Genomic DNA, 57,422 nt, shown 5'->3' on the forward strand with positions numbered 1-57,422 from the left:
GCTGGAACAACTCCCACAACTCGTCCGGCACCAGCCGCTCAACGATTCCCACGCCAACAGGCTACCGAACACGCCAAATGAGATGACCTCTTAACGGTCAACTGCGTCCTGCTGCGAGACTGCTTTTCAGGCCGCCACCTCCACCTGCGGGGTCCCCGAAGGCGGTGCCGGGAGGCCATCGACGTGCCGGCGTGCTGAGGAGAACGGGCCCGCCTTGGCCGCCGTGTCAATCTGGCTGATCCTGGACTCTGCGCCGGCCTGGCTCAAACGGAGCCCTTCGATCTCGACCAGACGGCCGTAGAGGGGGGGAGCGGCGGACTCAGGCTTCTCTGAACTACGTCAGGCTTCAGGTTCTGGCCGTACGGCAGCGGCGAGGAAGACATCAGTTGGGGATTCTGTGAGGGTTCGGCCTACCGCCTGCCGGTGCGGCGGTGCAGCGCGCCGAGCAGTGTGCGTCCGGAGAGTTCGCGATCGGCGGCCAGCAGGTAGGACACGGGTGAATCCCCCACCTGTTGACGTCGAGCCTCAACCTTGCTGGCGATATATGGCACGAGTGTCACGGCAACTGCGGCGCTGGCCACCGCGAGTTGTCCGCCTGCCGCGGCGACGCTGCCCAGAAGGGTTCCGGCAGCGGCGTTGAGGTTTACCTTCTGGACCAATGTTCCCGCTGACGACTCGATGCCCTGTGCTCGCAACGCTCTGCGTAGTTCGTTGAGCTGCGGTCTTGTCTTGCTCTCGTACAACGACTTGAGGTGAGCCGACGCCACCTCCAAGTTCTCCACCTCGGCGATGGCCTGCAATTCAGTGGTCAGACTCGCGACGTGCTCGTGGAAGGCGGCCAGTTCGTCTCCGTGAGCTTCACGGAATCTGATGAGCTTGGCTACGGGCACCCCTGCCAGCTTGTCAGGCTCGATCACGGTCCGCAGCGCCACGTGCATGTACGCGTTCTCGGCGTGTTCGATCGCCGGGACGCGGGCCTGATCATCGAAGAGCAGGTTGGCGAGCTGATTGAGTGCGCCTACGGCTTTGTGCATGCGCAGGTCGTCGGTGGTCGGGGAGAGCATCTCGCTGCGGGCCATGACGTCGGTGAGCACGGCGAGGTAAATTGAGCCCAGTTTTGGGTGCATTCCCACCCACGGACCACTAGATGGTTTCGCAAGGCCCATATCGACGAGCTTTTCGCTCAAGCCGGTTCCCATTTTCGAGTCTTTGGCGCCGGTGTGCATCCGCAGCATGTAGGAGTTGCGTACCATGTCCCACGTTCCCTGCGGAACGGGAGGTTCGTAGCCGAGCCAATAGGCTGAGTACCGAAGGTCATGGGGACTCGGATCAATTTCTTCACGAAAAGAATCCATGAGTCCGTATCGCTCGACGATACGATGCGGGTCGGCGTCAATGATCTCGGTGAAGGTCTCCGCAACCGTCGCCAACACCGTCGGGCTTGGCGCCGCCTCCACAATGAAGTCAGTTTCGGCACGGAGTTGCCGGACGAGCTCTCGATCCAGATCTTCCACCATCCCAGGGCGCATCCGGACGATGCGGTCCCAGGTCAGTAGCGCGAGCTTCAACCAGTTGTCGTCCTGAAAGTGCATCCACGGGTAGTACAAGGCGATCGACGGCATCGTCACTCCCATCGAGGTGCGGCCAACAGTTTGTCAGGGGAAGGTACGAACTTCTACCGGTTCTGTGGTTGACGGCGGGTGACTGTAGGAATTCCGAGGTCGATGACTTCGCGGCTGGCGGGACGGCGGTCGAGTTGGGCGAGTTTCTCCTGGGCGCCGGCGAAGCTGACCTGGAGCTTTGGCAATCCGAGCGATGAGGTTGTCGCGGATGTCGACCAGCCGCGACCGCTGGACCGGATCCGGTCGGAGGAGTGAGCATCTGACGCGAGCGTGCTCATGGACGCAGGGCCTTCCGACGAGGACATGGATCTGCTGACCCGACTCGGCTTCACCGGCGACCGATTCAGCATTGAATGGGGCCCGTATCGAACCAGTACCAGGAGAAATCTCCCTCACCCATCGCCCACTACCAGCGCATGGTCACAGGCCGCCACCGGCCAACTGACCATGTAGGACCCGGTGTGAGAGATCACCTCGTAGGTGGACGCAGTCGGGAGGTGCACGGGTGGCCTGCGTGCGGGCGCACCGGAGCGGTGGCGGCCGGACGCAGGTGCAGTGTGCCGGCGAGGGGATGAGTGGTGGTGCGGTGCGAGCAGTCCGGCCGCCCGGGGTCGCACAGGGAGCGGTGAACAGCAACGTCGCGCCCGGAGCCGGTCGGCGCCCTCGGCTGGTGCCACTGCCCCTCCCAGCAAGGCCGCTACGGCAAGACCGACGACGCCCACGGCCCCAACTGCGTTGCGGAACAACGATTCCCCCTTGGTCGGAGATGGCTGGGCCGGTTCAACCGCCTCCATCAATCGAGCAGGCAGAGTGCATGAGCGGGCAGTTGGTTGCCACGCCTCGACGACCTGGCGGACGTAGGGGATGTCTCTTCGACGGGCCATTCTCCGGGTCCATTGCCTCGTAGTCCCTGGCCAGGGCTCACCTTGATGGGCCCAGATGAGGATGGCAGCAAGGTGGACTGCGGCCTGGTGGGCGATGGCGAGCTGTCTGTCCGTAGGGCCACGGGCCTGTCCGGCGGACCATGCCGGACAGGCCCGTGGCCCCGTGGAGGCTCAGTGCTTGAGCGTGAAGGTGAAGTCGCCGGAGAGCTTGCCGCTCAGCCGGACCGCCGAAACGACCTTCCCCTCCGTGATCAGTCGCTCGACCTCGGCCCGCGAAAGGCCGCAACCGTCAGCGATCAGTCGCACCGGCCGGACAGGGATCCGTGCCGCAAAGCGGACCGAGACGTCGATCACCTCGCGGTCCAGGTGGTCCGATCCGCCGGTGTCGAGGCGCCAGGCGTTGTCCCAGTCGAGGGCGATGCGATTTCGGCGGTGCACGACCGGATCCTGGAGCAGCTCAGCTGCCAGGCCCGGGTCGTTGTCATGCATCCGGTCCAGCAGTTCCGGTCGTACGGAGCGCACGTTCATCCGCTCCAGGACCGTGAGCTTTGCCGTGTCCCCGCAAGCGGTACAGAGCGCGAGGAGCCAGGCGTCGAGGAGCTTGTGGTTTGCGTTGACGCGAAATTTGCCGTCTGCCCGGAAGCGGTCGGACGCACACGCGGGGCAACGGCGGAGAACGGTGGGCAGGCAGGTGGGCATGACCACCCAGCTATTGAGCACAGAAGTACACCGGTTTCAGTGAGAAGTCCGCAGCAAGAAGCAGCGCGGCGCGCATGTGCGACGCGCGACAGATCAGCTCTCGGGAGGTCTCACAGGGTGTACAACGGCACGTCCTTGCCTAGACGACTTGGCTCGGCAGCACGGTAGGGCAGCACAGCGGCGCCGTTCCACTGGTTTTCGAGCGCCTCACAGCCAGGTTCCATCCGGCGGATCATGGACGGCGCCAGAGCCGGATCGTGGCGACGGTGACGGATCCCCACAAGTTTTCCCACGCCGCCGTCGAAGGCGCCCGCGGCCTGGGCCGCACGCTCGCCCAGCCTGGCCGCCGCGAGCGAGAACGCGGTCGATGTGCCCTCGACTCTGTCGGCCCGGGCCCGGGTGCCGGCTACGGGCGGAGACCGCATGACCGACACCGCGGACGACGCCTGGCATGTTGCCCAGGGCGCCCTGTTGCGCCACGACCTGCGGCCCGTGGTGCCGGAAGACCAGACCACCATCCTGCAGCTGCTGGCCGAACGGCACGATGACCTGGTCCATGAACGCACCCGTGTCCTCAATCGACTGCACGCCACACTGCGCGATCTCCTGCCCGGCAGTGTCCCCGCTGGGCTGTCGGCCGATAAGGCCGCCATCGCCATGAAGAACATCTGGCCCGCGACCTGCTGACCGACATGCGCCGCCTGGACCGGAAGGTCAAGGACAACGAAGCCGAGATGCGCGACGCCCTCGCCGCGACCACACCAAGCTCACCACCCTGCCGGGTCTGGGCACGGTCCTGGCCGCCAAAATCAGCCCCTTCCCCACCGAGCACCACTGCGCCGGCTACACCGGCAGCGCGCCGTTGGACGCATCCAGCGGCAACAACGTCCGCCACCGGCTCAACACCGGTGGCAACCGGACGCTGAACTCGGTGCTGCACGTCATCGCTGTCCGCCAGATCCGCGCCGGAGGCGACGCCCTGGACAACGCGCTCATGGAGTCCCAGATCGGCCTCTACAAACGGAGCTGATCCGGCCCGCAGTCCCTGGCACGGCCTGGCCCACGACCAGCTCCAACAGGTGGCTGGAGTCAACGTACAGAGCCCCCACCGATCGCGTCAGCCGCACCGAGTCGGTGGACATCTTCGCCTCGAAGGACTTGACGACCTCGCTGCCCTCGGTGAGGAGGCCGCCCCGCAGGTCGGCCGCCCACCGTGGCGGTCACCCGGCCGAAGCCGCCCACGACCTACTTCTTCCGCCGAAGACTGCTGCGGTTGAGTGACAAGGAGTACGGCTCCCCGAGGACGTTCACGATCTCACGAGTGGACTTCTCTTAACTTCTTCTGAGATTCGGATGTGTCGCCAGCAGGCGGTCGCCTGCGTCCGCCACCCGTGGAGGTCATCGGATGAATCTTCGTCCCTGGGTTGCAGCGCCGCTGGCGGGTGCGGCTCTCGCCCTCGTGTCTCCGTCAGCCGGCGTCGCTGTGCAGGCGCCTGCACGGCAGGCGTCCGGCTCCCTGTGGCTCCATGAAGGGGACGGGCACCACGGTCACCACAATCCCTGGCGTGACTGCCACAGTCACCGCCGTGTCGTGCTCATCGACAAGAGCCTGAGGGCGATTCTGACTAATGGCCGGCGTGGGCCGGAGGCTCTCGTCCTCCAAGGCACCCCGGGATCCTCGTCCTCGTCGCCGGCGGCACCGTGGACGAGCTTTAGTGTCGCGACGTATCTGGACGTGAAATACTTCGCCCAGACCTCCGGTCAGTATGAGTTTGAGATTCGTGACTTCTTCAGGGTGCACCCGCTCTTCGTGGTGAAGGCCTTCGGCCGCCACGAGCGGGTCTTCCCCTTCCCCGCCGCCCACTGCATCAATCACGAGGACGACGGTGACCGCGAGGACCGTGCTGATCCGCATGGTGGTACGACCGACGGGCATGGCTCGTCCGGCTCCCCGTTGCCCCAGAAAGGGAACCACCAGCAAAACGGCCAGGGTGAGCGGGAGACCCTCGCCCCCGGGGGCACCATTCCCTATGGTCCGCATGACAACACGGCTGCCGGCTGGAGCGCCGGCCTGCTGAGCGCGAAGCACATCGTGATCGCGGTCGGCGGTTTGCTGATGGTTCTGGGAACGCTGGCTACGGCCTGGCTCCGCCGACGTCGTTCTGCCCCGTGACACTCGGCCGGACGAGGAACCGGCAGCACCTTCGGTCCCTGACATCACGTCGCATCAGGAGCCGAACGTGCTGCCGCCCCAGTCGTACCAGTTGACGAACGGCCGACCTCCGGGCAGGCGGCCGGGCCGGCCACGCCAGGACGGCGCCGCATCCGTGCAACTCCGTCCAGCGGCCCACGCGGCCGTCGGGGAGGCGAAGACGTACTCCTCCGTAGCTGGATTTGCGGCTTGCAGAAGACTCGCTGTGCAGTCTGCCTGGCTGTCACGGTCCGGTACCGGCCGGCCGACCCCGGTGTGGAGATCGGGGCGAGAGCCGAGCAGATCTCCTTCCCTCGGCAGCACCTGCGGTTCGACCGCCGCCGGCGAGTGCGCACCGCCGCTGTCACTGGTCGCCGGAGGTCTCTCGGCGGGACTGGTCAGGAGGAACTGGTGCTTGCGGCGATGGTCGACGTGTCCGAGGGGGCTGGACGTGGCCGCGGGGCTGGGAGTAGCCGAGCGGCTGTGCCTGGCCAGGCGGTTGTGCCTGGCCAAGCGGTTGGGCCTGGCCAAGCGGTTGGGCCTCTCTAAGCGGCTGCGTGCGGCCGAGTTACCGCTGATTTGGCCGGAGGACGACGTGGCCGAGGGACTGGGTGTGCCCGAGGGGCTCGGGCGGGGGTCGTGGCGGCAGATCCATTCAGGGTTTTTGAATCCGAAGCTCAGGCCCCACTCTTCGTCGCAGCCGCCCCAGTATGTCCCCACCCAGCCACAGTAGGGACCGCCGTAGCTGTAACAGGGGGGCGCTGATTCCCACGGGCCCGGATTCATGAAGGGTGGATGGGGCGATTCGGCTTTGCTCCGCGAGATGCCGGGGGCGCTGACCATGCGGACCTGCGTGGAATCGGAACTCTGGGGCATCCAGTCCGTGAAGAAGAGGGGCAGGCCGATGGCTGAGGCGGAAGCCGCCACCGTTGCGGCAGCGAGAGCACAGCGGATCAGGCGCATGGCTGTTCCTCTCGGCTATGTGGTCTGTGACAGGTGTGAACGAACTCTGCGCACGGGCGCCGCCGCTGTGCGCGCTGGAGCTGAACGTATGGTTTCGAGACCCCCTCAACAACCAGCGAACCGCCAGTCAGGTGGCCTTGCTCCGGTTTTTTCACTCGAAGAGTCTCGCCTCGATCTCCTGTCATGTGACACCGACTGCATTCCTCGGTGAGAGAAGTGGTGTACGGGTTCCCGTCTGGTCCGGGCGTTTGTCCGCGTCGGAGTGAGTGCCCGGATACAGGAACGGCCACCGGCTGATCTTCGAGATGTCGAAGGCTCGAATGAGATCAGCACGATGACCGCGCCGGACAGTCTGCCCTTGCACGCCCTCGCGGCGGAGAGCCTCGCTGTGGCGAGTCCCGATCTGCTGCGAGCGGTGGTCGAGACGTTCGCCGACGCACTCATGTCCGCCGGGGCCGACGTCCTCCGCAACGCCGAATACGGCCTCGGTGTCTACGCCCGACGCATCGAGAAGCTCGCCGAGTCCCTCGGGCTGACCCAGCTGCCGAAGTCGCAGGTCTTGGCGATGGCCCGGCATCTGGACGAGCAGGCCGCCGCGTTCGCAACCGGATCCTGGACGCGGGTCCGTACGCGTTCGTCCGGGTGGCCGCGCTGACCCAGAAGGTCCGCGAGGGCGGCCGCATCATCAACGTCCACGCCCTGATCGCGGTCGGCGTCAACGCCGTCGGCCACCGCGAGATCCTCGGCTTGGACGGCGCCTCCAGTGAGGACGGCGCCGGCTGGCTCGCCTTCCTGCGCTCGCTGATCGCCCGCGGCCCGTCCGGCGTTCCAACCGACCGATCGCCAGTTCGAATCGCGCGCCCTTCATCGGCCCGGCAACCGTCGACCAGGACCACTCAAGGGTCCGGACCTTCGTCGTTTCGTGGTTTTGGGTCTCAGTCGACATGTTCGCCCTCATGGGCGAGCCTGAGCCGGCTTTCCAAGAGTGTGGACTCGCCGGTCAGGCTCCCACCAATGGTTCGAACACTAGGTCACAATCATCAATCAATCGGACATAGAGGTAGATATGCCCATGCTGCTCATCACGGGCTCGTACCGGATCCTCGGCGACCGGCCCGACGGTGACACGGTCCACTTCACCCCACGCGACCCGGGGTTCTGGTGCGAGGTGCCCGGTCAGCACCGCGTCAAGCGGGACGAGAACGGTGGCGCCTCGCTCCGGCTGGACGGGATCGACGCCACCGAGACCCACTACAAGGGCGTCGGACCCGATTTCGTCCACCAGCCGCTGGACCTGGGCGCACATGCCGCCCGGGATGAGCTGCTGAGCTGGCTGGGCTTCACCGACGTCGTGCAAGATCCCGAGGAGAAGGTCACGGCTTCGACCCCGGAGAGCGTGCCCGGCTACATCCTCACCTCGGGTGCCGACGTCTACGGCCGCTGCGTCGCGCTCCTCGGGCGCGGCGACCCGCCGGAGGTCGGCAATCCCCCGAAGCCCGCGAAGAGCGGCGCCCGGATCGACGTCACCGTCGACATGCTGCACCAGACCGCCAATCAGCACCTGCTGTACCTCGGCCTGGTCTATCCCACCTTCTACAGCAACCTCTTCAAGGAGCTGCGGGCGGACATGGCCGCCACCACCCAGCAGGCCAGGGCGGCCAAGGCCCCCAACAGCGTCTGGCTGCACGACGTGACGACCACCGGCGCGAAGATCGACAGCCTTGCCTCGCTCACCGACGAGCTGGTGCTCGTCCCCAAGCTGTTCCGCCGCCTCGCGGACTACGTCCGGCTCTTCGGCCCGTCTCTCGCCTGTCTCCCCGCCTATCTGGCCGGCTGCGCCGACGAGTTCTACGTCCCCGATCAGCACGACAGCATCGTCGGCCTGCAGCACGTGGTCGAGGTCACCAACAGCACGTTCCGCATGAACCGCCCGATCGAAGACCTCGTGTTCGTCGAGAAGTAGCCCGGAGAACGAGCCGCACCATGAGTGACGCCACCGACTTCCATGCGCTGTCCGAACTGCTCACCGGCGAGAACCGGTTGGACGCCCAGCGCGCATGGGGCTACCGCCTGCGCGTCACCAACGCCTACCGCGCCGCCGCGAGCCAGACCGACCCGAGTAAGGCCCTGGTCGACGCGGTCAACACGGCCCCCGCACCCGCACGGGTCAGGCCCGCACCGAGCCGCCCGCCGCCTCGCTCGACCACTTCATGTGGGACGCCGCCAACCAGCAGATCAAACTCACCGGCAAGCCGCTCCAGCAGGCCATCCAGCACCGCGTCACCCTGTCCGACGAGCGCGACGGCCTGGACATCCGCCGCCCGAAGATCGCCTACCGAATCGACGACTACTCCAAGCGGGCCCTCGCCTACGGCCACAGCGTCGCCCGCCATATGTGGCAGCACCTGGAGGACACCGCCGGAGCCACCGAAGTCAGCCCCTCGCAGCCGGACCTCCGCTTCCTCGGCGCCGGCCACCTCATGGGCACCATGCGCATGGGCACCGACCCGTCCGCCTCCGTGGTCGACCCCACCGGCCAGTCCCACGCCCACCGCGGTGTCTGGGGCGTCGGCTCCTCCGTGTTCCCCACCTGCGGAACCGCCAACCCCACCTCGCCCTCTCCGCCCTCGCCTCGCCGCGGAGCACCGCACCGGACCCGCCTTCGACGTCCTGTACGCCGGCCCCAGGACAAGGCTCCAGGAAAGCGGACGGATCCTTGCCACCGTCCTCGGCCTGCCGGCCGAGTTCCAGGGCTGTCCCGCCGCGGGCCCCGATCTGCCGTGAGCGCCGGCTCCGACACCTGGAACGGCACGCCGAGCAGCAACCGATCATCGACCGGGACAGTTGACGTGACGGTCAACTGCCGGCGGACTGTGCGGCAAGCGGGCGCAGGCGATGCGCGTCGTCGAACAGGGCCCGTTCGGCAAGCCGTACGGCGACGAGCGCGGCGAGCGCGGCGGCGGCGAGCAGCATGTACATCACGACGATCTGGTAGCGGATCGCGGTGAAGGGGTCGACTCCCGCGAGGATGAGGCCGGTCATGGCGCCGGGCAGGCTGATGATGCCGACGGTCTTGGTGGAGTCCAGGGCGGGGATGAGAGCCGTACGGACGATGGTGCGCTGGTGCGGGGCGAAGGCGTCGGTGGCGGAGAGGCCGAGGCTGAGGCGCGCCTCGATGGCGGGGCGGGCGGTGCGGACCTCGTCGTGGAGGCGGATGAGCGCGAGGGCGGTGGCTTGCATGGCGCCGGAGACGACCATGCCGCCTACCGGGATGACGACGCGTGCCTGGGTGGCGATCACGCCGAGGGCGAGCAGGGTACCCATGGTCGCCGCCGTGCCGATGGTGATCGCGGCGGTCGCGGTGGGGAGGGCTTTGGGCAGGTCCCGGGTGCGGCGGGCGGCGACCTGGCCGGCGATCACGACCATGATGCCGAGCCAGCCGATGGCGCCCGCCAGCCCGGTGTGACGGAAGACCAGCAGCAACAGGGCTCCGACCGCGGCGAGTTGAAGTGCGGCGCGAACAGCGGCGACGGCGACGTCGCGGGCCAGGTGGAGGCGTCCGTGCCAGGCCACGGCGATGGTGAGGGCGATGAGCGCGGCGGAGGCGGCGACGCCCGCCCAGGTGGGGACGGCGGGGTTCACGCGGGCTCCTTCAAGTAGGCGACGCGGTGGGCCTCGCCCTGGTCGACGAGGCGGCCCTCGTCAAGGACGAGCACGTGGTCGGAGACGCGGCGGGCCTGTGCGGTGTTGTGGCTGACCAGGACGACGGTCAGGCCGTCGGTGACCAGTTCGCGTACGACATCCTCGACGGCTGCGGTGCTGACGGCGTCGAGGGCGGAGGTGGGTTCGTCCAGGAGCAGTGCCCCAGGGGTGACGGCCAGAGCCCGGGCCAGGCAGACGCGTTGGGCTTCGCCACCCGAGAGGTTCGTGGTGGCGCGGTCGAGGTAGGCGGCGGGCAGGTGGGCGCGGTCGAGCAGGGTCGCCGCCTCGTGGCGGTCGAGGCCAGGGCGGCCGACGCGCAGGTCGTCCAGGACGGTGTCGGTGAGCAGGACGGGCTGCTGACCGACGAGGGTCACGTGGCGGCGCAAGGTGAGGACGTTCCAGGCAGCGAGGGGGCGGCCCTGGAAGGTGACGGTTCCGGTCGTGGGTTCTTCAAGACGGTTGAGGAGGCGAAGGAGGGTGGTCTTGCCGGCGCCGCTCGGTCCGACCAGGGCGGTGCAGGCCGAGGCGGGGACAGCGCAGGTAATCCCGTCCAGCAGGGTCGCGTCACCACGCCGGACCGTGACCTGGTCCAGGGCGAACGCGTTCGTCTCCGTGGGCCTTTCTCCGACTCTCACCATGCAACCATGGTTACACCAATCTCGCTGGTTCCGTCGGAAGGGTCATGTTCCCGGCCGGTACACGAGGAGAGCCGGGTGTCCGCCGGCGCCGTGCGGGACAGGGTAGTAGCTGAGGTGGGTGGTGGGGTCGACGGCGACGACATGGGCGCCGTCGGCGAGGTGGGCGCGGCCGGCGACGGTGAGGTGCCGGTCGTGGGTGTCGGCGGTGGTGACCCAGCCGGACTCCGCGGCGACGTAGAGGTGGTGGGCGGAGGCGTCGTGGCGAACGCGAGGCGGTCGGCGGGGTCGAGGGTGAGTCCGTGGTCATGGTCGCAGCCGGGCAGGGACAGGGTGCCGCGTGCGGCTCCCGTGGTGGCGTCGACGACGGTCTCCGAGCCGCCGGACTCGTTGGTGGTCCACACCGTGTGGTGCACGGGGTCGTAGGCCAGGCCGTCGGGGGTGTCGCCGGTGGGGCCGCGGTGCAGGACCTTGCCGGTGGTTTCGTCGATGGTGGCGACCTGGTTTGCGTCGCTGGCGGTGGCGTAGACACGGTGCAGGGCGGGGACGGCCAGGACGCCGGGCAGGCCGTAGATGGTCCGTACGACCTTGTCCGCGTGGGTGTCCACCTCGATGACCTGGCTCGTGCCGAGGTGGGCGATGAACAGCAGGCCGCGGCCGGGGTCGAGGCTCGCGTAGTCGAAGCGGGAGCTGTCGCCGGGCAGGGAGATCTCCTTGACCTGGCGGAGGGGCAGCGCCTGCTTGGGCGGCCCATCGCCCCCCGGGTGAGCAGTACGCCGGCCACGGCGGCGACGACCGCGAGGACCAGGCCGGCGGCCAGAGCCAGCAGGGTGCGGGGGCTGAGGCGACGGATCATATGTGGGCTTTGCGGGGTCGGTGGTGAAACGGTCCGGTCGTCCGGGGCGGTAGCAGTGGGACGACCGGCCGTTCAATACAAGTAGATGTCGACGACCATGGCCGCTCCAGCGGCCAGGAACGCGTGCCGGACGCTGGTGCGCGCGGGTTGCCCGGCCAGCGTGCCCAGCTCGTAGCCGAGGGACGCGGCGGCCACCGTGAAGACGCCGGAGCCGGTGTCCTGCCAGCTCACCGGGAAGACGGTCACGGGTACGTCGGTGAAGAACTGGTTCCCGTACGCGTTCGACGATGTCGATGTCGCCCTTGCGGAGCGCCTGGACAACCTTCTGCACCTCGGGTGCGGTCATGACGAAGTCGCCGTTGATGGCCGCCTTGTTGCCGCCGGGGGCTGGAAGTTGATGTCATGGGCGACCTGCGACCTGGTCGTCACCGAGGACGAACTGCCCAAGGTCACCGACGCCCTCCAGGCATCGAGCAGACCGCTCTGCACAAGCATCGAACTCGCCCTCCGGCACCCCCGCGACGCCACCGAACTGCCTGCCGCCCTGGTCTCCGCCCACGAGGAGACCGAACGGCTCGTCCAGCTCGGCGAAGACCTGCTGCTGCTCGCCCGCACCGACCGCCGCGACACCACCCCAGCCGGATCGGCGGTTTCCGACCTGGTACGGCTGCTGCATCGTGGCCGCCCGCCTGCGCAACGGCTCCCCCGACAAGGCCATCACCGTCGACTGCCCCGCTGGGCCGACCGCCGCCGTTCCGAGCGACCGACTCGACCGGGCGGTGACGAACCTGGTCCACAACGCCCAGCAGCACGGCCGCGACCCCGTCGAAGTGACCCCCGCCCTGATGGGGACCATGCCCGCATCGAAGTCCGCGACCACGGCACCGGCTTCCCGCCCGACTTCCTCCCGCACGCCTTCGACCGCTTCACCCAGGCCGACCGCTCCCGCAGTACCACCGGCACCGGCCTCGGACTGGCGATCACCGCCGCCGGCGGCGAGTACGGCGCCTTCAACCACCCCGACGGCGGAGCGGTCGCATGGATCTCCCTCCCGGCCCTGCCGCGGCCACCCGCGTCGGCTTGAGGAGCCCCGAGCGTCGTGCAACCATGGTTACGTCTCGTCAGGATCCAGCTATTGGGAGCATCTATGGACTGGCCAGAATCCACCGCACGGATCGGCACATCCCATGGTCACTGACCGGTCGATCCGCAACCCGGGCGAGTGGATCCTGCTCTCCTACCGGATGCCCCGCGAGCCCTCCACGCCCCGCATCGCCCTCTGGCGCAAGCTCAAGCGCCTGGGCGTCGCCCAGCTCTCCGACGGCCTGGTCGCCCTGCCCGCCGACGCCCGTACCCGCGAACAGCTGGAGTGGATCGCCGACGAGGCGATCGAAGCCGGCGGCACAGCCTCCATCTGGATCGCCCGGCCCGCCACCCACGCCCAGGAACGCGAACTGGCCACCGCCATGGCCACCGCCCGCGCCGCCGAGTACCAGGCCGTCATCGACCAGGCCACCGGCACGGCCAACACCGCGGCCGTCGTACGCAGACTCCGCGCCGAACTGCGCCGCATAAGCCGCCGCGACTTCTTCCCGCCCCTCGAACGCGACCTCGCACACGCCGCCGTACGCGCGCTCGCCGAGGAACCAGGCGGCAAAAACGCCCCAGCGCCGAAGACCGCAAGCCACCCGGAGAAGAACGCATGAAGTGGGCCACCCGCGCCGGCATCCACATCGACCGGGCCGCCTGCGCCTGGCTCATCCGCCACCACATCGACAACGACGCGGAGTTCGTCTTCGTCACCGACCCCGCCGAAGTCCCGGACGGGGCCACCCCGTTCGACATGCGCGGCGTCGAACTCGGCCACCACGGCGGCGACTGCTCCTTCGAGACGATCCTGCGCCACTACGACCTGACCGACCCCGTGCTGTGGAAACTCGCCGAGATCGTCCACGAGGCCGACCTCGACGACGAACGCTACGACGCCCCCGAAGCCCCCGGCGTGGACGTCGTCCTGCGCGGCCTGTCCATGATCTGCGACGACGAACGGATCCTGGAGCTGACTGGCCCGCTCTTCGACGGCCTGTACGAGTACCACCACCGGGGCATGCTGCTGGGGCGCGAGCCCTCCTGACCACGCCATCCCGGAGCACGCAATGCCGCTCGTCATCGCCTCGTGCCCCGAGATCCTCAGCACCGCCCACATCGGGCTGACAGCCGCCATCACCAGCGCCTTCGCACTCGCCGTGGCCGTCTGGCGGCTTCCGCGGGCCGCGTGGCCCGACATGGCCGCGGTCGCCGTACTGTCCGCGGCATCGGTGTACCTGTGGCGGACCTCCGCGAACATGACGCCGCTGAACAAGGACGGCCTGCCGGGATTCTCCGCCAACGACTGGGGAGCGCCGGTCCTCACGTACGTCTTCCTCAGCCTCTACACCGACGTCCGCCTTCCGGCAGATCCACGCCGCTACGCCCAGACCCGGGCACTCGCCACCCTTGCCTCACTGGCGGTCAACGTCATCACCATCTGACCGGCGACCGTTTGAGAGAAAATGCAACTGTGGTTACAGCGCCGCTATGGTTCCGACGACACGACCACGCCCACGATGCCGAGATACCCGAACGGGCCATGGCAACGGCGCCGATCGACCCTGGCTTCGCCGCCGCGCCTCCTGCCGACCGCAGTCGCCCTGGCCCCCCGGAGCTGCAGTCACCTGCACGGCCTGGTGACCGCGGAGATCCACGGACACCTGGGCGGCGGGACGAAGAGCATGGACAAGCCGCCCTATGCCCGCACCTTTACGGTCATCGCGCGCTCGTTCTCATCGGCACCCACTCTCCCGCCCGAGATCGTCCCGGGGGCAGCCAGGCGAACGTGACGATCACCGGAAGGCGCCGAGGAAACCCGGCGCGCGCCTCGGTGATCCACACCGGGCCGCCGAGCTGTGCTACGGTTTCGGTGTTGCAGTTGTGGTACCCATGAACCTATGTGCGCCTGACGGGAATGCTTCTCCTTCAGGCGCATTATTTGTTTTCCGGCATCTCCGGATGGGGCCTCTGCCTACAGAAGGAGAAGGTCATGGCACAGGGAACCGTGAAGTGGTTCAACGCCGAAAAGGGTTTCGGCTTCATCCAGCAGGACGGCGGCGGTCCCGACGTCTTCGCTCACTACTCGAACATCGCGACCCAGGGCTTCCGTGAGCTCCAGGAGGGCCAGCGGGTCTCCTTCGACGTCACGCAGGGCCAGAAGGGCCCGCAGGCGGAGAACATCGTCCCCGCCTGATAGCCGGACGCGTATCCACTCACCGGGGTCCGCACCGTCATGGTGCGGACCCCGGTTTGTGCTGTTTCCAGGAAGGCAGACAACTGCATGTCCCGCAGGCCCCACAAGCCGAACCGGCGCGCCTCGTCGCCCCGACCGTCCACTTCGTCACCGCAGGAATTCCGGCTGCCGGAGAGCACGACACCCGCACTTCCCGCCGTCGAGGACTTCGCCCGTCTGGACATGCCCGCGGGGCTGCTGAAGACCCTCACCGCGCAGGGCGTGACCGCCCCCTTCCCCATCCAGGCCGCCACGCTGCCCAACTCGCTGGCCGGCCGTGACCTGCTGGGACGGGGGCGCACCGGCTCCGGCAAGACCCTCGCGTTCGGGCTGGCGCTCCTGGCCCGCACGGCCGGACTGCGGGCGGAGCCCAGGGCACCCCTCGCCCTCGTGCTGGTGCCCACCCGTGAACTCGCCCAGCAGGTGACCGACGCGCTGACCCCCTACGCGACAGCGGTGAACCTGCGGCTGGCCACCGTGGTCGGCGGGCTGTCCATCACGAAGCAGGCCGGTGCGCTCCGGCGCGGTGCCGACGTCGTCGTGGCGACACCGGGCAGGCTCAACGACCTCGTGGAACGCGGGGACTGCGTACTCGACCAGGTACGCATCACCGTGCTGGACGAAGCCGACCAGATGACCGACATGGGCTTCCTGCCGCAGATCACCAAGCTGATCCAGCAGGTACGGCCCGACGGACAGCGCATGCTCTTCTCGGCCACCCTGGACCGCAACATCGACCGCCTGGTGCAGCGGTTTTTGACCGACCCTGTGGTGCACTCCGTGGACCCGGCCGCGGGAGCGGTGACCACCATGGAGCACCACGTGCTCCACGTCCAAGACGAGACCGACAAGAAGGCCGTCACCACGCGCATCGCGGCCCGTGACGGTCGGGTCATCCTCTTCCTCGACACCAAGAGATCCGCGGACCGGCTCGCCAAGCGGCTCCTGGCCGTCGGTGTCCGCGCGGCGGCACTGCACGGAGGCCGCTCCCAGCCGCAGCGCAACCGCACCCTGGAACAGTTCAAGAACGGCCAGGTCACCGCCCTGGTGGCGACGAACGTCGCGGCCCGGGGCATACACATCGACGACCTCGACCTCGTCGTGAACGTCGATCCCCCCACCGACCACAAGGACTACCTCCACCGGGGCGGCCGCACGGCCCGCGCCGGCGGCTCCGGCAGCGTGGTCACGCTGGTCCTGCCCGAGCAGAAGCGGGACGTCACACGGCTCATGTCGGACGCGGGCATCCGCCCCCGCACGGCCCGCATCGCCTCCAGCGACGCGGAACTGGCCACCATCACCGGCGCCCGCGAGCCCTCCGGCGTGGCCGTCACCATCGACGTCCCCCAGCCGACAGCGCCGACGCCTATCCGCCCGGACCGGAAAGCCGGCACCAAGCCGAGCAGGCGATCCGGCGGCCGACGCCGAAACGGCGGTGGGGCCGAAGCAACGACAGGTGCTGCCACCAGGACACAGGGCCGGGGCTCCGACCGCCGGACCACGGCCGAAACGACAGCATCTCGTGGTACCTCCGCAACCGGCGGGCGCGATTCTGCCCGCCGAACGGGATCCGGCGGTGCCACGGGCGGTACCGGTGGAGCGGTCGGCCGCGGCTCCGACCGCCAGTCCGCGACCGGCACTGCCTCGGGCAAAGCAGCCCGCGGATCCGGCCGGCGGACGGCGCCCGGCCCGGCCGCCGGTGGCGCTGCCGGGACCAGGGGCCGCAACTCCGACCGCCGAGGAGGCCGCCGCACCTCCGGCGCCTAAAGCCGCATCCGGCCAACGGAATGCCGAATGCGGCCATGGGTTCAGGCGCCAACCCTGATCGTCGGACGAGGCCGACCCGCCACCACCCATGGTGCCGACAACGGCCGACGTCCGCTCATCGGACCACACGTACGGCGTGCCCAGGGGGCCCGGGTGATCCGCTCCGCGGCCACAGCGGCGGAGGCCGGGCCGGGGAGAGAGGCAGCGCGGTCCGGATCACGGTCTGACCGGAGGCGTCGGGGGCCGGGACGAGGCCGACCTCGACGCTGCTGAGCCGCTGGGCGAGCCGGGCGGCCGGGACGGATGCCTCCGCGGTCCTGGCCCGTCGCGGTCCCGGCGGGGGTGTCGTGGCAGTGCGGCCCGGCCGCGGGCCGTCCGGCGGACCGCGACAGTAGGCCGTGGGCGCGGGCACCAGGGGACGACGACGATCCCGTCCGTGCCCGAGGACCCGGCCGCCGGATGGCTGTCAGTCCTGGGTTCGCACATAATCGTCCAGCGGGACCTGGCTGATCGCGTCCATGGTGAACGCGCCTAGGGCCACGGTGACCGCTCCGGCGATCGCGCCCAGGCAGGCGAGCGTCGGGCCGTCGTGGTTCGGGATGCCGCCTGTCGACAAGTAGGCTCCGGTCAGCGCGCCCATCAGGACCCTCTTGAGGTCCGGTGCGGGGGCCGAGGTCGCGTCCGGTGCCATGCGGTACACGATGCTGGCGAGCGTGACGGCCAGTCCGCTGGCGTCGGGCCGGTTCTTGATCTTGGCCGCCTGGTCCTCCGCCTGGCCGTTCTGGAACACCAGCCTGCCGAGCTCGCCGAGCTCCTCGACGTCCTGGTCGGTCAGGCCGGCCATCGACCTGAGCCGGAGGAGGTGGTAATGGAATCTGCGGGATTTCACGTCCTCGATGAAGAAGTGGGCCACCGAGTCGAAGGATTCGTCTGCCTGTGGGAAGTCAGACATGGTGCTGCCCCTCAGATGCCGCGGTTCGGGTTGGCGAGCAGGTCATGCATGCTCCAGGTGTGAGAACGGGCGAACCATCCGTCGAAGACGCTAGGGGCATCCGCCCGGCCCCGCCTGCGTACCTGGGCCGTCCGTGGACGCACCGCCCGGTCCCGAACCCCTCGGACACGCGACCCGACGCGGTCTATGCCCGTCGGCGCATGCTGTGTGCGTCCCCTGAGAGGGTGGTACGTGAGTTGATGTCCGCAGCGGGGCGCCGGCCGCGGCGAACACCGCCATGATCTGCTGGTAGGCCGGATGGTCCGGCAGCTTCGGGGCCGGCGGCATTGTCGTGCAACGACTCGGCGAGCACCACCACCGCGATCACCAGACCCAACACGTCAACGGCCAAGCCGCGCTTGCGGCCCGGTACTTTTGCCGCATCACGCCCGTCGAGTCGAGCATCACCAGGCTCGGGTCCGCCTTCCGCCGTGCCTTCTCCCGCACCTGCCAACGCAGCGGGTCTCGTCGGACAGTTCAGTCTTGTAGGGCTTGCGCTCGCGCACGGTGTTCAGCCCAGCAGCTTGACCTCCTGCCCGCCCGCAACGGGACACTGTGCCGCCCGTCCCCCGTCATGCACCGGATCCTGCTGCTCGGCGCCCGGACTTCCGGCACCACGGCATCCGGCTCCGGGGTGCGCAGCTCTCCACCGGGAGCAGCTCTGCGACCCGCTCGCCGATCCAGTGGCCGAGTGCTTGGTAGGCGTCGAAGCGCCTGCTGTCGAACCACTGGTCGCTGGTGCCGTCGTGGGGAAATTCCTGGTTGGCCTGGGCGTATGCGAGGAGTGCGTAGGGCATGTCGGCGGTCAGCGTGGCCCGGGCGACGATCAGCCGTCCCCGCGTCCCCAGCGTTCGGCCGCGTTCGTCCACCAGTGCGCGCGGGTACACGATCTCGCCCTCGACCACTGTGTCGGCCGAGAGCCGGAGGTCGAGGGCGGCCAGTGGGTTCGGCGGGGGCGGCTGGGCCTGCTGCGGTGTGAGGGGAGGCGCGCTGCCCGGAACGAGTTTCCGCCAGTCCTCGCGCGCGATCCTGATCTCGACGCCAAGCTCCTCCTGGGCCAGGGCGATGGCCTCGCCCAGAGCGGGGGCGAAGGCCCCGGAGCCCCCGCTGGCGTCCACGCACACGGCGGTGGTGACGCCGTGCCGGAGCAGTTCGACCAAGCCGAGGTTCTCGTAGTGCCCGCCGTCCGTGACCAGCAGCATCCGGTCGTCCATCGGGTAGCGGCCGGACAGTTCCCGCAGCAGGTACGGCAGGCGGCGGATGCCAGGCATCGGAGGCAGCCCCCAGTCGGCACGCTCGTCCCAAAGAGCTCCCAGCACACCGGGGTTGGGAAGCCAGGTGCCGAGCCGGGCGTTGGAGAGCGCGAACAGCGTCTGGAACGCACGCGCCTGGCGTCCCATGGCCGAGGCGAAGGCCGCACCGGAGACGGCAACGGCCGACTCGACGGTCAGGTCCTTGCGGATGACCGGCCTGGTGCGGTTCCACAGGACGCCCGTCCGGGCGTACCCGACGTCCGGACCGCCGACGTAGTCGTATGACAGGGTGAACGACACCGCATGCCGCCCCGGCGGTGTGCGGTCGTCGCCGGACAGGTTGGCCGCCGCGGCGAAGACGACCTGGGGGAAGCCGGGGTGCCGCCTACCGTAGCAGGCAAGCGGCGTCGGCTCGTCGAACTCGTAGGGGACCGCCAGCTGTTCGCCGTCCGGGTCGGTCCTGGGGCGGACGGCGAAAGCGGTGGCCAGCCGGGCGCGGTAGAAGGGGTGGAGACTCGTCCACGTCTGGTCGAGGCTCAGCGCGACCACCCCGAGGACGACGGGAAGGCCGATTTGGACCGCCCCCGGCCATGTCCGCCCGCCGTGGATCGCCCCGCCCAGAACAAGCAGGGAGGCCACTGCCACCACAATGAGAACCACCCATACCAGCAGATACTTGGCGACAACAGGTATGGCGCGCACCAGTTGCGAACGCCTGGCGGATTCGACGGCGTGCTCGGCGGTCTCGATGCGCCGCCATGTGGTACTGACCAGCACGGTCACATAGGTGAGCAGCCCCACGGCTCCGCCGCTCGCTGCGGTCGCCGGGGCATGAAGTGTCCATATACGTGCCGTCCCCCACTCCAGGGCGGGGAAGACAAGGACCACAACGGCCAGCAGCAGGCCCGCCACCACGAACGTGAGGAAGGCCTTCTTCAACGCGCCCGACAAGAACTGCCTGGCGAGGAACAAGGAAACCAGCCACAGGAACCAGAACACGGCAGCGCAGCAGAGCAGGGCCAGAACGGCCCACAGCGCGGGTCCCCGGAAGCCCGGGAGCCGGGTCGGGTCTGCCAGCGGAACGAGGTGGTAGCCCCAGCTCAGGGCGAGGCCCAGGACCAGCAGAGTGGCGGTGAGCAGCCCCAGGGAGGCGAGCAGGCCCCGCAGGACGGCCCCGATGGCGACCAGCCATTGGCCGGTGCCTTCCGCGACGTACTTCGAGTGCCGGCGGGTGTGGTCCTCTTCCGGCGTGCCGGGCATGAAGACGTCGTCGGTACCGGCTCTGTACCGGCCTTCCTCACACCACCGGCTCTTCCCGGCCAGCGCCAGTTGCAGGGCACCCGTGGTGTAGCCGCCTCCGGATACCGACACCAGGTAGCGCGCCCTGCACAGCTGGGGGCGGAGGGCCTGCAGTGCGCCCAGGGTGACGCAGGCCGAGCGGATGCCGCCGCCCGAGACGCAGAAGCCGAGCCCGCCCTGTTCCCGGCCGGGCGGCACCCGGCTGCCGTTTTCCCAGCGCGCTTCCCTGGAACGGGGAGGGTCACAGCGTGCCGTCCCCGGCCAGCGCCGCCGGCCCCACTCCATCACGGGCCAGGGCGCGACGACGTCGGGCCTCTCGGGGCCGGAGTCGGTCGTGTCGCCTCTGCGCCTGCTTTCGCATGCGCATGTCCTGTGGCATGCGCGCTCCCTGGCGTACCTGCGCTGGGCACAGCCGTAGAACACGGCCCGTTTGAGGACGATCGCGACCACGACCGCAGCGACCGGCACGGTGACGACGAGCAGCAGCCACTTGACCGTCGCGAAGCCCGCAGCCCACGCGAACGGCCAGTCCGCGCCGCTCAGCCCATGGAGCAGCAGCAGCTTCTCGGTCACGGCGCACACACACGCTGCGACGACTCCGCCGATCCCGTACACGACCAGGCAGCGGTGTCTCATGCGCACCGCTATGGTGCGGCCGCTCAGCCACAACGCGAGGACCGTGCTGACGGTGTACGTCCCTATGAGGACGAAGTCGGCCGTCAGCGCCGTACGGAAGTCGGCCGTCCGGACGCCGACGAGGGTGTGCGCCGCACGCGCGCTGCCGGCCAGTTGCAGCCCCACGTCGTCGACGACGGAGGCTTGGAGGCGGATCCAGAGCCCGGCCGCGAAGACGGCGAGGGCCACGACGGCCAGGACGCAGCTGTGCACGCGCGACAGCGGGGCGGGGCGGGCGTCTCCCGGCGAGGCCGGCAGTCTGCGCGTCGCGTCATCCGCCTCCTGTCTCACTGCGGGACCCCCGCCGCGGACCAGGGGGCGAAGGCGTTGTCCACCGACCGCAGCGACGCCCGCAGCCCCGGGAAGTGCCTCAGCAGAACGCTGGTCATGGTGTTGTTCTCGATCCAGTCCAGGCCGGTCCTGGTGTACACCTGCGGCGTGTAGTCCCTGGTGAGGAACCGGTCGCTGTTGAGGCGGCGGGAGGCCATCAGGACGAAGACACGGAAGGCCGTGTCGCTGAACGCGAAGCCCTTCGGGCGGGGTTCGGCGAACATGCCCACCGAGAGGTCGACGCGCTCGATGTCCCCGTCGTAGACCCGGCGCAGTTCCTCGGCCCAGACGGGGTTGTCCGTGAGGGTGTCGAAGTCATCGGCAGGGAGGAGTTGGAGCTGGCGCCGGAACTCGTTGTAGCGGGGCACGCCCACCTCCCGCGAGCGCAGGATGTCGACGGCCCCGAGGTCCATGAGCTTGCCGTCGGGCCGTTGGAACTCCTGGAGGAACCGGGGGTAGTTGTGCAGGGTCACCAGGCCCGGGTGTGACGTGCCGAAGGAATAGAGCAGGTCGGTCAGGGAGTGCTTGCCGAGGATGTCGTACGCCTGCTGCCCTGTCAGTTCCCGGAAGGTTGCCGCCTGCAGGAGCGAGTCGTCGGCGGCCGACCGGAAGCTCCAGTCGTCGGGGATGAGGGGGTGCATACGGTAGACGGCGACGAACTCCTCTGTGAGCGAGTACGGGACGCCGAAGTGGTCTGTGCGCCCGCCCACGATGCCGCTGAGTACCTCGCTCCTGCTGAGACGGCCGAAGATCTGGTGCAGGCGCTCGCCCAGCAGGCCGTACCAGTTGGCGTGCATGGCGGCGACGGTCGTCGGGTGGCTGATGACGGCGGGCGTCCATTCCACAGTGTGGATCTTGGCGATGAGCGCCGCTGTGATCAGCCGTGCCCGTTGGAAGAGCTCCTCGTCGGACCACGCCGGGTAGGCGTCGTGCAACGCGTCGCAGATCGCGTTGTGTTCGAGCAGGAAGACCATGTGCATCATGGCCAGTCCCAGCCAGAAGCCGGGAATGCCCGACGGGTCCTTGTCCGGGTCGTCCGGGAACAGCGGGCCGTTGGGGACGCGGAGCCTGCCCCCTTCGCCGGTGCGCAGCGACCGCTGCTCGTCCGGGCTGTTTCCGTACAGTTGGGACGCGTCCCACCAGGGTGAGTTCTCGTTGAGGAAGGTCGGCGGCAGGCCGTCGTGCCCGTCCGCGCGGGTGGGGTCCGGGATGGTCCTCGGCACGAGCATCGGTGGCGTGGGCCACGGGTCGCCGTCGGCCAGATCGATGCGCCAGGGACGGTCCATGGTGCCCTGCCCGTGACTGACCCAGTCCTTGATCATGAACTGGAGCCAGGCGGCGACCAGGGTGTTGACGGACTCTGCCGGGACGAACGCGTGCCGAGTCAGCAGGGCCCGGCTCACCTCGCGCGGGCTCGGGGAGAGAATGCGTGGCTCGGGTTCGGGAAAGGCCCGGTCCGGCGGCACGTTACGGCCGAAGCGCGAACGAGCCATGCCCATACGGGGATCGGTCAGGTCGTTGTAGGTGCCGTCGGCCGTGCGCCCCGTGAGATCCTGCACGTCCGGGGGGCCGACGTCCGGCAGGTTGCACGACGGGTAGGAGCCGGTGTCGAAGAGGTTCTTGCGGCGCAGGTTGTCCCGCAGGCCGATGAGGGTCAGCAGAGCGAGGGGCTTGGGCAGGCGCTGCCAGCCGACCTTCTGGTCGACGGCGACCGCCAGCCGGTCGTGCAGCTGTACGAACCACGCGGCTCGGCCTTGTGGTGCTGTGCTCATGAGGGGATTCCTTCCGGCGTCCCGTCCCGGGAGGCGCGGCGGCTACGGCGTCAGCGGACGTCCGACGGCCGGCGCGGCCACCCCCGGGCGACGAGTGTCAGGGCGACGTTGACCGTCGAGATCGCCGTGGTCGCAGCGGCCATGCGGCGCGGAAGCAGGCCCTCGCGGCCGGCGCAGGCGGCGGCCAGGACGTCGCTCGCGTGGATGAGCGTGCCGGTCCGCAGCGCCCGGTCAAGGTCGTCCGCGTCCGCGGGGCACAGGAGTTGGGCGCCGATGACCACGGTGCGCACGCCGAACATGCGGAGCACGTAGACCAGGGCGGGCTGTCCGGGGTCCGCGCCCAGACGGCGGGCCATCACTCTCGGAGTCAGCAGGGCCGCTGCGCCGTTCACCAGTCGGATCACGGCCAGGGAACAGCGCGCGCCTGTCCGCACGTCCATCTCAGCATCCCTTCCAGGAGGGCATCCAGAGGACGTTTCCTCCCTTTTCCTACGATATGAGAAGCGGTCTTGATGTGCGCGTCGGGCCGCGGGACGGCCGCCGGCCCGTCATTCCTCCTCTCCGGGCTCCTGGTGCCGCGTACCGTTCATGGCCTGTCTGAGCCACGCGAGCCGTAGATAGATCGTGCGGCGGGCACGGTTCTGGTTGCCCAGCGGCCGGTGTTCGGGCACGGCGTGCCAAGGATTGAAGGACAGCCGGTCCGCACGGGCGAACTGGTCCGCCGGATCGCACTCTTGCCGGAGCAGGCGCAGGGTGGCCACCGGCACGAACGGCGAGAGGCGTTCGGGCCACACCACGGACGCGTTCTCGACCGGCATCCGGTGGGCGTCGGTCTGCACCTGGACGAGAAAGTCGAAGGAGACGTCGTGTTCCCGCAGTGCGGCGGCCAGGGCCTGCTGCAGGTAGTCGTCGGGCGGGTGCCAGGGAACTCGGCTGCGGGTCCCGTCGCGGGGCACGAAGGAGAACTGCATGGCCTGGCCCGCCCCGAGGAGGTACGGCGTGCAGCTCCAGTAGCGGGCCTCCAGCGGGCTGGTCTGGGTCTTCGCGTACAGCCCCTGCATGATCATGTCGCAGAGGTGCGGGTGACGGGTGTCGAGGAAGTACAGGACCGGAGTGCCCGCGAAGACGTGCTGTTGGAGCCTGAGGTTCTCGACGACGTCGGGCGTGGTGAAGGTCGGCGCGCTGATGCCGGTGAAGTCCTGGGTCCACCGCTCGTCGTCGAGCAGCTTCTCGCCCCCGACGCCGAGGAGTTTGACGCCGATGCTGAGGATCCCGTTGTCCTTGATGTCGGGCGGCGCGAGGGGGCCGGGGCCCGCGAAGCGGACCCAGGCGCGGTAGGTGGCGGGGGTTCGGAACACGCCGTGCCGCAGCCGTGCGGGCAGGTCGTCCCGGACGGTGAAGTCCGCGTGGACGACCCCGTAGGTCTTGGTGTTGCCGGCTCGTTGGGCCTCCCCCGGCCGGTACTGGCGCCGGACGAAGCGGGCCATCTGCTGTGCGACGGCCTCGGCGACCGCCGCCTCGCCCGGCACGGCCCGCTCTTCGGCGAGACCCAGGTGCTCGTCCCGGCGGCGTACGTTGATGCACCACTGCGCGGCGGCCTGGAGGGGACGCAGCAGGGTCCGGTCGAACAGCGGGCGCACGTAGGGGTCGATGCGCCGCTCCAGCAGGACGCAACCCAGGACCGCGTCGTTGAATCGCTGCCCGGCGCTCACTGCCGCTTCCCCTCGGGTACGGCCGTGCAGAGGCAGTGCAGCGCCTTCAGGCCCGGGAGGAAGAAGTAGGCGCCGCCCTGAACGGTGACGAACTGGGGAAGGCCGAGGTGGCGGGTGCGGAAGGGCCTGCCCTGCTCGGTGAATGTCGAACGGCGATCCTGGCGCGGCGCGACGATCGGGTCGGGGCCGTCGTGGAGCCCGTTGAAGTTCGGGTTGTCGAGCCAGGTGTGCTGGATGAACTCGAACTGGCGGGAGATGTTGGCGTTCAGCCCGAGGAAGTGCAGTCCGCGTGCGTCGGGGGCGTCCCCCGTGCCGTCAGGGCCGTAGGGCCGGCCGCGGCGCAGCAGCCGGTGGCGGCGTCCGACGGCGACCGAATCGGCGGAACCGGGGCGGGGATCGAGGGAGTCACGGGGGTTGGCCCGGCGGATATGGGCCCCGAGCGGACAGCGAAGGCCGTCCGGGTCCGTGGCGTAGTAGCCGAAGCCGTTGTCCGTCGCCAGGGCGGGGTCGTCGTGCTCGGGCGCCCGGACCAGAGGGGCACCGCCGGGCCAGCGTCCCAGCATGCGCGCGGCGAGCGCCTCCTGTGCGGCGGGGTCGCTGCTGCCGTCGGGGCGCCGTGTCTCCGCGTCGAGGTAGTCCCGGAAGGCCTCGACGTTCTGGCGGAGCTGCCGGAAGACCAGGTAGCTGCCGTTGCGCCCGAAGTCCACGCCACCCTCGGGCGCGCGCGGCAGCACACCGAGGGGGTCGTAGGCGGGCGGCAGCAGCGGACGGTCCGTCAGCAGCCCGTACTCGTTGGGATAGCCGAGGACGAATTCCCCGGCCCTGACCACTTGCTCACCGTCTGTGCCCCCGTCGCGGGCCGCTGCGGCCTTGGACAGCCCCTCGATGAGGGGCTGGGAGATGCCGTCGCGGAAGCCGAAGTGCTCACGGCCCGTCAGTTCGACGGTGCCCAGCCGGACGGTCTCGGTGAACGCGCCAGGGGCCAGGACCTCTCGGCGCATCTCGGCCTCCAGTTGCTCCAGCCACCCCCCGTCGCGTGCGTAGAGCATCACCAGGACGTGCACGGGCGGGCCGGCCGGGCCGCCCCACTGCCAGTACCGGGGGGCGCTCTCCCCGACGTCCCCGAGGAAGCGGCTGCGGTCGGGGTCGGTCATCCCCACGACGAACTCGTACGGGAATCCGTTGAGTTCCGGTGTCGCCAGTCCCAGACGCCGCAGGCCGTCCGAGGTGAGGGCCACGTTGACCGCTGTGTCCGAGGGTTCGGAGAGGCCGTTCGTCACGCGGGGCGCCAGCCTCCCCAGCGCGGCACGGGCGGTGGCCGCCGGCCCGGCAGTGGCGAGCACCAGGAAGCAGGCCGACGTCAGGGTGCGGTAGCCGCGGGTGACCAGGCCCTGGATGTCGTCGAGTTCCAGCGACGTCGTCATGGTGGCGCCCTTCCTTCGCAGCTCTTCAGAACAGGGCGAGCCAGGCCTCCGTCTCGGCGGGGCCGAGGTCCCCGAAGAGGCCTGCCCGGATGCGGGCGGCGATGTCGAGGTCGTGTGCGGTCGACGTGTCGTACGCCGAGTACCAGACCTGCGTCGGCGCCTGGTGGCACCGCAGGTAGTTCTTGAAGGCCTGCTCGTCCCTGGCGCCGTCCAGCACGAGCCAGCGCACCCGCGGATAGCCGAGGCCGTTGCTGAAGACGGCGTTGAGCCCCCAGGCGACCTTGTCGATGAAGTCGTCCATGTAGCTTTCCAGGCTGCCGTCGTAGTTGCTCGCGAAGATCACCCGCCGTTTCCCGTCGACGAACAGCCAGCGGGCGAAGTGGATCGTCTTGACCCCGGCGAGGTTGCCCCGGTTGAAGACGTGGCGGACGCCGTAGTCCACGACGAACAGGACGACGGTGAGCGTGATCCGCCGGAACGGACCGGTCTTGACTGAGCCGACGGCGGTGAACGGGTTCTGCGCCACGAAGTCTTCGCAGCCCGCGAGTTCGCCCATGCGGTCGTGGCTCGGACGGGCACGATCGGGGACATCGCGGCGTTCGTGCAACCTGAGCAGAACGGCCCAGACCGGCAGGGCGATCACGAGAAACGGCAGCAGCACCAGGGCGGCCAGCGGAACCCCGACCCGGTGGGCGGCCTGGCGGATCCGCCACCCGAGCGGGGGCGGCGCGGGCCCGGTGCGGGCCCAGGCGAGGTCCTCGCGGCTGCCGACGTATGCCTGGACGGCGGCCCTGATCTCCACAGGGCTCCTGTCGGCCAGAGCCGGTCCGTGCCGGTCGAGGAATTCCTCGATCACCTCGCGCAGCATGGCCTCCTGCTCGATCTGCTGCCGTCCCCTCCCGACGGTGTTGACGTAATAGGCGGCGCAGGGCACCACATGGGAATGCAGCCAGTCGATCCGCGCCGCATCCGGGGAGCCGCCTGCCGGATATCCGGCGCAGTGCCCGAACACCCGGTCCAGGCCGTCGCTCGCCTTGCGGACCAGATCGGCGAGGTGGGCTTCCACGGGCCCGTCCACCTCGCCCATGTACACGACGCTGGGCGGCATGTCCGCTGTGGCGCCGCCGGGCCCCTCGGGAACAAGGACGACGCGTGCGAAGTGAATGCTCGGTACTTCGGCAAAGGGGAACAACTCCCCGGCCGTGCCCTTCCGGCCGGCCTCGTGCAGCAGTTCCCGCACCTCGGCGACTCGATCGGGCGGCAGGGCGGCCTGGACGGTGACCGCCGTCTGATACGGCATCTTCAAGCACCTCCGCCTCTGCTCGGGCAGTTCAGGTCCGCGCATCCCGGAATGTCAGGCTGAAATCCAGGACTTTGCGCCGCCCCCAGTAGACGTTGCCGAGATAGACCCCCTGCCCGACGCCGCGGATCTCGTCCCGGATCCGGTGGGCCACGAGCGAGGTGCGCGAGTAGTCGAGGACGATGCACGCGCCGTTGTCTGACCAGCTCGAGTCCCGGTAGACCCGCGCCCGCACCGCCCGGATCCCGAACGGCGTGACGAGATTGCGCAGTTCACGGCCGTCGGGGTCGAAGACCTTGCCCTGCCACATGAGACGCCGCGCCAGTACGGCTGCCACGGCGTTCATCTTCGGGCCGAGTCCCAGGAGCACTGTCCCCAGGCCCTTGCCCCGGGGAATCTCGCCGGGCGGGGAGGAACGGAACAGCCGATCGAGCTCGGACCGCGACATGCCCAGCAGCCGGTCGGCGCCGATGTCGATGGCGTGGCTCATCGTGCACCTCCATGGGCCCACTGCCGTGGGCACGTGTTTCGTGCACTGTCGCTACAGCCATCCTATTTCGCCCCGTCCGTCCCCGGCATCCCGACGGCCCCGCGATTCGACAGCCGCACGGGGCGCGCACACGATGGGTGTGTGGGGCAGGCCCGCCAGGGATGGCTGAATCGTGAACTATGCCCATTAGGCATTCCAAAGGAAGGGCCCTCGGTCAAGAAGGACACTGATGATCAGTGACCGTCAGTGGCATCGGCCAACCTCTTCAGCCGAGTGCGGGTGCGCTGCCGAGGACGTCGCCGAACTTGCTGATCAGTTGTGGGCGGACCCGGGGCGGTTGTAGGCCGCGCCGCCGGCCTCGGCTCAGTCGGGGATCTCCTCACTCATGTCGGCCGGGCCGCCGGCGATGTGCCGGGCCGGTTCCTCGTACAGGGCGCGCAACGAGGCCGGTACGGACGGCAGGTGTCCGACCTGCTTCAGTCGGCGCACGATGCAATCGTCGGTGTACCGGTGCGGGGCGGTGTCCTCGCTGACGCTCAGCGCCGGGCGGATACCGCTCCAGGTGACCTGCAACAGCCGGGCCCGCCCGACCAGGCCCGCGGTCAGGCAGTCCAGCCGGGTGCGCATCTGGCGGACCTGTTCGAGGGCGTCCCACCCGGGGACCCGTCGGTGGGCCTCGGCGCCACGGCGCCGAACCGGCAGCTGCCCGAAGACCGGCTCGGGTTGGACCTGACGTGTTGTCAACCTGCCGATTCAGTCGGTTGTCTGTGCAGATCCACCAATGTCCGCACGAGGGGCGGCAGCCAGTCCTCGTCCGAAGGGTGGGGGTCGGCAAGCTGCTCGAGAACCTCGGCGGGCGTCGGGCGGCTCGCGGGGTCGTGGGCGAGGCAGCGGGTGACGATGCCGGACAGACGGGACGGCAACAGGTCGAGGGCGGAATCGAGGGACTCGCCGTCTGCGGGCACGGCCCCGGCGGCGTGGCAGAGCACCATGCCGAAGGCGTAGAGGTCTGTGGCGAAGGTGACCGGCGCGCCGGTGAGCTGTTCAGGGGCGAGGAAGCCTCTGGTGCCGACGAGATGGTCGGTACGCGTGATGGCGGTGCCGTCCAGGGCGCGGGCGATGCCGAAGTCGATGACGCGCGGGCCGGTGTGGGAGAGGATGATGTTGCCGGGCTTGAGGTCACGGTGAACGATGCCGCACTGATGGATGCCCTCCAGTGCTTCGGCGATGCCGGTGGCCAGTGTCTGGATGGTCTTGACGGGCAGGGCGCCGTGCCGGCTCAGGACGTCGTGCAGCGATGGGCCAGGAATGTACTCCGTGACCAGCCAGGGCGGGTCACCGTGCGCATCGGCATCGACCACGGACGCGGTGTGGAAACCGCCGACCTTGCGCACGGCAGTGATCTCGCGGGCGAAACGCTGACGGAATACGGGATCGGCGGCCAGTTCCCGCTGGATGACCTTGACCGCGACCAAGCGCTCGCCCGGAGAGTGACCGAGATAGACCGTCCCCATCCCACCTTGGCCCAGCCTCGCTGTCAGCCGGTAGCGATCGATACGGCGAGGGTCACCCTCCCGTAACGGCTGGCGCACGGGAGGGAGATCCGCAGGCCGGTGCGACAGCGGCGCGACCCGTGCGGCCTCCCTCCCGTCGGACAAGATGGCGGCCACTTCGCGTTCTGTCTCTGCCCGGATCACGGCTGCCCGCTTCTCGGCCTCAGCACGCAGGACTTCGGAGTCCCGGACGTGGTGGGAGCGCATCCGCTGCTCCAGCGCGTCCAGGACGGAGGCGGGCGGTTCGATGGCCTTGAGTTCCACGCGGTTGACGCGGATGCCCCACTTACCGGTCGCCGCGTCGAGGACACCGCGCAGGGCCGCGTTGATCTCCTCGCGGGAGGTGAGGGTGCGTTCGAGGTCCATGCCGCCGATGATGTTCCGGAGTGTGGTGACCGTCAGCTGCTCGATCGCCTGGATGTAGCTGGCGACCTCGTAGGTGGCCGCCCTCGCGTCCATGACCTGGTAGTAGATCACCGTATCGATGTTCACGACCACGTTGTCCTGGGTGATCACCGGCTGGGGCGGGAAGTGTACGACCTGTTCGCGCAGGTCGATGCGATTACGGATGGTGTCGATGAACGGGACCACGATGTTCAGGCCCGCGTTCAGGGTCCGCGTGTAGCGGCCGAAGCGCTCGACGATGGCGGCGCTTGCCTGCGGGATGACCTGGATGGTCTTGATCAGGGCGATGAAGACCAACACCACCACAATGACCAGGACGATGAGGACCGGTTCCATCGCTACTCCCCCCTGCCCGTCAGGCCCCCAGGCACCGGACCCGGATACGCCTTTTGACGCCCGCGCCGAACCTGCCAGAGCCGTATCGTCATGCGCTGCGATGCTCAGGTAATGATCGGTTCCACAAAGCGACTTGCAGTATGGCGCACCTCAACTCACTTCCGTGAGTACTCAGCTTGCTTCACGCTGGCATGCGTGAGACGCCCGAGCAGGTCGGTGCACGGGATCAACAAGGCTTCGCGCAGCTGGCCGAGGGTCGGCGCCTCGCACAGCGCCGTCACCGCGGCCGCCCGCAAATACCATGGCGCGGGCATCCGGGCGCTGAGGCGCTCAGCCACCAGCCGCCGGTGGTTCGGGCACCGGGTGATGTCCTCGTGCTCGCAGTTCAGGCCGCCCTCGATGAACTCCGCAGGCGCAGTTCATGGACGCCTCCTATAACGACATGTGGCCCGGCCGGCGGCGGGCACCCGGAGATTCGGCCACACCTCGGTGACGAGAGTCTGACGACTGCACGTTCATGGGCTGTGGAGGATGCGTCTACGGAGAAGCGGTAGGTGCGCGCGGCCGAAGCCCATGCGCTTGAGGAGCTTGGCTCTCGTGACGTGTCCTTCGACCTGGCCTGAGCTCAGGGAGTGGCAAAGACGACGGTGACGGCGTCGAGGTCGCGGTGGAAGCCGTTGGCCGGCCAGTGCAGGGCGGGCAGGTTGTCGGCCTTGGCCCGGTCCATCCAGGTAGGAAGGGCCTCGGCGTTCCGGTCTTGCATCATCGCGGCGAAGTCGCGGACGTGCCGGACGGTGAGGTCGAGGTGTGGACAGCCGGTGCGGATCTCCTTGAACTCGGCAGCGTCGGCTTCTCGGAGCCGGTCGGGGGCGGTCATGATCCAGCGGATCACGCGCCGCGGCTTGGGGAGGGTCCTGACCGGGGGCAGGGGTGCGGATGGTGACTTCGGCAGCGGGCTGTGCGGCCTTGAGCTGGAGTTGCTCGGGTTCGGTGAGGTTTTCCGGGTGCCGGAGGATCCCCAGGTAGGCGCGAACGCGCTGGTAGCTACCCTTGTGGCCGAGCGGCACAATCTCCTCCCACCGCTTCCACGCGTTGGTGCAGCCCTCGTTCCAACGGTCGTCCAGGTGGGGCTTGTAGTCATCGAGCGCCGAGGGCCGGTTCTGCCACTGGCCGGTGAACCGGTGTCCTCATGGTCATTGGCGACACGGACGGGTCCGCAGCCGGGCCCGCCTTGTGTTCAGGCTGGGGCGCTGCGGGCGTCAGGCCGTGCAGGCAGAGGCGGCGCTGGGCGACGCTCCGCTCAGCGGCCTCGCTCAGGTTGTGCAAGAGATGCCGTCTGTCTGCGCCCTGGACCGCCTGCGGCGCTCCGGCCGCGGCGCCTTCAGCGAAGTACGGCGCGGGAGCAGATCGATCGGACGACGGGTTTCGACGTCCACCAGGACAGTGCCGTAGTGGCGGCGCTTGCGTGCGGCGTACTCGTCGACACCGGCCACCCCCGGTGCGGGCGCCTCCGCCTCGGGCAGCACGTCGACCAGACGCAGGACCGTGCTCCGGCTGACGGACACGCCGAGGACGGCAGCCAGCCAGACGCCGACCCGGCCGGCCGGGGCAAGACCGACTGCGGCCAGAGTGGAGCGCAGCCGCTCGGTGCGCCGGCCGTACATGCCACGTGAGGCCGGGTATCCGCTCCACGAAGGTACGACGGAGGCACACGGTGTACCGGCACCGGAACCGCCGAACTCACAACTGGGCACGACTCTTCGTCCAGCACTCGGTGCGTCAGTGGGAAACCGCAGGTTGGAGCTATGAACCCGGGTCGACCGGGCCCCGCACCCCGGGCAGGCGGCGCCGGCCGTGGTGCGTTGCGCGTCAACACGCACTATCTCGATGTTCACGTCCACCGGCAGCACCGCGATGTCCGCGATCGACGGAAACAACAGCTCCTCCAACCGGAGTGCACCCTCTTCCACGGTTCGGACTCTCAGCCCAACCGCCGCGGCCGGCGGTACTGGATCCGTACAAGGCGGTGATCGACGGGGCCCTGCGGTCGGGCCTGATGCGCCGTGCGAGCAGCGGCACACGGTCATGCGGATCTTCCACCGCCTGGTCGTAGACCATGGCGCTACTTCTCCGGGAGGGCGTGGCCGAGACCTGTGCCTGTTTATCACCTGTCCATTGGCGAGCGGTTGACTTACAGGTTGGTGGCTGCCCGCAGGGGGGCACGACCGATGGTGGGGGCTTTGGATGCTGAAAACGGTGTTTCGCAGCGGGGATCTGCCGGCACAGGACCGGCTGGCAGCCCTGGACGAACTCTGGGCCAACGACGCGCACCCCATGCGGGTGGTCAGCGACACTCCCGAGCATTTCCGGGCGACGGTCCGGATGCTGGATCTCGGGGCGGTCAACGTGGTGGGGCTGGCGGTCTCGCCGTGCGAGGTGCTGCGAACGCCGAAGCTGATCCGGCGAGCCGACCCCGAGCTGTGCTCGGTCATCGTGCCCTTGAGCGGCAGGCTCGCAGTCAGCCAGGCCGGGCACGACGTAGCGCTGGGCACCGATGAACTCGTCCTCTACGACAGTTCGCAGCCGTTCCGCATCCGGTTCACCGCCAAGGGCGGGGCAACCCGGCTCGTGCGCGCCCATATACCGCGGGCGCTGCTGGGGTTACCCGCCGATGGGCTGGAGCGGTTGCTGGCGAGACCGTTGCCGGCAGGTGCGGGGTTCGAGGGGCTGCTGAGCCGGTTCCTCGCCGAAGTGACCTTGAGTTCCACCCCCTACCGGCCCCACGACCTTCCCCGGATGGGTGTGCTTGCCCAGGACTTGTTGACCTCGGTGGTCACCCACCACCTGGACGCAGAGGGCACGGTGCCGGATGACTCGCGCCACAGGACGCTGATGCTGAGCATCGAAGCGTTCGTCCGACAACATATCGGCGATCCAGAGCTGTCGCCGGAAAGCGTCGCGTCCGCCCACCACATCTCGATCGGCCACCTGCACCGCCTGTTCCGGACCCGCGAGACCACGGTCGCGGCCTGGATCCGCCGACAACGTCTGGAATACGCCCGCCGCGACCTCGCCGATCCGGCACTGCACAGCGTGCCCATCCACCTGATCGCGACCCGCTGGGGCTTCAAGGACCACCCGACCTTCACCAGAGCCTTCCGCTCCGCTTACGGTGCCTCACCCAAGGAGTACCGCCACAACCCTGTGACCGTGATGATCCGTTACAGCCGCCGGCGTAGCACCACCCCTGATCGTCGGCAGCAGGGTACTCAGCGACAAGAAACGAGAGACTCGGCGCCAAAGCGCCCTCCCGTGACCACGCCCTGACTTGAGAGCGCCGAAAGGCCAACTGATACGACGGCGCAGAGGACGCGAGAGGAGGCCTCTGTCCGTCATGGTGAGGAACATGTCGTCGATGAGGGCTGAGAGGTCGGGCCCGAACTCGGTCACGTCCCGGCACGGCTACTGCAGGACCTCTTCGCCGACCGGGCTGCCTTCAACGAACACGCGTGGCATGTCTGTTTCTCCCCGTGATGGTGAGGATGCTGTGGAGGACGGGCAACAGGCTTCCGGGCTCCCGAAACCCTCCCTACCCTCCCGGAATCATGACAACAGAACACGCGCAGCAGCCCCAGCCGACCGTCGGACATTCCCGCAGACGTTTCCTCACGGCCGCCGGCGGCGCGGTCGGCGCGACCGCGTTACGGCCCGGAGCGCGGGCAGCCGCGGCCACGCCCTCCCGGCGGCGCGTCGCCGTCCTCGGCGGCGGCGTCTCCGGGCTCAGCGCCGCCCACGAGCTCGCCGAACGCGGCTACGCCGTCACCGTCTACGAGTACTACGACACCCTCGGCGGCAAGGCCCGCTCGATGGACGTCCCCGGCACGGCCGCCGGCGGCCGGGGGCCCCTGCCCGGCGAGCACGGCTTCCGCTTCTTCCCCGGCTTCTACCGGAACCTGCCGGACACGATGCGCCGCATCCCCTTCTCCGGCAACGCCGACGGCGTCCACGGCAACCTCCGGGGCGCCACGGAGGAGTTGTTCGCCCGCGGCTCGGGCCGCCCCGACCTGCACTTCCCGCTGCGCCGGATCACCACCCCGCCGGCGTCCGGCGACATCACCGCATCCTGGATCCGCGATCAGATCCTGTCCGTCCTGGATGTGGGCACCCGCCTGCCCGCAGACGAGGTCGCCTACTTCGCCGGCCGTCTCCTCGTCCACCTCACCAGTTGCGACGCACGCCGCGAGGGCCAGTGGGAGAAGGTCGCCTGGTGGGACTTCATCCGCGCGGGGGAGATGAGCAGGGAGTACCAGACGCTCCTCGGCATCGGGCAGACCCGCAACCTCGTCGCCACCCGCGCCGAGGTGGCGTCGACCAGGACGGTCGGCCGCGTCATCATCGAGGCCCTGATCCTGTGGGGCCTGCTCGGTCGCGGGCTTGACGGCAACGCCGACATCGACCGCGTCCTGAACGCTCCCACCAGCGAGGCCTGGATCGACCCCTGGCAGGCGCATCTGCGCTCGCTCGGCGTCGACTTCGTGACCGGCACGCAGGTACTGGAGGTCGGGTACGAGGGCGGGCGGGTGACGGGCGTCCGCGTCGCGGCCCGCGACGGCGGCCACGAGCGCACGGTCACCGCCGACCACTACGTCTCCGCGATGCCCGTCGAACACGCCCGCGCCACCTGGGGCAGGGCCCTGCGCGCCGCCGACCCGCAGCTCGGCCGGTGCGACGCGCTGAAGACGGACTGGATGACCGGCGTGATGTTCTACCTGCGCACGCCCACACCCGTCGTGCACGGCCACATCAACTGCCTCGACTCACCCTGGTCGGTGACGGCCATCGGCCAGGCGCAGTTCTGGGACGTACGGGACTTCTCCCGCGACTACGGCGACGGGCGGGCCCACGACTGCCTCTCCGCGATCATCTCGGAGTGGGACAAGCCCGGGATCCTGTACGGCAAGACGGCCAAGGAGTGCACCAGGGACGAGATCGTCGCCGAGCTGTGGGCGCAGCTGAAGGACGGGCTGAACGACGCGGGCAAGACCACGCTCAGGGACGAGGACCGCCTCGGCTGGTTCATGGACCCGGCGGTGACGGGCCTGGGCGGCCCTGACCCGCGCAACCGCGAACAACTCCTCATCCACCCGACGGGCACGCTCTACCACCGTCCCTCGGCGCGGACGGCGATCCCGAACTTCTTCCTCGCGGGCGACTACGTCCGCACCGACGTCGACCTCGCGACCATGGAAGGCGCGAACGAGTCCGCGCGGCGAGCCGTCAACGCCTTGCTCGACGCGGACCGTTCGGACGCCGAGCGGTGCCGTGTCTGGGAGCTGTACCGGCCGCCGGAGATGGAGCCCCTGAAGCGGATCGACGAGGTGCGCTACAGACTGGGTCTGCCCAACACCTTCGACCTGGGGTGAGTCGGAAGGGCCGCTGCTCCGGCGAGAGCGGCGGGATCGAATCAACCATGCGGGGCCTCCGCGCTTCGGCCGCGTCCCGATGGGCGTGTCGACGATCACGGTTTTCACGCGAACGTCCACAACAGGCGGGAACACCGGGTCGACGGCCCTGTGGCCCCCGTGACCGCAGCAGTGCCGCCAGCCCTCATCGCTGTGCCGAGGTGAGCGCAGCCACCCGTGACCGGCCTGGCCGGGTGGCCTGTGCGGCTGGCTGTGGCGCAATCACTGCGGGCAGGTCCGGATCGGTGTTCGCCACATACGCCTCGTTCGGGCCCGGAACGCTGGAGCGCGCGCACGCGGCCGGCCTTCCCGGCCGCGACCTGATCGGCTGGACGAGGAGCACCGCACGTCGGAGCGGATCGGTGAGCCCTGGGCGGACGTCCGCGACAACACCCGCATCCCCGCCCTGCGCCGCCTGTTCCCGACGTCGCCGCGCGGCTGCACTCGGACACCCGGAGCTCTACCCGAGCGCGGTCTGGGCCGACTTGCTGTGCGGCGACCACCCATCAGCCCACCGGCTGTGCGTGCTGGGCGAGTTCACCGGTGGCAATGAAGCCACGTCAGCTTGCGGGAAGGCTGAACCTGTAGCCCTGCTGGGTCAGCCAGGGGAGCAGTTGGCGCAGGGCCGCTATTGTCTGGCTGCGGTCGCCGCCGCCATCGTGCATGAGGATGATGCCGCCAGGACGCAGTTCCCGTTTCGCGGTGGCAAGCATCGAGGCGGCTCCGGGGCGCGCCCAGTCACGGGTGTCGACGGTCCAGCCCAGCGGGCGTAGCCCGGCTTGCACAGCTATCTGGCGGTTATCGGGGCTGAAGTCGCCTCCGGGGGCTCGGAACCACCTGATCTGGGTGCCTGGCCCGCCAGCCTTGATGATCATGTCCTTGGCTGCGGTGATCTCGTGGACCTGCCGGTCGTGCGGGAGGGTGCGCATCGGTTGGGGGTGGTCCACGGTGTGATCGCACAGCCGGTGGCCATCGGCGATGATGCGCTTGACCAGGGCGGGGTTTGCGGCAGCCTGTGTGCCGATCTGGCAGAAGGTCGCCTGGGCGTGGTACTGCGCGAGCAAGTCCAGAATTTGGCCGGTGGCCGCCCCCGGGCCGTCATCGAAGGTGAGTGACACGGTCCGACCGCCCGTCGCCGCACTGTAGGCGATCGAGGCGCTTGGGGCATGGGAAGGGGCGGCATGCGCGCTGTTGCCAGATGCGGCGTTTGCGGTTGTACCGATGCCGGCCAGGGCGAACGAGGCGGCAACTGTGCAGCCGACAGCCGCACGGCGCAACAGGCGGACGGATTTCGGGTTCGGCATGCCGTACTTGCTCCTGGCGTTGCTGGCCATTTCGGGATGGCGACGACGGGTTCCCACGACGATGACCAAATTCCTGGCGGAAGCAAAGCATTCGGTGACATTTGGGGCTTTTGTCACAACCCACATTTAATGGTGACCCTGCGCTTAAGGGCAGCAACGTTCGGCAACCCCAGGCGGGTGCCAGTCACGGGCTCAGGGGCCTGACCAGCCCTTCAGGCCGGGCCGAGGGCCGAGGAGGATCGAGCCTTCGGCCACAGATCGACACGTCGGCCGAGGCCGGAGCGGCTACTGCCAGCACGGAACGCGGGCGCTTCTTTCCAAGAGAGCCGGCCGGTCGGTCACACAGCCGACCTGAAGGCCTATCCAGCACCATGACCCCGTAACGTGACACCAACACTACAATGAGCGATCATCAGGGAGCGGGAACACATGCCCGCCCATCACCGGCGGGACGAAGCGATCGGCCGAACACGCAGCGGGCACGGCATGCCCGTAGGAGCGAAGTCGAACGGGCCGTCAACGCCCTGCTGGGCTGCCACGCCGCTGCAATCGGATACGACAAGGGAGCGTACGTCTGCCAAGGCAGGGTCACCCTCGCCGCGGTCTGGCTATGGCCCCGGTGAACACCTGCCGAACGGTCCGCTCACGGGGAGAAATCTTCCCCTGCTCACGCCAGCCTCTTGTCCTTGATCGCCAGCTCCCGGTCTCCCTGCTGGTAGCCCACGGTGCGAAGGCCCAGCGCGGCCTTGAGCTGTCGGGCGGGCACGACCTGGGGAGTGGGGGCGGGGGCCCGTCCCGGTTTCGGCAGTGGGTAGGCGGTGGTGGTAGCGGAGTGGAAGGTGATGTTGCCCTCTGTCTTGGTGAACAGTTGGTGGACGTGTCCGTTGAGACAGGTCACCGAGGAGAAGCGGCGCAGGAGCGCGATCACCTTCAACGCGTCGTCCGTGCTCCAGCCCCACTGGGGGTACATGGCGAACAGCGGGATGTGGCTGAAGACCACGATCGGAGTGTCCGATGACAGTCCCGCCAGGTCTTTGCGTACGAAGTCGATCTGCTCGGTGCCGAGGTGGCCCAGCTTTTCCAGGCTCAGAGTGTTGACCAGGGCGATGAAGTGCACTCCATGGGTGTCGAAGCTGTACCAGCCGTCGCCGAGCGTGCTCTTGCCGAAGATCTTCCGGTATGTGCGGCCCGCATCACCGATGGAGTCGTGCTCGCCGGGCACGGTGAAGACGCGGTCCGTCCGCAGCCGGGTCATCATCTGCCTGACCTGGTCGAACTGGTCCGCTGTGGACAGATGTGTCAGGTCGCCGCTGTGCATGACGAAGTCGGGCCGGAACCCGAGCGCATTGACCTGATCGATCGCTTCGGTGAACGAGCCGACCACGTCCATGTTCGCCGGCCCGTGAAAGCCGATGTGGCTGTCGGAGACCTGCACGAACCGCAGGCCGCCGCTGGTTCCCGCGGCGGCCTCGGCGCGGGTGCCCCGGGAGCCGGCGATGTGGCTGGTCACCTCTCCGCCGGCCACGGTCAGTACGACGGCCCCGCCGAACCATCCCGCGTGCCGGATGAGTTGACGCCGTGTCATGCCGTGTTCTCCGACGGGCTGGTCGGCGGCGCCGGCCGGGGTCGCATCCTGAGCGTCACGGTACCCGGTCATCGGGTCACCTCCACCTTGGCCGTCATGAAGGGATGGATGGTGCAGAGATAGGCGTAGGTGCCCGGCTTGGTGAACCGGTAGCTGTAGGTGGCGTGGCCGGCCAGAGCGGGCGAGTGCAACGGTCCGCCCGATCCGGCGCTGGTGACGGTGTGGGCATCGGCGTCCTGGTTGGTCCAGGTCACCGTCGTGCCCGCTGTGACCTTCAGCGTGGTCGGGGAGAAGGCGAAGTTCTTGATCGCCACGGTGTCTGCGGTCACCGGCGCATCAACTGCGCCCGTCTTCGGCGGGCTCGCGGGCATGCCCATGCTGGGCATCGCTGAGGCGCCGGGCGCCGTGCTCGCCGTATGTCCCGGCGCGGAGGCACCGGGCATCCCGGCCACCTCACGCTGACCAGGACCAGGCGTGATGGCACCGGCTGCGGTGGAGTGCGGGGACTGGCCGCACGCGCTCAGGAACCCCAGGGCGGCTGCCGTAACGGCTGCGAGCCCGGCCGCGACGCGTGATCGCCGGCCGGCATGACCAGAATTCGGGTACATGGTGTGTTCCTCACCGATCAGGAAGAGGGGGAAGGTGGTGGCCGAGCACACACGACGGCCTGACGCGCACGGGATTCGCGCGCGGCGGCCGCACGTCCCGCAATGAGCCCTGCGAGCGGGGATTCGTGTGGCGGCGTCAGTGCAGCGACGCTCGTCGACGATGTGCCGTGGGTTTCGGCTCTTGCCTGACTTCACGGGCAACAGAGCCGCCCGGTTCGACTGATACGCGCCTTTTGTTCGACTTTCTTCGCGATCTCCTCAGATCGAATCAGTCGCCACAGGTGTCACACGGCACGTAGCACGACAAAAAGACACATCTGCGTAATGATCGCCTTATGCCATGGAGCGCCCGCAAACGTGGTCAAGCAGCTGATACGGATCGCTCCGCGCGCCGTGTCTCTGATGAGGGGACCATTTCGGCCACGGACGAGGAACTGATCCGCGCTCTGTATGCCGAGCACGCGGGTCCCCTGTTCCACTACGCGCTGCGCCTGACGTCAGGAGACAGGCAGTGGGCCGAGGATGTCGTACAGGAGACGCTGCTGCGGGCGTGGCAGCACCCCACCGCGTTCGAACCCCGGCGCGGTCCTGCCCGAGCCTGGCTGTTCACGGTCGCCCGGCACCTGGTCATCGACGCCCACCGGGCCCGGCGAGCCAGGCCTGCGGAGACCGGCGGCGAGGCCCTGGAGCGGGCCGCCGAGCAGGCAGTGGGCGAGGACCAGATCGAGCAGGCGCTGCAGAGCTGGGCGGTCGCCGACGCCATCCGGACGCTGTCCCCGGACCACCGCGCCGTACTGGTCGAGACGTACTACCGGGGCCGGACCATGGCGGAGGCCGCGGGCGCCCTGGGCATCCCGCTGGGCACGGTCAAGTCACGGTCGTACTACGCCCTGCACGCCCTCCGGCTCGCGCTCCAGGAACGAGGCATCGAGCCATGACCGAGGCATGGAGGAGGTGCCGGCCATGAACAGGGACCACGACGCCCTGCGGATGGCGCTGGGAGGCTACGTCCTGAGCGCGCTGCCCCCCGCCGAAATGGAGCAGGTGCGCACCCACCTGGCGACATGCGAGGCATGCCGGGCGGAGTACGAGCAGCTGGCCGGACTGCCGGCGTTGCTCGCCATGGTCACAGCGGCCGAAGCGGCAGGCCAGACGGCGCCCTCCGGCGACAAGGACATGACCGACCGCTTGGTACGACGGGCGGCCGAGAGCACGCAGGGCGCACCGCAGGAACCGTCCGGCATGTCTGCGGCGCCTCAGGCTCCCGAGGCAGGACTGGTCGACAGGATGCTCCAGCAGGCCGCGGCCAGGCGCCGCAGGACCTGGCGGTTGCAACTGGCCGGTGCGGCCGCCTCCCTGATGCTGGTCGCGGCGGCGGCAGTCGGCGGCACCTGGCTGGCGGCCAGCACATCCGTGACAAGTCAGGGTAAGCAGCCCGGACCTACCGCGCCGAGTCCGTCGCGCACCTTCTCCGGAAACGATTCCACCACCGGCGTCACCGCCTCGGTGAAGGTCTTCCCTTCGGCCTGGGGTAGTGTCCTTCAGGTCTCGGCCCATGGTGCGCCAGCCGGCGTGATCTGCCGATTGCAGGCCATCGGGCCCGGCGGAACCAGGGCGGACGGCGCCACCTGGCGGGCCGGCACGTACCCGGCCGGAACGAAGATTCCAGGGGCGGTCCCCCTGCCTCCGGGGGCCATCGAGCGCTTCGAGATCACCAACGCGGGGAACGGCCAGAAGCTGGTCACGATCCGAGCGTGAGGTCAGCCGGAAGCCGCCAAGCCGGGAAAAGGTACGAATCACTCGAACCGTATGCCACTCGCCATGCGTATTACCGGATGAGTGCTCACATACCGGTTCCGGTGTACCGACCGCCTCCACGTTCTTGGCGGTCCCCCACCTTGATCCAGCCTCCGCACCCGCACAGAAGAGCCAGAAGACCATGTTTGTCACCGATTCCGAGCGCACCAGCTCACTGCCCTGCTCCCATCGGGCGACGCTGACCCTGCCCGCGCAGGAGGCGCATGTGTCCGCCGCGCGCCACTTCACGGCGGACCTGCTGGAGTGCTGGAGCGTTCCCGAGAGCGAGCGTGACTCCGCCGTTCTCATCGTCGACGAACTCACCGCCAACGCCGCCCAGTACGGCCACGAGTGCATGACGTTGGTACTCGTCCTCGACCACGGCGCCCTGTACATCGTGGTCAGTGACTCGGGTACGGCGGTGGAGCGCGGTGCGCACGACGTAGCCCCGGACGAACACGGCCGCGGAACCGGCATCGTCCAGTACCTCGCGCAGTCGACCGAGATCCACCAGACACGCGGCGGCCGCGAAGTCCGCGCCTGCCTCCGGTGCTCGGCGTGACCGGCCCCGGGATTTCGCTGCTGCGCGAATAGTGGTCCCGAATCAAAGCGCCCACGGAGCCGCATCACGACGCCTTGTCGTCACCAACAGCCCGCGATGTGGCGCTGGTTGGAGTCGCCCTGGCCAACCGGTTCGACGTCCGGATCAACTACGCCCCCGTCCACCTCCCCCACGGAGTTGCTCGGCATGATTCCCCAGACTCCGCCGATGCTCAGCGGTTGACGAAGGTGAGGCTGGTCGCGTCGTAGCGGGTGCCCGCGATCTGCTCGGTCGGAGCGGCGGCCTCGATGGCGGCGAGGTCCTCGGGGGACAGCTCGACCGTCAGGGCCGCGAGGTTCTCCTCCAGGTACTGCTGCCGCCGGGTGCCGGGGATCGGTACCACGTCGTCGCCCCGGTGCTGGACCCAGGCCAGGGCGAGCTGGCCGGCGGTGACGCCCTTGGCCTCGGCCAGCTCGTTCAGCTCGGCCACGATCGCCAGGTTGCGTTCGAGGTTGCCGTCGGCGAAACGCGGCTGGCTTCGCCTCACGTCACTCTCCGCCATCCCCTCGACCGAGCGGTAGCGGCCGGTCAGGAAGCCGCGCCCGAGCGGGGAGAACGGGACGATGCCGATGCCCAGTTCGCGGCAGACCGGGACGATCTCTGCCTCCAGGTCGCGGGTCCACAGCGACCACTCGCTCTGCAGCGCGGCGATCGGATGCACGGCGTACGCCCGCCGAATGGTCCCCGCCCCGGCCTCGGACAGCCCGAGGTGGCGGACCTTGCCCGCCTGGACCAACTCGGCCATGGCGCCGACGGTTTCCTCGATGGGCACCTGCGGATCGACCCGGTGCTGGTAATAGAGGTCGATGTGGTCGACCCCGAGACGGCGCAGCGAGGCCTCGCACGCCTGCCGCACGTAGGCGGCGTCACCGCGGATCAGGGTGGGCTCGCCCAGGCGGTTGGCGAAGCCGAACTTCGTGGCCAGCACCACCTCGTCCCGCCGCCCGGCAACAGCGCGTCCGATCAGCTCCTCGTTGTGCCCGCTGCCGTAGAAGTCGGAGGTGTCCAGGAACCTCACCCCGAGGTCGAGGGCGTGGTGCAGCGTCGCGATCGACTCCGCGTCGTCCGTGGCGCCGTAGCCGTGACTCATTCCCATACACCCCAGGCCCTGCGCGCAGACCTCCAGTTCGCCGAGGTGCCGGGTGGGGACGGTGGTCATACTGCTGCCTCCTGGGCTCGTCGGAACCGTCTGTCCAAGACGCTAGGAATTGGAGCGCACTCCATGTCAAACGACGGGGACGGAACCCGCATGTCAGTCCTCCGACATGACGGTTTCAGCGTGTGGGTTACCGGGGCTCGCGAGACCAGAGTCCGCCTCCATGCGGCCTTCGATGACGAGGTTGTCGTCTTCGGTGAGGCGTGCGATGTGATCGGTCTTGTAGAAGCCGTCGGGAGTGAAGGCGCGGGTGTTCTCGTCGGGGGCCTTGTAGTAGCCGCGCAGGGTGTAGGGGCCACGCGTCCAGAGCTGCCCGGGAGTGCCCGCCGGTACGTCGGTGCCGTCCGAGTCGGTGATGCGGATCTCGTCCCCGGGCGAGAGAGGGCGACCCTGCGTGTGATGGATGACATCGTCGGTGTCGCTGAGGTGGGTGAGGCAGAGCAGTCCCTCAGCCATCCCGAAGACCTGTTGGAGGCGGCAGTCGAAGGCCTGTTGGATGCGCGCCGCACGTTCGGGGCGGAGGCGTGCGCCGCCGATCTGGATGAGGCGCAGGCTGGAGAGGCTGTACTGGCCGTTGCGGAAGGTGTCCAGCCACAGTTGCGCGACAGCGGGGACGAGGGAGGTGACGGTGACCTTCTCCGTCTCGATCATGCGGAAGGCATCGGCGGGGCCAGGGTCGTCGATCAGCACGACGGTGCCGCCGGTGGCGAGGGTACCGACGATGCCGGGACAGCCGAAGGCGAAGTTGGACTCGGCCGGGAGGGCCGCGAGGTAGACGTCTTCTGGGCCGAGGCCGATCACTTCGGCTGCGGCTCGGGTCTGGTACGCGTAGTCGTTGTGGGTGCGCGGGACCAGCTTGGGTGCGGACGTGCTCCCCTCCGACAGCAAGAAGAACGCGACGTCGTTGGGATCGTACCTGCGGTCCGGGTCGCTCGGAGCGTCCACGGAGCGGAGGGGGAAGAACAGGCATCCACTGGGAGAGGTGGCGAAGCCTCCTTGGACGCCTTCAGGGCCGTCGTGGGTGAAGGCACGGCGCAGACGCGGATTGTCGTGGCTGATCTCCGCGGCCATTTTCGCGTGGTCGAAGCCGTGGTGGACGCTGGGGCCGATGTAGGCAGCGGCTTCAGTGGTATGGGCGAGATATCCGATCTCGTCGGCGCGATGAGAGGTGGGCACGAACACCGGGAGGGCGCCGGCACGCATGAGGGCGTAGACGGTGATGACGAACTCGGGCACAGTCGGGAGCTGGACGATGACCCGGTCGCCGGGGCGGATGCCCCGGAGCGTGAGCCCGCCCGCCACGCGATCGACGCGGCGGTTCAGTTCGCGGTAGGTGAGGCGACGATCGCCATGGACGAGGGCGGTACGGGTGGCGTACGTGCGGGCGTGCTCGGCGAGGAGTTGGGGCAGGGCGGCGCCCTGGTAGTCCTGAGGAACTGCCTGGTGCAGCGGTGTGGTCGACCAACGACGGCTTGGAGATCACCGCGGCAGCTTGGCGGCAGGTGACGTAGTGCATGGCTGTCTTCTCCCGCACGCCGAACAAGCTCGATCCCGGCCGGGTGGGGCTTGGCATTCGGCGGCCGGGTCTGCAACTCGGTGATGCGCTCGGCCGGTTCGGGGTCGAACTCCTCGGGCTCGGCGGTCCGGAAGGCGACCGAGTCGCAAGGGCCTGTGGGCGAGGACGCTGCGCCGGTTTCGGCCACGACCACACCGAACCGAAGTCGACGGGCGTTCCGTGGTAGGAGTCTTCGTCCTGTGTCCAGATGGCCGACATCGCCTCGCCGCGTTCCTGCACGAGGCGCCACCGGGTCGCGGGATCGGTGCCCTGGTCACGCATCTCCTCCAGGTTCCAGCCGGCTCCAGCGAGGCGTTCTGCTTGGCGGGTGGGTGGTGGCATAGCAGCGTTCCAGCTCAGCACGGAAGCGGTCGTACACCTCGCCGCCGGCATGGCGGTCACCTCCGCTGTCGGAGTCCGGCAGCCGATCGATCTGCAACAGCCCGCCGACGCGGCTCAGTTGCCAGCACACGGGCCCGTACCACTCGTGCCTCCCTTCCCGCGGCGATACACATCCATGGTGGGCGGTCCTGTACCCACACCTGGCACGGGGAGCGATCGAGGCGCTGAGCGCCATGACGCTGGAGGTCGCCAATGGGTATTCGACCTCCTCATCCACGAGGACTGCCGAGGCGGTCATCTGCGTCACGATCCTCGGCAACGACATCCACGGCGCCGACCGCGACGCCATCGCCGTCAACGCGGTACGGCGACGTGCGAGGCAGTTCGTGAGCCAGGGCAGGAGCGTTCGGGCTCAACTACCGGCCGTCTGCCAACAGCTGGAACTGGACGAGACCATGTCGGCGTTCGTTCAACGCGTCGCGGCCGACCCGGAACGCTATGTCCTGGGCAGCGCGCACAGGATCATTGTCCCTTGATCACCGACCTGCCCTCTCGCGTTGCTCGAGCCACTCGAGGTACCAGGTGCGGAAGGTGTGGCGGTTTCCCCTCGCATCAACGTACGGCTCGAAGGGCGGGTTGACCGCGCAGTTCCGGTCGCGGAGTTCCCCGCGGTGCGGGCCGACGACGATGAGCCAGCCGGTCATCCCGCATCCGTTGTCGCTGATGGGGGTCGCGCCCCGCCCGCGTTCCAGGTGCCAGACATCGTCGCCGTCGTCGCCGAAGACCTCGCGGTAGTCGTCCAGAAAGTCGTCGTCTTCGTCACGGGTGGTGGATTCGCAGCCGGCGGCGCGAAGGGTCGCTATCTGCTGGTCGGCCCAGCCTTCCGTCTCGACGAACGGCCCGCTGGGGTCCAGCAGCCAGGGATGGTTCTCGTCGTCCTCCCAGACCCATCCCCATGTCCCGTCGATTCGGCGCAACGAGGTGAGCTGGAGTGCCGGTCCGGGGCCGCCGGCCCCGACCTCCGCCAGAAACGTGCGGTACTCGTCGGGGAGCGTGACACCGAACTGTGCTTCGACCTCGGCGATCTCGGCGGGAGTCAGGACAGGTTCGAACGTCGGGTACCGAGACGGCCCTCGGCCACGGGCCCGACGCTCTGCCTCCTCCACTGCGATGACGCGTTCCCGGACCGCTGACCAGTCGCTCTGCGTGTTCACGGCTCTCCTATCGACGATGAGCACGGAGCAACCCGGGACGGGGTCGGTGGTCCTGGCGAGGACGTATCGGGACATCGTGGAAGTGGTGGCCGACGCGCCGGGGCCGGTCCGCGCCAAGCAGATCGTGCCGAGGATCGGACTGTCGGCCGAGACCGGGAAGATCGAGGCTCTGGTTTCGGCTTCTGCCGGTGTGCGGGATCGGCTCCGCTCATCGCGACGGCGCTCGGCGACCATGACAAGACGGCCGCCCGGCTGGTCACGTGAGCGGGCGGAACCTGGAGCCGATGCGCCCCCTTGCGGCCACGGCCGAGCCCGATCGGGCCGGAGATCCGCTGATCATCCCTCCCACCACGGCTCCATGCCCTCCTCGGTGACGAACTCGTGGAAGTCCATGTTGGCGATCTCCAGGTTGCACGCCATCGATCCGACCATGCGGCATGGCAGTACGGCGGACTGCCCCGGCGTGTCGTACAGGTCGACGACGGTCAGCGGTCGGCCTGGCTCGGCAAAAGTCCGGGCGACGGCGAGCGCGACCAGTGTGGTGTGCTCCCCGGGCGGGACCAGCGCCGGGACCTGGCCCGGCAGGAGGCCCTCGAAGGCCCGGTCGTCGACGACCAGCGCCGTCAACGGGTAGTGCTCCACGTCGATCTCATCCGGGTCCAGGTCCGCGCCGACCCAGCCGTCCTCATCGGCCCCGCCCAGTTCGTCGAGCAGGGCGCACCAGCCGTCCCCGTCGTCGAAGGAGGTTCGGACCAGCAGGGCCGCGCCGGTGGAGGGCAGCGCCGGGAAGGACCGGCGCGGCGGCACCGTCGGCGCGGGAAAGGCCGGACGGCCACCGGCCCCCTGGTACATGCCGTACCTGTCCATGTCGCTTACCAGGTCGTCGAACGCGAGCGCACCGCCTAGCAGAGCGGACAGGATCTCCCCGAGCCGGGCCGACGGGACCCGGACGCCGCGCCCGGGTATCGCGGCCAGGTCCACCAGCAACGGCCCATCCCCGCCGTACACCACCGGGATGTCCGCCAAGACGACGACCGGCGGCACGAGGCCGCTGCCCGCGACGAGCGCCGGTACGTTACCGCCGTGCAGGTAGTCCCATCCACGGTCTTCGACCAGATGGAGCCGCACCCCGCTGTCCCCGAGGTCGAGCACGTCGCTTTCTCGGTGGCCCTCGAGCTCGTTGAGCAGTCCGCCCCACAGGGCCTTGCCATCCTCGTAGCACGTGCAGACCAACAGCACTGCGCCAGACACCGGCTGGGGAAGCTCAGGAATGGACATGACTCTCCTTCGAAGGACTTCATTCGGGAACACCTCAGGTCAGCGAGCACCCCGTACACCAACTCACACGGCCTCAAGCGTCAGCGGGGCTCAGCGTGCCGCGGGGTTGCCCTGGTGGGTGAAGGCGGCCCACAGGTAGATCTCGTGCAGGTCCGCGCGGGCGACCAGGCGGTGCAGCGGGTCGCCCAGGCCGGGCGGGGGCCGGCGGTCCGGGTCGAGCATCCACAACTGGGCGGCGCGCAGCGCGTCGGCGGGAGCGAGGTCCTGGCTGGTGAGGAAGTGGTGGAAGACGGCCATCATCAGCGCGGTCGCACCGTCGTTGACGGCCCACCGGGAGCCGACCACGTCGGCCGCGCCCCGGGCGACCAGGGCGGTGGAGAAGGTCAGTGCCTCGTCGTGGTCGCCCGTGCTCAGGTCGGTCTCGCAGGCGCTGAGCACGACCAGCGGGCCGTCCGGGCCGGGCGCCGCGGCCACGGCGTGGTCCAGGATCCGGGCGACGGTCAGCTCGCCGTCGGCCAGCGACAGCGCCGACCGCGTAGGACTCGGACCGGCCACACCGTGGCAGGACACGTGCAGGACCGCCGCCTGCTGACCGCCGCCCGGCAGCACGGCCAGCAGGTCCTCGCAGCTCCCCAGCGCATCCGGCACGCCCTCGGCCGCCACGAACTCGCCGTAGCGCCGGGCGTCCGGATAGCAGGCCGAACGCAGCGCCTCCGTCTCGATCTCGGCCCACACCAGGCTGAGCCGCGGGTCGGTGACCAGCACCCGGTGCCCGGTGGCGGGCAGCCGGTCGCGCGCGGCGGCCCGCAGGAACTGCGCCCCGGACGGCGCATAGCTGAACACCGCGTCCTGACAGGCGTACCGGTAACCCCCCAGCGGGATGTGCTTGCGCGCCGCATGCCAGGGGACGACGCCGAGCGGGCCACAGGGGATCAGCACGATTCGCGGCGGCCGACCGAGGGGTTCCAGGCAGTCGAGGACCGGCCCTACGGCAGCGGGCCAGGCCCAGTCGCACAGCTCGCTCAGCGCCGCCCGCCATTCCGTCTCGGCGGCCTCCCGCGACGCGCGCGACGCGTCCGGGTCGGCCGCCTTGCGGGAACGGTCCGCGGCGGCGGCGAGGTAACGCTCCAGCTGGTGACTGCCGGGAGAGAGCAGCAGCGGCAGGTCGAGCACGGCGGGCTCGGCGCCGCCGGGGCGCAGGATCAGCGCGTGTCCCGGGATGTGGGGGCGGAAGCCCTCGCCGGGGACCAGGTAGACCAGCGCGTCGGCCCCGGAGGCGGCCAGCGCGGCGGTCAGTGCGGCGGCGTCCGGGGCGCCGAGCAACTCCCGGGCGCCGGTGCCGTTTCCCGCCCCCAGTGCGGTGAGCGCCTTGCGCCGCAGGCTGCTCGGCAGCTCAGCGCCGGGGGCCGGGGCCGCCACCACCACGTCCGCTCTCCTCGGCCCGAGCGGATCCCTCTCAGCCGGACGCCCCTCGCCCGCATCCCCCTCAGCCCGATCCCCCTCGCGCGGGCCCCGTTGGAGTGGATGCCACGGTGCCTGCACCCGCCACCGCTCGGCCAGGTCGGAGTGACCCCGGTCCGCCAGCAGCCGGGGCACGCCGTGTGCGGCCGCAGCCGTCTGGAGCACCAGGGCCCGACCCAGCTCCAGCGCCTCCACGGCCTCGGCGGGGCGGCGGTCCTCGGCGCACCGCAGGGCCAGCCACAGCACGTGGCCGGTCGCAGCTCGGGCCACCGACAGGGCGTGCTCGGCGCCGAGTTGAAGGAGGACATCGGCTGCCATCAGCTCCAGTGCCTCGCGGCGGGTGTCCAGGCTCGCCTTCCGGTCCTCACTCGCGCGCGGGCCACCGGTCACCGCGCTCATCCAGTGGGCCGTGGACAGCTCCGTCAGAACCTCGACGTTCAACGACAGGCCGTGGCCTTCGGCGGCCAGCGTTCGGACCCGGCTCAGCTCGGCGATGCACGGGTCGAGCAGGCTGAGGTCACTGCGGTGGGTGGTCGCGCGGAGCATGGCCCGGCCGAGGGCGAGCCGCAGCTGGGCTTCGTCCCAGGGCGACGTCCGCGACTCCTCGATCACCCGGTGGACCTCCGCGATGGCGCGGTCGATGACCTCCCGGCGGGGGTCGGCCATGGCCAGAGCGGTCATCAGCTGGGCCCGCGTAATGGGGAAGTACGGTGCGAACAGCGGCGGGACCGTGGCCGGATCGATCTCCACCGCCTCCCGCAGGTACCGGGCGGCGGCGCGGAGGTCGGCCTGGTCTTCGGTGTGGGCGGCACGTTCGCCGTGAGCCAGGCCCAGCATGCCGGTGATGACGAAGCGTGTGCCCCCGTCGGGCGCAGGGGCGGCGTACCGGTCGCTCAGCATCTGGATCAGGTCCACTGCCGCGCGGGCCAGCGCGGCCTGGTCCCGGCTGCGGCGGGCCAGTTGGAACGCGGTGAAGAGGCTGAACAGCGCTTGGACATCGTCGCCCTCATCCGCGGCAGACAGCCCCTCGGCCATCGATTGGGCGGCGGCGCCATCCTGGAGGCTGCCTCCGAGCCTCGCGGCGGTGGAGACGCGATGGGCGAGGAGGACGGACAGGTACCGGCGGGCGGTCGCGGTGTTCGCCCCGTCCGCCGGGAGGGCGTCGATCCACTCCCGGAGCCATGCCGCGCTCCGCTCTACGCGTGCGATCTCGCCGTTCGAGACCCACAGGTTGTCGATCGAGGTGGACAGGATCAGTTCCAGGCTCAGCTCTCGCCGCCAGGCCGAAAGCGCGGCGGGGTCGGGGTCCGGCCGTATCGCGGCCGCGTCCACCTCGCCGAAGTCCAGCGTTTCGGGTATCTGGCGGTTCCCCGCCACCAGCAGGGCCGCGTGGAACTTGGCGACGCGGATCCGCTCGGGCGCGTCTGCGGGCAAGGTGAGCAACACCTCCCTGGCCGCCCGCGCGACGCGGTGGACGCGTTCGACGAGCGACCGGGGATCCTGCCCGCCCGATCTGAGCGCGGCGAGCACCTCGCGCAGCGGCGCGAACTCGGGCTGGTCCAGGCCCAGATCCGCCAGTTCCCGGCCGGCGTCCGCCGTGGAGACCTGGGAGCCGTTCACGGTGACGCACAGCCACTCCAGCAGGCGTGCGAACCGCACCGCGTCCCGGCGCGCCCAGTCCACCACCCCCTGGACGGCGTCGGCCAGCGCCTCCTCCATGGGCTCCACGGGCTCCCCGCGGGGCACCGCACCGACCGGACCCGCCGCCTCCTCACCATCGTTGCCCTCCTGGGGCGGAGACGGAGCACTCCCCCCGGGCGGGCCGGGGAGCGAGGACAGCATCGTCGCGACGCTCTCCATGACGGTCACGACGTTCTCCCGCGTCGTCAGGTCCCCGGCGACGATGCGGGCGAGAACGTTCAGGGCCTCGGTCAGCTGCTCCCGCAGGGATTCGGCCAGGGCGGGCGGCCCCGAGCCGTCGCGTGCCTCCGGAGGAATGCCGGGCGGGATGAGCAGCCCGGCCAGGTTGCCCCGGGCCATCATGGCGAGCCGGTCGTTCAGCGGCCTGACGCGGTCGGCCCACCGAAGATGGTTCAGGGCGGCCGCCCGCTCCCGCGGATCAGCGTCCGGCCGGCCCTTGAGTCGCGCCTGCATCAGCAGCCCAAGCCAGGGCACAACGGCCGCCCGGGCCGGGTCCTGCGCCGGTAACAGCCTCTCGATGGTGGCCAGATGCTCGGTAACGAACCGCAACGCGTCCAGCCGCGGATTCTCCCGCGCCTGGGGCCACAGCTCGTGCGCCTGGCGAACGGCGACGGCGGCCCAGGCCCGGAGCCCCGCGACATCTCCCTCGCCGTGGTCCCGCTGCTTCTCGTCGGCCATGCATACCCCCCGGCGACCGATGATCCCAGCCCGCTCCCCCGCCACGGTCCGCGACCGGGCAGGGGTGTCGCTGATCGAGGACAGGTTAGTCCCCCCGTGGCCTGACTGGCGTCGGGAAACGGTCACGCGCCGCACGGGAAGCGATCTTGGAAGCCCCAAGGCGGTGCGGGTCGGCCATAGTCTCGTGAACACCCCGGGTCCGTGCGCGGAGTTACGTCGGTCGGGGCCGTCCGATCGGGACGTGTGCGGAACCCGCGGTTCAGGTCCCTCGGTTGTCTCACGGGACGTCCCGGAGAGTGGCTCTGCCCTGCGGTACGGCCAAGAAGCCTCCACGATGCGGTGTCATGCGTTGCCTGGTCGTATTCGGTTGCCTTCAGCCCGGTTGGAAGAACGCGAGCATTTTCCGGCCGGCGTCCGGCGACATCAGGACGGCGGCGGGAAAGTCGTCCGTGTGCGCGGCCACCGCGAGGCCGAGCAGGGCGCCGTCGAGCAGCGCCATGTCGGCGTCCTGCCCCACCGGCGGCATCAGGTGCGCTGCATCGCCGAGCAGCGTCACGCCCGGCCTCGACGGCCAGGTCAGGCCGACCGGGAGAGTGGTGATCGACCGCGGCAGGACGGTGTCGTCGCAGGCTGCGATCAGTGCGGTGAACCGTGAGTCCCAGCCGGTGAACAGGTCGATCAGCCGCACCCGGGCGGCGGCCGGGTCGCCGAACGGGATCCCGCTGGTCGCGGACCAGTCCTCGGCGGTGTTGTAGAAGCTGAGGTACATGCGAACGCGGCCGTCGCCGTTGCGCTGCGCCGACAGGGATTGTCCGTTGCCGAGCACCCAGTAGTTGCCGCGCCCGACCATCGCCGCGAGGTCTGGGTGGGTGCGGTCGATGTCGGGAATTCCGAGCTCAACGACGTTTTGGCCGGTGTGCGCTGGTCGGGCGTCGGTGAGCAGCGCGCGGACCCGGAAGTCCGCGCCGTCGGCGCCGACCAGCAGGTCATACGTCGCACTGCTGCCGTCGGCGAAGTGCAGCAGGCCGTTGTCGGCGGACTCGAGCGCGTGCCCCAGCGCACCGCGTGATCGGGGAGAGAGTTCAGCATCAGGTCGCGCAGATCGGCACGGTCGACCTCAGGTCGTTCGAGCGGGGCGTCGTCGGGCGTATCCTCCTGGAGCAGCAGGGTGCCGTCCGGCTGGAGAAGACGCAGGTCCTGGCCTGCACGACGGGCAATCGCGTGGAACTGGTCGATCAGGCCGGCCTCGCGCATCGCTCGCTGCCCGGTTCCGGAGTGCAGATCAAGCATGCCGCCCTGACCGCGCGCGCCTCGCGATGATTCACGTTCGTACACGACGGCGTCGATGCCGTTCACGTGCAGCACACGGGCAATGGCCAGGCCACCCAGCCAGCTCCGACGATGGTGATGGTCACGGTCCCTCCGATTCACCGTATTACCTGCTCGCGGGACATCGACCCGAGGTGCGCGCGGGCCACCACCGGCGGGGCGCCGAACGCGATCCCGGACTCGCCGATCGCCTCGGCCGGGACCCTGGTCAGCCGGCCGGTCTCGGCCGGCTCGGCGACGGGTTCCTTCAGCCGGGCGGTGGACTCTCGGCAAGCCGAAGGGAGTTGGCGAACACGATCACCGACCGCTGTCCGCCGACCAGCGCGAGAATCCGCTGCACGGCATCCGGCACGATGGACGACCCGCTCCGGTCCCGCAGCCGGATCGATTTCCGGTTCACCGGCCGCACGATCTGACCGGCTGCCCGCGGCGAAGGAGGCGCTCACCTCCACGACCGGCCGGACCGTCGCGAACAGGCCGATCCGCTCTGCCGGTTCGCCAAGCTGCCCATCCGGACGAGCAAGGGACAGGGCAGGAACAGTGACTCCGGTGTGGCGACCAGGATGTCCGGCGGGGTGCGTGCGAACGCCCTGCGCTCGGTGGCGGAAGTGTCGCCAGTGCGCATGCCGACCGTGATCGCCGGCTCTGGCCGGCCGAGCCGGATGGCGGCCTGCGGATGCGCCAACGGCGCCCGCAGGTTGCGCTCGACGTCCGCCGGCGCCGGGTCGGTGGCCAGCCGGTCCAGCGCCCAGAGAAACGCGGCCGACGGCTTGCCGGAGCCGGTCGGCGCGACTACCCGCGCCTGCTGGCCGGCGGCGACGGCCCGCCAGGCGCCGCGCCCCGGTGGGCGCGGCGAACGCGCCTGTGAACCACGCCCTGCTCGTCGGCGAGAACGGTGCCGGCGCATCGTCGCTCACCACGCCCCGTCCTCGCCTGTCCCACCGACAGGTTCCGGCCCGCTGATCAGCCGGTGTTCACCGGCGGAGCCGCGGCGCGAGCACCGTGCGCACGACCTTGGCCACCTTGCTCGCGGCGGATCCGTCCTCTTCCTCGGGTTCCGGTTCCAGCACACGCTGGATCTGCAGCAGCAGTTGGTTGGTCGACCGCCAGAGCGGGACGAACATGCCGGCGACCGGCCCGGCGCCCTGGATCGGGCCGTCGGACAGCTCGGTGACCTTTTTGGCGATCGTGACCGTTGTCGGGTCCCGCAGGATCAGGTGCACCTCGTCGTCGACCAGCCGGATTTCCATCTTGCGCGCGGCGGCTTCCTCCGGGTTCGCGTCCGTGGTCGTGTCCGGATCCAGTTCGTCGATCTTGGCCGCGACCGCGTCCGGTTCGACCCCGAGTTCGCGCAGCACCCTGGCCGCCATGCTGTTCTCCGCCCGCAGCATCGCCTCGAGCAGGTGATGGCTGCCGACCGGTGCGCCACCGGCCAGCGCGCTGGCGGTGGACACGGTGTCCTCGGTGGCCGGGGTACCGGCCGGCCATGGGCTGGCCGCGACGTTCTGCGATCCCTCCACGGATGCCAGCACCGCGGTACGGATCTTGCTGATCGGATTGATCCGCTCGGCAAGCACCTTCGCGCCGATGCCCTCGCCCTCCCTGACCAGGGCGAGCAGGATGTGTTCCGTACCGATGTAGTTGTGGTTCAGCTTCTGCGCCTCGCGCAGGGCGAGTTCCAGCGTCTTCTTCGCGCGCGGCTCGAAGGGGATATGGCCGCTCAGCTCCTTCGTGCCGGGCTGGACCACCGCGGCGATGTCGACCTGCGCCGTCTCCTTGTCGTACCCGAGCTGGTGCAGAACCTTCGCCGCCATGCCGTCCGGCACCTCGAGCAGCCCCAACAGGATGTGCTCCGTGCCGATGTAGGTGTGCTTGAGCAGCCTCGCCTGCTCCTGGGCCGTGACGACCACCTGACGGGCTTTCACCGTGAACCTTTCAAAAGTCATGGTTCCAGGGTCTCAACCATGTCAATACACTGTTATTGATATGGTCACCGTGCGGAAGGGAGGGTGTGATGGAGACACCGTCGGACTGGGAGGACCGGCTCGCGCGCTGGCAGAACGAGCTGGAGTTGTTCGAGCAGTTGGACGGGACACCCTGGGTCACGCTGGCCAAGGCGGAAGCCGAGACCGGCGTTTCCCGCTCGGCCCTGCGCTCCTGGTACCGCAACGGCGAGATCCAGTCCCGGCTGGTGGACGGCCCGAACGGGCCGCAGCGCCTGGTCCAGTTGGACGCGGTGATCGAGCGCGCCGCCGCGTCACCGCGCATTCAGCGCAGGGCGGAACGAGAAGTCAGCCTGGAAGCCCAGGTCACCCTGCTACGGCACCGGGTTGACCAGCTTGAGCTGCGACTGGCCGCGCTGGAGCGGAAGTGACCGGCGCGAGCAGCACCGTGCCACCGTCGCCGGATCCGCCTGCTCATCCACGACCAGGGTGTACGGCCGGTCCAGCGACGCCCGGTAGGGAACGGGCCGGCACCGGGCTTGGAGTGTCCGGCCAGCGCCACCGCGGTCAGTGCCGCGTACAGCATCACGTGTTTCGCCTCGCCGAACTCTCCCATTCCGGCCAGGGCATCACCCTCCTGACACAGGTCCCTGAGCTCGGCATGGACCTCATCGGGCAGTTGCATGGCCGTCCCTGTCCAGGCTCGGAGCTTCGCGCAATAGGGCTCCTGCGAAGCCCCACGTGTGCAGCACGCCGGTGCGGCGCAGGCGACACAGCGGGAGGCTCTGACCGCCGGGCAATTCGGCTGCCACGTAAGCGAATCCCGCGCGGAAGCGGACTGTGATGGCATCCACCTGTGGCCGCCGCTCACGGGCATGACGGCTCGGACGCCGGTGCAGATGGTGCTGCATCGATTCCGGGGGCTTCGGCGCGCGCTCCATCGGCAGCGGGCGAAGACGGCGGTTGCGGTGATGCTGGAGGCGCGCGTGCGCGAGCGGCTGGTGCGGACGGCGGTCTCGGCAAAGTCCGAGACCCTGTCGGGACGCACGGGCGAGGGCGTTGTCAGTGGTGGCAGGCAGGATGGCGGGCATGACGACACCCGTTGTGCAGATTGTGGATGCCGCCGCCTACGCGCAGGCGGTCGAGGAAGCGGTGAAGGCCGCGGCCGCCTACTACGCGGGCGGTACCTCGCCCCTGGATGACGACGCCTACGACCGGCTGGTGCGGGGCATCGCCGCCTGGGAGACCGACCATCCCGACCAGATACTGGCCGACTCACCGACCGGGAAGGTCGCCGGCGGTGCCGCCGAGGGCGATGTGCCCCACACGGTGGCGATGCTGAGCCTGGACAACGTGTTCTCGCCGGAGCAGTTCGCCGCCTGGACGGCCGCTCTGGCCCGCCGGATCGGCCATGAGGCGGAACGCTTCAGCGTCGAGCCGAAACTCGACGGACTGGCCATCGCCGCCCGCTACACCCAGGGCCGGCTGACCCGGCTGATCACCCGGGGCGACGGGATCGCCGGTGAGGACGTCTCCCACGCGATCGGCACCCTAGAGGGCCTCCCCGACGAACTGGCCGAGCCGGTCACGGTGGAAGTACGCGGCGAAGTGCTGATGACCACCGCCCAGTTCGAGCATGCCAACGAGGTGCGCACCGCACACGGCGGGCAGCCGTTCGCCAACCCGCGCAACGCCGCAGCGGGCACCCTGCGTGCCAAGGACCGCGTCTACACCGTACCGATGACGTTCTTCGGTTACGGCCTGCTGCCCCTTGCCGACACCGAGCCCGTGCTCGCCGCGCAGCTGGGCGAACTCGCGCACAGCGAGCTCATGGCTCTGGCCGCCGAGCTCGGTGTGAACACCACCGCCGGCACCGCCGTGCCCGGCATCACCGCCACGACCACCGAGGCCGTCCTCGCCCGGGTGCGGGAAATCGCAGCCCTGCGGGCCCAGCTGCCGTTCGGAATCGACGGCATCGTCATCAAGGCCGATCTCGCCGCCGATCAGCAGGCCGCCGGATCCGGCTCGCGGGCCCCGCGCTGGGCGATCGCCTACAAACTGCCCGCCGTCGAGAAGATCACCCGGCTGCTCGATGTGGAGTGGAACGTGGGCCGCACGGGCATCATCGCCCCACGCGGAGTCCTGGAGCCGGTCGAGATCGACGGCTCCACCATCACCTACGCCACGCTGCACAACCCGGCCGACATCACCCGCCGCGATCTGCGTCTGGGCGACCATGTCATGGTCCACCGTGCCGGCGATGTGATCCCGCGCATCGAGGCGCCCGTCGCCCACCTGCGCACCGGCGTCGAGCAGCCGATCGTGTTCCCGCAGGTGTGCCCGCGGTGCGGGTCCGGCATCGACGCCGGCGAGGAACGCTGGCGCTGTGAGCAGGGCCGCAACTGCCACCTGGTCGCCTCCCTCTCCTACGCCGCGGGCCGCGACCAGCTCGACATCGAAGGCCTGGGCGCCACCCGCGTCGTGCAACTTGTCGAAGCCGGCCTGGTCACCGACCTCGCTGACCTGTTCACCCTCACCCACGACCAGCTCCTCTCGCTGGAGCGGATGGGCGAAACGAGCAGCGACAACCTGCTGGCCGCCCTGACCGAGGCCAAGACTCAGCCGTTGTCGCGGGTGCTGTGCGCACTCGGCGTCCGCGGGACGGGCCGCTCCATGTCCCGGCGGATCGCCCGGCACTTCGCGACCATGGACAACATCCGTGCCGCCGACGCCGACGCTCTGCAGGAGGTCGAGGGCATCGGTGCCGAGAAGGCACCCTCCATCGTCGCCGAACTGGCCGAACTCGCCCCGCTGATCGACAAACTCGTGGCGGCCGGGGTGAACATGACCGAGCCGGGCGCCACTCCCCCGTCGGCCGCCGCGGACAACGAGACCGCCGGCGCCCCGGCCGCCGGACCGCTCGCCGGGATGACGGTCGTGGTCACCGGCGCGATGACCGGGCCACTGGAGCAGCTCAGCCGTAACCAGATGAACGAGCTCATCGAACGGGCCGGCGGCCGCTCCTCCTCCAGCGTGTCCAAGAAGACCACGCTGGTGGTCGCGGGCGACAACGCCGGGTCCAAGCGCGCCAAGGCCGAAGACCTCGGCATCCGCCTCGCCACACCCGACGAGTTCGCCGCCCTCGTCGCCGACTACCTCACGTCGGGCGATGGTTCGTGAGAGTAGGCCGGGTCAAGCGGAGCCACAGCCGCGGCCCGCGCCTGTCC

The 57,422-nt window shown here is 69.5% G+C and carries 48 protein-coding genes and 6 pseudogenes; 21 read left to right on the plus strand and 33 right to left on the minus strand.

Going from position 1 to position 57,422, the window contains the following annotated elements:
- Positions 1–410: 410 nt before the first annotated feature.
- Together ACH47Z_RS38515 and ACH47Z_RS38520 are read right to left on the minus strand one after the other, a co-directional pair.
- On the minus strand, positions 411–1,622 hold the full coding sequence (locus ACH47Z_RS38515; protein ID WP_399082447.1) for a DUF6236 family protein: 1,212 nt from the start codon (positions 1,620–1,622) through the stop codon (positions 411–413).
- Positions 1,623–2,677: 1,055 nt separating this feature from the next.
- Positions 2,678–3,226, minus strand: a complete 549-nt coding sequence (locus ACH47Z_RS38520) for a DUF1062 domain-containing protein (RefSeq protein WP_399082450.1) — start codon at positions 3,224–3,226, stop codon at positions 2,678–2,680.
- Between the two features lie 402 nt (positions 3,227–3,628).
- Here ACH47Z_RS38520 and ACH47Z_RS38525 point away from each other — a divergent pair, with 402 nt between their 5' ends.
- The 6 genes and pseudogenes from ACH47Z_RS38525 to ACH47Z_RS38550 all read left to right on the plus strand — a co-directional run.
- Positions 3,629–3,892 (plus strand): transposase, encoded by a 264-nt coding sequence (locus tag ACH47Z_RS38525; RefSeq protein WP_399082453.1) that lies wholly within the window; start codon positions 3,629–3,631, stop codon positions 3,890–3,892.
- A 121-nt stretch (positions 3,893–4,013) separates the two neighbouring features.
- Positions 4,014–4,235, plus strand: coding sequence for a transposase (locus ACH47Z_RS38530; RefSeq protein ID WP_399082613.1), 222 nt, complete (start codon positions 4,014–4,016; stop codon positions 4,233–4,235).
- A gap of 561 nt (positions 4,236–4,796) precedes the next feature.
- On the plus strand, positions 4,797–5,378 hold the full coding sequence (locus ACH47Z_RS38535) for a hypothetical protein (protein ID WP_399082456.1): 582 nt from the start codon (positions 4,797–4,799) through the stop codon (positions 5,376–5,378).
- A 1,315-nt stretch (positions 5,379–6,693) separates the two neighbouring features.
- Positions 6,694–7,187 (plus strand): annotated as a pseudogene (locus ACH47Z_RS38540) (transposase); the annotation flags it as partial.
- A 244-nt stretch (positions 7,188–7,431) separates the two neighbouring features.
- A complete protein-coding gene (locus tag ACH47Z_RS38545) occupies positions 7,432–8,322 on the plus strand; it encodes a nuclease (protein WP_399082459.1) in 891 nt (296 codons plus the stop codon).
- Between the two features lie 247 nt (positions 8,323–8,569).
- Positions 8,570–8,917 (plus strand): annotated as a pseudogene (locus tag ACH47Z_RS38550) (GMC oxidoreductase); the annotation flags it as partial.
- A 298-nt stretch (positions 8,918–9,215) separates the two neighbouring features.
- Here the strand turns inward: ACH47Z_RS38550 and ACH47Z_RS38555 are convergent.
- The 4 genes from ACH47Z_RS38555 to ACH47Z_RS38570 form a co-directional block, all read right to left on the minus strand.
- Positions 9,216–10,001 (minus strand): ABC transporter permease, encoded by a 786-nt coding sequence (locus ACH47Z_RS38555; protein WP_399082462.1) that lies wholly within the window; start codon positions 9,999–10,001, stop codon positions 9,216–9,218.
- The gene (locus ACH47Z_RS38560) at positions 9,998–10,699 is read right to left on the minus strand and encodes an ATP-binding cassette domain-containing protein (protein WP_399082465.1); all 702 of its coding nucleotides are present in this window, start codon (positions 10,697–10,699) and stop codon (positions 9,998–10,000) included. The genes ACH47Z_RS38555 and ACH47Z_RS38560 overlap by 4 nt, the downstream gene beginning before the upstream one ends.
- Entirely contained in the window at positions 10,693–11,304 is a 612-nt protein-coding gene (locus ACH47Z_RS38565) for a YncE family protein (protein WP_399082622.1), read from the minus strand. The genes ACH47Z_RS38560 and ACH47Z_RS38565 overlap by 7 nt, the downstream gene beginning before the upstream one ends.
- 320 nt (positions 11,305–11,624) lie before the next feature.
- Entirely contained in the window at positions 11,625–11,873 is a 249-nt protein-coding gene (locus ACH47Z_RS38570) for a hypothetical protein (protein ID WP_399082625.1), read from the minus strand.
- Positions 11,874–11,949: 76 nt separating this feature from the next.
- Here ACH47Z_RS38570 and ACH47Z_RS38575 point away from each other — a divergent pair, with 76 nt between their 5' ends.
- The 6 genes from ACH47Z_RS38575 to ACH47Z_RS38600 all read left to right on the plus strand — a co-directional run bounded on the left by ACH47Z_RS38575 (position 11,950) and on the right by ACH47Z_RS38600 (position 16,641).
- Positions 11,950–12,636, plus strand: a complete 687-nt coding sequence (locus tag ACH47Z_RS38575; protein WP_399082468.1) for an ATP-binding protein — start codon at positions 11,950–11,952, stop codon at positions 12,634–12,636.
- A gap of 103 nt (positions 12,637–12,739) precedes the next feature.
- Positions 12,740–13,258: a Chromate resistance protein ChrB gene (locus tag ACH47Z_RS38580; RefSeq protein WP_399082471.1), complete on the plus strand. Its 519-nt coding sequence runs from the start codon at positions 12,740–12,742 to the stop codon at positions 13,256–13,258.
- Positions 13,255–13,686 carry a chromate resistance protein ChrB domain-containing protein gene (locus tag ACH47Z_RS38585; protein ID WP_399082474.1) on the plus strand — a complete coding sequence of 144 codons (432 nt, stop codon included), beginning with the start codon at positions 13,255–13,257 and terminating at the stop codon, positions 13,684–13,686. Before ACH47Z_RS38580 ends, ACH47Z_RS38585 begins: the two co-directional genes overlap by 4 nt.
- Positions 13,687–13,708: 22 nt before the next feature.
- Entirely contained in the window at positions 13,709–14,083 is a 375-nt protein-coding gene (locus tag ACH47Z_RS38590) for a hypothetical protein (protein ID WP_399082477.1), read from the plus strand.
- A gap of 548 nt (positions 14,084–14,631) precedes the next feature.
- Complete coding sequence (locus ACH47Z_RS38595) at positions 14,632–14,835, plus strand: cold-shock protein (RefSeq protein WP_023544341.1); 204 nt, start codon at positions 14,632–14,634, stop codon at positions 14,833–14,835.
- 87 nt (positions 14,836–14,922) lie between these two features.
- Positions 14,923–16,641, plus strand: coding sequence for a DEAD/DEAH box helicase (locus ACH47Z_RS38600; protein ID WP_399082480.1), 1,719 nt, complete (start codon positions 14,923–14,925; stop codon positions 16,639–16,641).
- A gap of 466 nt (positions 16,642–17,107) precedes the next feature.
- On the opposite strand, the gene ACH47Z_RS38605 is transcribed toward ACH47Z_RS38600, so the two are convergent.
- The 14 genes and pseudogenes from ACH47Z_RS38605 to ACH47Z_RS38670 form a co-directional block, all read right to left on the minus strand.
- Positions 17,108–17,593 (minus strand): hypothetical protein, encoded by a 486-nt coding sequence (locus tag ACH47Z_RS38605; RefSeq protein WP_399082483.1) that lies wholly within the window; start codon positions 17,591–17,593, stop codon positions 17,108–17,110.
- A 316-nt stretch (positions 17,594–17,909) separates the two neighbouring features.
- A pseudogene (locus ACH47Z_RS38610) lies at positions 17,910–18,091 on the minus strand (IS5/IS1182 family transposase); the annotation flags it as partial.
- Positions 18,092–18,204: 113 nt separating this feature from the next.
- Positions 18,205–21,072, minus strand: a complete 2,868-nt coding sequence (locus tag ACH47Z_RS38615) for a hypothetical protein (RefSeq protein ID WP_399082486.1) — start codon at positions 21,070–21,072, stop codon at positions 18,205–18,207.
- Between the two features lie 74 nt (positions 21,073–21,146).
- Entirely contained in the window at positions 21,147–22,961 is a 1,815-nt protein-coding gene (locus tag ACH47Z_RS38620) for a peroxidase family protein (RefSeq protein WP_399082489.1), read from the minus strand.
- Between the two features lie 50 nt (positions 22,962–23,011).
- Complete coding sequence (locus ACH47Z_RS38625; protein WP_399082492.1) at positions 23,012–23,401, minus strand: hypothetical protein; 390 nt, start codon at positions 23,399–23,401, stop codon at positions 23,012–23,014.
- Between the two features lie 108 nt (positions 23,402–23,509).
- Positions 23,510–24,673, minus strand: coding sequence for a hypothetical protein (locus ACH47Z_RS38630; protein WP_399082495.1), 1,164 nt, complete (start codon positions 24,671–24,673; stop codon positions 23,510–23,512).
- Positions 24,670–26,097: a Dyp-type peroxidase gene (locus tag ACH47Z_RS38635; RefSeq protein ID WP_399082498.1), complete on the minus strand. Its 1,428-nt coding sequence runs from the start codon at positions 26,095–26,097 to the stop codon at positions 24,670–24,672. The genes ACH47Z_RS38630 and ACH47Z_RS38635 overlap by 4 nt, the downstream gene beginning before the upstream one ends.
- A 25-nt stretch (positions 26,098–26,122) precedes the next feature.
- On the minus strand, positions 26,123–27,397 hold the full coding sequence (locus tag ACH47Z_RS38640) for a hypothetical protein (protein ID WP_399082501.1): 1,275 nt from the start codon (positions 27,395–27,397) through the stop codon (positions 26,123–26,125).
- 31 nt (positions 27,398–27,428) lie between these two features.
- Positions 27,429–27,887, minus strand: a complete 459-nt coding sequence (locus ACH47Z_RS38645; RefSeq protein ID WP_399082504.1) for a hypothetical protein — start codon at positions 27,885–27,887, stop codon at positions 27,429–27,431.
- Between the two features lie 363 nt (positions 27,888–28,250).
- The gene (locus tag ACH47Z_RS38650) at positions 28,251–28,631 is read right to left on the minus strand and encodes a hypothetical protein (protein WP_399082507.1); all 381 of its coding nucleotides are present in this window, start codon (positions 28,629–28,631) and stop codon (positions 28,251–28,253) included.
- Positions 28,628–29,479 carry a serine/threonine-protein kinase gene (locus ACH47Z_RS38655; RefSeq protein WP_399082616.1) on the minus strand — a complete coding sequence of 284 codons (852 nt, stop codon included), beginning with the start codon at positions 29,477–29,479 and terminating at the stop codon, positions 28,628–28,630. Before ACH47Z_RS38655 ends, ACH47Z_RS38650 begins: the two co-directional genes overlap by 4 nt.
- 42 nt (positions 29,480–29,521) lie before the next feature.
- Positions 29,522–30,181, minus strand: a pseudogene (locus ACH47Z_RS38660) (SPFH domain-containing protein); the annotation flags it as partial.
- 625 nt (positions 30,182–30,806) lie between these two features.
- Positions 30,807–31,073 carry a hypothetical protein gene (locus ACH47Z_RS38665; protein WP_399082510.1) on the minus strand — a complete coding sequence of 89 codons (267 nt, stop codon included), beginning with the start codon at positions 31,071–31,073 and terminating at the stop codon, positions 30,807–30,809.
- Positions 31,074–31,494: 421 nt separating this feature from the next.
- Positions 31,495–31,845: a hypothetical protein gene (locus ACH47Z_RS38670; protein ID WP_399082513.1), complete on the minus strand. Its 351-nt coding sequence runs from the start codon at positions 31,843–31,845 to the stop codon at positions 31,495–31,497.
- 580 nt (positions 31,846–32,425) lie between these two features.
- On the opposite strand from ACH47Z_RS38670, the gene ACH47Z_RS38675 reads away from it, so the two are divergent.
- Positions 32,426–33,508, plus strand: coding sequence for a helix-turn-helix domain-containing protein (locus tag ACH47Z_RS38675; RefSeq protein WP_399082515.1), 1,083 nt, complete (start codon positions 32,426–32,428; stop codon positions 33,506–33,508).
- 66 nt (positions 33,509–33,574) lie between these two features.
- Here the strand turns inward: ACH47Z_RS38675 and ACH47Z_RS38680 are convergent.
- A pseudogene (locus tag ACH47Z_RS38680) lies at positions 33,575–33,697 on the minus strand (peptide deformylase); the annotation flags it as partial.
- 89 nt (positions 33,698–33,786) lie between these two features.
- Between ACH47Z_RS38680 and ACH47Z_RS38685 the strand changes: the two are divergent.
- Complete coding sequence (locus ACH47Z_RS38685) at positions 33,787–35,604, plus strand: FAD-dependent oxidoreductase (protein ID WP_399082518.1); 1,818 nt, start codon at positions 33,787–33,789, stop codon at positions 35,602–35,604.
- Positions 35,605–36,203: 599 nt separating this feature from the next.
- Here ACH47Z_RS38685 and ACH47Z_RS38690 read toward each other — a convergent pair.
- The 3 genes from ACH47Z_RS38690 to ACH47Z_RS38700 all read right to left on the minus strand — a co-directional run bounded on the left by ACH47Z_RS38690 (position 36,204) and on the right by ACH47Z_RS38700 (position 38,861).
- The gene (locus tag ACH47Z_RS38690; RefSeq protein WP_399082521.1) at positions 36,204–36,977 is read right to left on the minus strand and encodes a polysaccharide deacetylase family protein; all 774 of its coding nucleotides are present in this window, start codon (positions 36,975–36,977) and stop codon (positions 36,204–36,206) included.
- A gap of 637 nt (positions 36,978–37,614) precedes the next feature.
- On the minus strand, positions 37,615–38,604 hold the full coding sequence (locus ACH47Z_RS38695; protein ID WP_399082524.1) for a metallophosphoesterase family protein: 990 nt from the start codon (positions 38,602–38,604) through the stop codon (positions 37,615–37,617).
- Complete coding sequence (locus ACH47Z_RS38700; RefSeq protein WP_399082527.1) at positions 38,601–38,861, minus strand: plastocyanin/azurin family copper-binding protein; 261 nt, start codon at positions 38,859–38,861, stop codon at positions 38,601–38,603. The genes ACH47Z_RS38695 and ACH47Z_RS38700 overlap by 4 nt, the downstream gene beginning before the upstream one ends.
- A 614-nt stretch (positions 38,862–39,475) precedes the next feature.
- Here ACH47Z_RS38700 and ACH47Z_RS38705 point away from each other — a divergent pair.
- The 3 genes from ACH47Z_RS38705 to ACH47Z_RS38715 all read left to right on the plus strand — a co-directional run bounded on the left by ACH47Z_RS38705 (position 39,476) and on the right by ACH47Z_RS38715 (position 41,499).
- Positions 39,476–40,078 (plus strand): sigma-70 family RNA polymerase sigma factor, encoded by a 603-nt coding sequence (locus ACH47Z_RS38705; RefSeq protein WP_399082530.1) that lies wholly within the window; start codon positions 39,476–39,478, stop codon positions 40,076–40,078.
- A gap of 25 nt (positions 40,079–40,103) precedes the next feature.
- Entirely contained in the window at positions 40,104–40,898 is a 795-nt protein-coding gene (locus ACH47Z_RS38710; RefSeq protein ID WP_399082533.1) for an anti-sigma factor family protein, read from the plus strand.
- A gap of 181 nt (positions 40,899–41,079) precedes the next feature.
- Complete coding sequence (locus ACH47Z_RS38715; RefSeq protein WP_399082536.1) at positions 41,080–41,499, plus strand: ATP-binding protein; 420 nt, start codon at positions 41,080–41,082, stop codon at positions 41,497–41,499.
- A 211-nt stretch (positions 41,500–41,710) separates the two neighbouring features.
- Here ACH47Z_RS38715 and ACH47Z_RS38720 read toward each other — a convergent pair whose 3' ends face one another.
- The gene (locus ACH47Z_RS38720) at positions 41,711–42,697 is read right to left on the minus strand and encodes an aldo/keto reductase (RefSeq protein WP_399082539.1); all 987 of its coding nucleotides are present in this window, start codon (positions 42,695–42,697) and stop codon (positions 41,711–41,713) included.
- A gap of 93 nt (positions 42,698–42,790) precedes the next feature.
- Positions 42,791–44,143: a (2,3-dihydroxybenzoyl)adenylate synthase gene (locus tag ACH47Z_RS38725; protein ID WP_399082619.1), complete on the minus strand. Its 1,353-nt coding sequence runs from the start codon at positions 44,141–44,143 to the stop codon at positions 42,791–42,793.
- 65 nt (positions 44,144–44,208) lie between these two features.
- Between ACH47Z_RS38725 and ACH47Z_RS38730 the strand changes: the two genes are divergently transcribed.
- Together ACH47Z_RS38730 and ACH47Z_RS38735 are read left to right on the plus strand one after the other, a co-directional pair.
- Positions 44,209–44,436 (plus strand): hypothetical protein, encoded by a 228-nt coding sequence (locus ACH47Z_RS38730; protein ID WP_399082542.1) that lies wholly within the window; start codon positions 44,209–44,211, stop codon positions 44,434–44,436.
- 388 nt (positions 44,437–44,824) lie between these two features.
- Positions 44,825–45,127, plus strand: a complete 303-nt coding sequence (locus ACH47Z_RS38735) for a hypothetical protein (RefSeq protein WP_399082545.1) — start codon at positions 44,825–44,827, stop codon at positions 45,125–45,127.
- On the opposite strand, the gene ACH47Z_RS38740 is transcribed toward ACH47Z_RS38735, so the two are convergent.
- The 7 genes and pseudogenes from ACH47Z_RS38740 to ACH47Z_RS38770 form a co-directional block, all read right to left on the minus strand.
- A complete protein-coding gene (locus ACH47Z_RS38740; RefSeq protein WP_399082548.1) occupies positions 45,128–46,039 on the minus strand; it encodes an SMI1/KNR4 family protein in 912 nt (303 codons plus the stop codon). It lies immediately after the preceding gene.
- Positions 46,040–46,141: 102 nt separating this feature from the next.
- Entirely contained in the window at positions 46,142–47,083 is a 942-nt protein-coding gene (locus ACH47Z_RS38745) for a DUF6924 domain-containing protein (RefSeq protein WP_399082551.1), read from the minus strand.
- A 90-nt stretch (positions 47,084–47,173) separates the two neighbouring features.
- Complete coding sequence (locus ACH47Z_RS38750) at positions 47,174–50,923, minus strand: CHAT domain-containing protein (RefSeq protein WP_399082554.1); 3,750 nt, start codon at positions 50,921–50,923, stop codon at positions 47,174–47,176.
- A 373-nt stretch (positions 50,924–51,296) separates the two neighbouring features.
- Positions 51,297–52,338 (minus strand): annotated as a pseudogene (locus tag ACH47Z_RS38755) (FAD-dependent oxidoreductase).
- 161 nt (positions 52,339–52,499) lie between these two features.
- Positions 52,500–52,652 carry a hypothetical protein gene (locus tag ACH47Z_RS38760; protein ID WP_399082557.1) on the minus strand — a complete coding sequence of 51 codons (153 nt, stop codon included), beginning with the start codon at positions 52,650–52,652 and terminating at the stop codon, positions 52,500–52,502.
- Between the two features lie 42 nt (positions 52,653–52,694).
- Positions 52,695–53,159 carry a DEAD/DEAH box helicase gene (locus tag ACH47Z_RS38765; protein ID WP_399082560.1) on the minus strand — a complete coding sequence of 155 codons (465 nt, stop codon included), beginning with the start codon at positions 53,157–53,159 and terminating at the stop codon, positions 52,695–52,697.
- A gap of 67 nt (positions 53,160–53,226) precedes the next feature.
- Positions 53,227–54,198, minus strand: coding sequence for a Clp protease N-terminal domain-containing protein (locus tag ACH47Z_RS38770; RefSeq protein ID WP_399082563.1), 972 nt, complete (start codon positions 54,196–54,198; stop codon positions 53,227–53,229).
- A gap of 68 nt (positions 54,199–54,266) precedes the next feature.
- On the opposite strand from ACH47Z_RS38770, the gene ACH47Z_RS38775 reads away from it, so the two are divergent.
- Positions 54,267–54,626 carry an excisionase gene (locus ACH47Z_RS38775; RefSeq protein WP_399082566.1) on the plus strand — a complete coding sequence of 120 codons (360 nt, stop codon included), beginning with the start codon at positions 54,267–54,269 and terminating at the stop codon, positions 54,624–54,626.
- Between the two features lie 658 nt (positions 54,627–55,284).
- A complete protein-coding gene (ligA, locus tag ACH47Z_RS38780) occupies positions 55,285–57,375 on the plus strand; it encodes an NAD-dependent DNA ligase LigA (protein WP_399082569.1) in 2,091 nt (696 codons plus the stop codon).
- The last annotated feature ends 47 nt before the right edge of the window (positions 57,376–57,422 follow it).

This window comes from Streptomyces sp. NPDC020192, from assembly GCF_044388685.1.
GTDB lineage: Bacteria > Actinomycetota > Actinomycetes > Streptomycetales > Streptomycetaceae > Streptomyces.

Coding starts and splice junctions, on each gene's coding strand:
- ACH47Z_RS38515 (WP_399082447.1), bottom strand. CDS start 1,622: ATGCCGTCGATCGCCTTGTACTACCCGTGGATGCACTTTCAGGACGAC.
- ACH47Z_RS38525 (WP_399082453.1), top strand. CDS start 3,629: ATGACCGACACCGCGGACGACGCCTGGCATGTTGCCCAGGGCGCCCTG.
- ACH47Z_RS38545 (WP_399082459.1), top strand. CDS start 7,432: ATGCTGCTCATCACGGGCTCGTACCGGATCCTCGGCGACCGGCCCGAC.
- ACH47Z_RS38560 (WP_399082465.1), bottom strand. CDS start 10,699: ATGGTGAGAGTCGGAGAAAGGCCCACGGAGACGAACGCGTTCGCCCTG.
- ACH47Z_RS38575 (WP_399082468.1), top strand. CDS start 11,950: ATGTCATGGGCGACCTGCGACCTGGTCGTCACCGAGGACGAACTGCCC.
- ACH47Z_RS38580 (WP_399082471.1), top strand. CDS start 12,740: ATGGTCACTGACCGGTCGATCCGCAACCCGGGCGAGTGGATCCTGCTC.
- ACH47Z_RS38585 (WP_399082474.1), top strand. CDS start 13,255: ATGAAGTGGGCCACCCGCGCCGGCATCCACATCGACCGGGCCGCCTGC.
- ACH47Z_RS38590 (WP_399082477.1), top strand. CDS start 13,709: ATGCCGCTCGTCATCGCCTCGTGCCCCGAGATCCTCAGCACCGCCCAC.
- ACH47Z_RS38595 (WP_023544341.1), top strand. CDS start 14,632: ATGGCACAGGGAACCGTGAAGTGGTTCAACGCCGAAAAGGGTTTCGGC.
- ACH47Z_RS38600 (WP_399082480.1), top strand. CDS start 14,923: ATGTCCCGCAGGCCCCACAAGCCGAACCGGCGCGCCTCGTCGCCCCGA.
- ACH47Z_RS38605 (WP_399082483.1), bottom strand. CDS start 17,593: ATGTCTGACTTCCCACAGGCAGACGAATCCTTCGACTCGGTGGCCCAC.
- ACH47Z_RS38620 (WP_399082489.1), bottom strand. CDS start 22,961: ATGAGCACAGCACCACAAGGCCGAGCCGCGTGGTTCGTACAGCTGCAC.
- ACH47Z_RS38625 (WP_399082492.1), bottom strand. CDS start 23,401: ATGGACGTGCGGACAGGCGCGCGCTGTTCCCTGGCCGTGATCCGACTG.
- ACH47Z_RS38635 (WP_399082498.1), bottom strand. CDS start 26,097: ATGACGACGTCGCTGGAACTCGACGACATCCAGGGCCTGGTCACCCGC.
- ACH47Z_RS38640 (WP_399082501.1), bottom strand. CDS start 27,397: ATGCCGTATCAGACGGCGGTCACCGTCCAGGCCGCCCTGCCGCCCGAT.
- ACH47Z_RS38645 (WP_399082504.1), bottom strand. CDS start 27,887: ATGAGCCACGCCATCGACATCGGCGCCGACCGGCTGCTGGGCATGTCG.
- ACH47Z_RS38670 (WP_399082513.1), bottom strand. CDS start 31,845: ATGTACGGCCGGCGCACCGAGCGGCTGCGCTCCACTCTGGCCGCAGTC.
- ACH47Z_RS38675 (WP_399082515.1), top strand. CDS start 32,426: ATGCTGAAAACGGTGTTTCGCAGCGGGGATCTGCCGGCACAGGACCGG.
- ACH47Z_RS38685 (WP_399082518.1), top strand. CDS start 33,787: ATGACAACAGAACACGCGCAGCAGCCCCAGCCGACCGTCGGACATTCC.
- ACH47Z_RS38690 (WP_399082521.1), bottom strand. CDS start 36,977: ATGGCCAGCAACGCCAGGAGCAAGTACGGCATGCCGAACCCGAAATCC.
- ACH47Z_RS38695 (WP_399082524.1), bottom strand. CDS start 38,604: ATGACCGGGTACCGTGACGCTCAGGATGCGACCCCGGCCGGCGCCGCC.
- ACH47Z_RS38705 (WP_399082530.1), top strand. CDS start 39,476: ATGCCATGGAGCGCCCGCAAACGTGGTCAAGCAGCTGATACGGATCGC.
- ACH47Z_RS38710 (WP_399082533.1), top strand. CDS start 40,104: ATGAACAGGGACCACGACGCCCTGCGGATGGCGCTGGGAGGCTACGTC.
- ACH47Z_RS38715 (WP_399082536.1), top strand. CDS start 41,080: ATGTTTGTCACCGATTCCGAGCGCACCAGCTCACTGCCCTGCTCCCAT.
- ACH47Z_RS38720 (WP_399082539.1), bottom strand. CDS start 42,697: ATGACCACCGTCCCCACCCGGCACCTCGGCGAACTGGAGGTCTGCGCG.
- ACH47Z_RS38730 (WP_399082542.1), top strand. CDS start 44,209: ATGGCTGTCTTCTCCCGCACGCCGAACAAGCTCGATCCCGGCCGGGTG.
- ACH47Z_RS38735 (WP_399082545.1), top strand. CDS start 44,825: ATGACGCTGGAGGTCGCCAATGGGTATTCGACCTCCTCATCCACGAGG.
- ACH47Z_RS38740 (WP_399082548.1), bottom strand. CDS start 46,039: ATGGTCGCCGAGCGCCGTCGCGATGAGCGGAGCCGATCCCGCACACCG.
- ACH47Z_RS38745 (WP_399082551.1), bottom strand. CDS start 47,083: ATGTCCATTCCTGAGCTTCCCCAGCCGGTGTCTGGCGCAGTGCTGTTG.
- ACH47Z_RS38750 (WP_399082554.1), bottom strand. CDS start 50,923: ATGGCCGACGAGAAGCAGCGGGACCACGGCGAGGGAGATGTCGCGGGG.
- ACH47Z_RS38765 (WP_399082560.1), bottom strand. CDS start 53,159: ATGCGCCGGCACCGTTCTCGCCGACGAGCAGGGCGTGGTTCACAGGCG.
- ACH47Z_RS38770 (WP_399082563.1), bottom strand. CDS start 54,198: ATGACTTTTGAAAGGTTCACGGTGAAAGCCCGTCAGGTGGTCGTCACG.
- ACH47Z_RS38775 (WP_399082566.1), top strand. CDS start 54,267: ATGGAGACACCGTCGGACTGGGAGGACCGGCTCGCGCGCTGGCAGAAC.
- ligA (WP_399082569.1), top strand. CDS start 55,285: ATGACGACACCCGTTGTGCAGATTGTGGATGCCGCCGCCTACGCGCAG.